At 71.5% G+C, this 55,624-nt stretch carries 52 protein-coding genes; 28 read left to right on the top strand and 24 right to left on the bottom strand.

The window, feature by feature from the left end; all coding sequences use genetic code 11:
* Window positions 1–195: 195 nt before the first annotated feature.
* The 8 genes from ABZ948_RS01400 to ABZ948_RS01365 all read left to right on the top strand — a co-directional run bounded on the left by ABZ948_RS01400 (window position 196) and on the right by ABZ948_RS01365 (window position 9,201).
* The gene (locus ABZ948_RS01400; protein WP_359756188.1) at window positions 196–1,245 is read left to right on the top strand and encodes a BMP family lipoprotein; all 1,050 of its coding nucleotides are present in this window, start codon (window positions 196–198) and stop codon (window positions 1,243–1,245) included.
* Window positions 1,246–1,536: 291 nt separating this feature from the next.
* The gene (locus ABZ948_RS01395) at window positions 1,537–2,586 is read left to right on the top strand and encodes a BMP family lipoprotein (protein ID WP_359756186.1); all 1,050 of its coding nucleotides are present in this window, start codon (window positions 1,537–1,539) and stop codon (window positions 2,584–2,586) included.
* 208 nt (window positions 2,587–2,794) lie between these two features.
* Window positions 2,795–4,384: an ABC transporter ATP-binding protein gene (locus ABZ948_RS01390; protein ID WP_359756184.1), complete on the top strand. Its 1,590-nt coding sequence runs from the start codon at window positions 2,795–2,797 to the stop codon at window positions 4,382–4,384.
* Window positions 4,384–5,505 (top strand): ABC transporter permease, encoded by a 1,122-nt coding sequence (locus ABZ948_RS01385; protein WP_031119825.1) that lies wholly within the window; start codon window positions 4,384–4,386, stop codon window positions 5,503–5,505. The genes ABZ948_RS01390 and ABZ948_RS01385 overlap by 1 nt, the downstream gene beginning before the upstream one ends.
* Window positions 5,502–6,767, top strand: a complete 1,266-nt coding sequence (locus ABZ948_RS01380) for an ABC transporter permease (protein ID WP_359756182.1) — start codon at window positions 5,502–5,504, stop codon at window positions 6,765–6,767. The genes ABZ948_RS01385 and ABZ948_RS01380 overlap by 4 nt, the downstream gene beginning before the upstream one ends.
* Window positions 6,764–7,156 (top strand): cytidine deaminase, encoded by a 393-nt coding sequence (locus ABZ948_RS01375; protein WP_359756180.1) that lies wholly within the window; start codon window positions 6,764–6,766, stop codon window positions 7,154–7,156. Before ABZ948_RS01380 ends, ABZ948_RS01375 begins: the two co-directional genes overlap by 4 nt.
* 108 nt (window positions 7,157–7,264) lie before the next feature.
* Window positions 7,265–8,539 carry a thymidine phosphorylase gene (locus ABZ948_RS01370; protein WP_359756392.1) on the top strand — a complete coding sequence of 425 codons (1,275 nt, stop codon included), beginning with the start codon at window positions 7,265–7,267 and terminating at the stop codon, window positions 8,537–8,539.
* Window positions 8,540–8,613: 74 nt separating this feature from the next.
* Entirely contained in the window at window positions 8,614–9,201 is a 588-nt protein-coding gene (locus ABZ948_RS01365) for a Uma2 family endonuclease (protein ID WP_359756179.1), read from the top strand.
* A 1-nt stretch (window position 9,202) separates the two neighbouring features.
* On the opposite strand, the gene ABZ948_RS01360 is transcribed toward ABZ948_RS01365, so the two are convergent.
* Window positions 9,203–10,123 (bottom strand): AEC family transporter, encoded by a 921-nt coding sequence (locus ABZ948_RS01360; protein WP_359756178.1) that lies wholly within the window; start codon window positions 10,121–10,123, stop codon window positions 9,203–9,205.
* 134 nt (window positions 10,124–10,257) lie between these two features.
* On the opposite strand from ABZ948_RS01360, the gene ABZ948_RS01355 reads away from it, so the two are divergent.
* Window positions 10,258–10,644 carry an STAS domain-containing protein gene (locus ABZ948_RS01355; RefSeq protein WP_359756177.1) on the top strand — a complete coding sequence of 129 codons (387 nt, stop codon included), beginning with the start codon at window positions 10,258–10,260 and terminating at the stop codon, window positions 10,642–10,644.
* On the opposite strand, the gene ABZ948_RS01350 is transcribed toward ABZ948_RS01355, so the two are convergent.
* From ABZ948_RS01350 to ABZ948_RS01340, 3 genes are all read right to left on the bottom strand, one after another.
* The gene (locus tag ABZ948_RS01350) at window positions 10,528–11,544 is read right to left on the bottom strand and encodes a sigma-70 family RNA polymerase sigma factor (protein WP_359756176.1); all 1,017 of its coding nucleotides are present in this window, start codon (window positions 11,542–11,544) and stop codon (window positions 10,528–10,530) included. The genes ABZ948_RS01355 and ABZ948_RS01350 overlap by 117 nt on opposite strands.
* 182 nt (window positions 11,545–11,726) lie before the next feature.
* Window positions 11,727–12,860 (bottom strand): DNA polymerase III subunit beta, encoded by a 1,134-nt coding sequence (dnaN, locus tag ABZ948_RS01345; protein WP_359756174.1) that lies wholly within the window; start codon window positions 12,858–12,860, stop codon window positions 11,727–11,729.
* Window positions 12,861–12,977: 117 nt separating this feature from the next.
* Window positions 12,978–14,252 (bottom strand): MFS transporter, encoded by a 1,275-nt coding sequence (locus tag ABZ948_RS01340; RefSeq protein WP_359756173.1) that lies wholly within the window; start codon window positions 14,250–14,252, stop codon window positions 12,978–12,980.
* Window positions 14,253–14,315: 63 nt separating this feature from the next.
* On the opposite strand from ABZ948_RS01340, the gene ABZ948_RS01335 reads away from it, so the two are divergent.
* A complete protein-coding gene (locus tag ABZ948_RS01335) occupies window positions 14,316–15,275 on the top strand; it encodes a LysR family transcriptional regulator (protein WP_359756172.1) in 960 nt (319 codons plus the stop codon).
* 74 nt (window positions 15,276–15,349) lie between these two features.
* Here ABZ948_RS01335 and ABZ948_RS01330 read toward each other — a convergent pair whose 3' ends face one another.
* Window positions 15,350–16,108, bottom strand: a complete 759-nt coding sequence (locus ABZ948_RS01330; protein WP_359756170.1) for an alpha/beta hydrolase — start codon at window positions 16,106–16,108, stop codon at window positions 15,350–15,352.
* 123 nt (window positions 16,109–16,231) lie between these two features.
* Here ABZ948_RS01330 and ABZ948_RS01325 point away from each other — a divergent pair, with 123 nt between their 5' ends.
* Together ABZ948_RS01325 and ABZ948_RS01320 are read left to right on the top strand one after the other, a co-directional pair.
* Window positions 16,232–17,422 carry an adenosine deaminase gene (locus ABZ948_RS01325; RefSeq protein WP_359756169.1) on the top strand — a complete coding sequence of 397 codons (1,191 nt, stop codon included), beginning with the start codon at window positions 16,232–16,234 and terminating at the stop codon, window positions 17,420–17,422.
* Between the two features lie 141 nt (window positions 17,423–17,563).
* A complete protein-coding gene (locus tag ABZ948_RS01320) occupies window positions 17,564–17,920 on the top strand; it encodes an ATP-binding protein (protein WP_351347259.1) in 357 nt (118 codons plus the stop codon).
* Window positions 17,921–18,008: 88 nt separating this feature from the next.
* On the opposite strand, the gene ABZ948_RS01315 is transcribed toward ABZ948_RS01320, so the two are convergent.
* The 5 genes from ABZ948_RS01315 to afsQ1 all read right to left on the bottom strand — a co-directional run bounded on the left by ABZ948_RS01315 (window position 18,009) and on the right by afsQ1 (window position 21,904).
* Entirely contained in the window at window positions 18,009–18,221 is a 213-nt protein-coding gene (locus ABZ948_RS01315; protein ID WP_359756166.1) for a PspC domain-containing protein, read from the bottom strand.
* 63 nt (window positions 18,222–18,284) lie between these two features.
* A complete protein-coding gene (locus ABZ948_RS01310) occupies window positions 18,285–18,869 on the bottom strand; it encodes a VanZ family protein (RefSeq protein ID WP_359756164.1) in 585 nt (194 codons plus the stop codon).
* An 85-nt stretch (window positions 18,870–18,954) separates the two neighbouring features.
* A complete protein-coding gene (locus ABZ948_RS01305; RefSeq protein WP_359756163.1) occupies window positions 18,955–19,626 on the bottom strand; it encodes a hypothetical protein in 672 nt (223 codons plus the stop codon).
* Entirely contained in the window at window positions 19,626–21,230 is a 1,605-nt protein-coding gene (locus ABZ948_RS01300) for an ATP-binding protein (RefSeq protein WP_359756161.1), read from the bottom strand. Before ABZ948_RS01300 ends, ABZ948_RS01305 begins: the two co-directional genes overlap by 1 nt.
* Window positions 21,227–21,904, bottom strand: a complete 678-nt coding sequence (afsQ1, locus tag ABZ948_RS01295) for a two-component system response regulator AfsQ1 (protein ID WP_010048893.1) — start codon at window positions 21,902–21,904, stop codon at window positions 21,227–21,229. The genes ABZ948_RS01300 and afsQ1 overlap by 4 nt, the downstream gene beginning before the upstream one ends.
* Window positions 21,905–22,142: 238 nt before the next feature.
* Between afsQ1 and ABZ948_RS01290 the strand changes: the two genes are divergently transcribed.
* On the top strand, window positions 22,143–22,898 hold the full coding sequence (locus ABZ948_RS01290) for a SigE family RNA polymerase sigma factor (protein ID WP_359756159.1): 756 nt from the start codon (window positions 22,143–22,145) through the stop codon (window positions 22,896–22,898).
* Between the two features lie 172 nt (window positions 22,899–23,070).
* Here ABZ948_RS01290 and ABZ948_RS01285 read toward each other — a convergent pair whose 3' ends face one another.
* A complete protein-coding gene (locus tag ABZ948_RS01285; RefSeq protein ID WP_435857443.1) occupies window positions 23,071–23,775 on the bottom strand; it encodes a uridine kinase family protein in 705 nt (234 codons plus the stop codon).
* A 57-nt stretch (window positions 23,776–23,832) separates the two neighbouring features.
* Between ABZ948_RS01285 and ABZ948_RS01280 the strand changes: the two genes are divergently transcribed.
* Window positions 23,833–24,240 carry a hypothetical protein gene (locus ABZ948_RS01280; RefSeq protein ID WP_359756155.1) on the top strand — a complete coding sequence of 136 codons (408 nt, stop codon included), beginning with the start codon at window positions 23,833–23,835 and terminating at the stop codon, window positions 24,238–24,240.
* A 68-nt stretch (window positions 24,241–24,308) separates the two neighbouring features.
* Here ABZ948_RS01280 and ABZ948_RS01275 read toward each other — a convergent pair whose 3' ends face one another.
* From ABZ948_RS01275 to deoC, 3 genes are read right to left on the bottom strand one after another with little or no spacing between them, the layout of a single operon-like run.
* A complete protein-coding gene (locus ABZ948_RS01275) occupies window positions 24,309–25,205 on the bottom strand; it encodes an aldehyde dehydrogenase family protein (protein WP_359756154.1) in 897 nt (298 codons plus the stop codon).
* Complete coding sequence (locus tag ABZ948_RS01270) at window positions 25,198–26,634, bottom strand: aldehyde dehydrogenase family protein (protein WP_359756152.1); 1,437 nt, start codon at window positions 26,632–26,634, stop codon at window positions 25,198–25,200. Before ABZ948_RS01270 ends, ABZ948_RS01275 begins: the two co-directional genes overlap by 8 nt.
* Window positions 26,635–26,639: 5 nt before the next feature.
* Complete coding sequence (gene deoC, locus ABZ948_RS01265; RefSeq protein WP_359756150.1) at window positions 26,640–27,602, bottom strand: deoxyribose-phosphate aldolase; 963 nt, start codon at window positions 27,600–27,602, stop codon at window positions 26,640–26,642.
* Between the two features lie 100 nt (window positions 27,603–27,702).
* On the opposite strand from deoC, the gene ABZ948_RS01260 reads away from it, so the two are divergent.
* Window positions 27,703–28,407 carry a PH domain-containing protein gene (locus tag ABZ948_RS01260; RefSeq protein WP_359756149.1) on the top strand — a complete coding sequence of 235 codons (705 nt, stop codon included), beginning with the start codon at window positions 27,703–27,705 and terminating at the stop codon, window positions 28,405–28,407.
* 250 nt (window positions 28,408–28,657) lie between these two features.
* Here ABZ948_RS01260 and ABZ948_RS01255 read toward each other — a convergent pair whose 3' ends face one another.
* The 3 genes from ABZ948_RS01255 to ABZ948_RS01245 all read right to left on the bottom strand — a co-directional run bounded on the left by ABZ948_RS01255 (window position 28,658) and on the right by ABZ948_RS01245 (window position 32,044).
* On the bottom strand, window positions 28,658–30,304 hold the full coding sequence (locus ABZ948_RS01255; protein ID WP_359756147.1) for a phospho-sugar mutase: 1,647 nt from the start codon (window positions 30,302–30,304) through the stop codon (window positions 28,658–28,660).
* Window positions 30,305–30,676: 372 nt separating this feature from the next.
* Complete coding sequence (locus ABZ948_RS01250; protein ID WP_359756145.1) at window positions 30,677–31,501, bottom strand: purine-nucleoside phosphorylase; 825 nt, start codon at window positions 31,499–31,501, stop codon at window positions 30,677–30,679.
* 105 nt (window positions 31,502–31,606) lie between these two features.
* Entirely contained in the window at window positions 31,607–32,044 is a 438-nt protein-coding gene (locus ABZ948_RS01245) for a gamma-glutamylcyclotransferase family protein (RefSeq protein WP_359756143.1), read from the bottom strand.
* Between the two features lie 84 nt (window positions 32,045–32,128).
* On the opposite strand from ABZ948_RS01245, the gene ABZ948_RS01240 reads away from it, so the two are divergent.
* Entirely contained in the window at window positions 32,129–33,577 is a 1,449-nt protein-coding gene (locus ABZ948_RS01240) for an NAD(P)H-quinone dehydrogenase (RefSeq protein ID WP_359756142.1), read from the top strand.
* Window positions 33,578–33,742: 165 nt separating this feature from the next.
* Window positions 33,743–34,717 carry a DeoR/GlpR family DNA-binding transcription regulator gene (locus ABZ948_RS01235; RefSeq protein WP_359756140.1) on the top strand — a complete coding sequence of 325 codons (975 nt, stop codon included), beginning with the start codon at window positions 33,743–33,745 and terminating at the stop codon, window positions 34,715–34,717.
* A gap of 321 nt (window positions 34,718–35,038) precedes the next feature.
* Here the strand turns inward: ABZ948_RS01235 and ABZ948_RS01230 are convergent, their stop codons facing one another.
* Window positions 35,039–36,811, bottom strand: coding sequence for an acetyl/propionyl/methylcrotonyl-CoA carboxylase subunit alpha (locus ABZ948_RS01230; RefSeq protein WP_359756139.1), 1,773 nt, complete (start codon window positions 36,809–36,811; stop codon window positions 35,039–35,041).
* A gap of 337 nt (window positions 36,812–37,148) precedes the next feature.
* On the opposite strand from ABZ948_RS01230, the gene ABZ948_RS01225 reads away from it, so the two are divergent.
* A complete protein-coding gene (locus tag ABZ948_RS01225) occupies window positions 37,149–37,625 on the top strand; it encodes a hypothetical protein (RefSeq protein ID WP_359756138.1) in 477 nt (158 codons plus the stop codon).
* Here the strand turns inward: ABZ948_RS01225 and ABZ948_RS01220 are convergent.
* The 4 genes from ABZ948_RS01220 to ABZ948_RS01205 all read right to left on the bottom strand — a co-directional run bounded on the left by ABZ948_RS01220 (window position 37,594) and on the right by ABZ948_RS01205 (window position 40,300).
* Window positions 37,594–38,214: a Maf family protein gene (locus tag ABZ948_RS01220; RefSeq protein WP_359756137.1), complete on the bottom strand. Its 621-nt coding sequence runs from the start codon at window positions 38,212–38,214 to the stop codon at window positions 37,594–37,596. The two genes, ABZ948_RS01225 and ABZ948_RS01220, sit on opposite strands and share 32 nt — an antisense overlap.
* A gap of 33 nt (window positions 38,215–38,247) precedes the next feature.
* On the bottom strand, window positions 38,248–38,376 hold the full coding sequence (gene mmpB, locus ABZ948_RS01215) for a morphogenic membrane protein MmpB (protein WP_094054986.1): 129 nt from the start codon (window positions 38,374–38,376) through the stop codon (window positions 38,248–38,250).
* Between the two features lie 94 nt (window positions 38,377–38,470).
* The gene (locus ABZ948_RS01210) at window positions 38,471–38,680 is read right to left on the bottom strand and encodes an acyl-CoA carboxylase epsilon subunit (RefSeq protein WP_359756136.1); all 210 of its coding nucleotides are present in this window, start codon (window positions 38,678–38,680) and stop codon (window positions 38,471–38,473) included.
* Window positions 38,681–38,695: 15 nt separating this feature from the next.
* Entirely contained in the window at window positions 38,696–40,300 is a 1,605-nt protein-coding gene (locus ABZ948_RS01205) for an acyl-CoA carboxylase subunit beta (protein WP_359756135.1), read from the bottom strand.
* Window positions 40,301–40,410: 110 nt separating this feature from the next.
* Here ABZ948_RS01205 and ABZ948_RS01200 point away from each other — a divergent pair, with 110 nt between their 5' ends.
* Window positions 40,411–41,277 (top strand): biotin--[acetyl-CoA-carboxylase] ligase, encoded by an 867-nt coding sequence (locus ABZ948_RS01200; protein ID WP_359756133.1) that lies wholly within the window; start codon window positions 40,411–40,413, stop codon window positions 41,275–41,277.
* A 251-nt stretch (window positions 41,278–41,528) separates the two neighbouring features.
* Window positions 41,529–42,635 carry an adenylate/guanylate cyclase domain-containing protein gene (locus ABZ948_RS01195; protein ID WP_359756132.1) on the top strand — a complete coding sequence of 369 codons (1,107 nt, stop codon included), beginning with the start codon at window positions 41,529–41,531 and terminating at the stop codon, window positions 42,633–42,635.
* Between the two features lie 61 nt (window positions 42,636–42,696).
* Here the strand turns inward: ABZ948_RS01195 and ABZ948_RS01190 are convergent, their stop codons facing one another.
* A complete protein-coding gene (locus tag ABZ948_RS01190; RefSeq protein ID WP_359756130.1) occupies window positions 42,697–43,401 on the bottom strand; it encodes a hypothetical protein in 705 nt (234 codons plus the stop codon).
* Between the two features lie 217 nt (window positions 43,402–43,618).
* Between ABZ948_RS01190 and ABZ948_RS01185 the strand changes: the two genes are divergently transcribed.
* The 3 genes from ABZ948_RS01185 (at window position 43,619) to hutH (ending at window position 47,316) form a co-directional block, all read left to right on the top strand.
* Window positions 43,619–44,419, top strand: coding sequence for an enoyl-CoA hydratase/isomerase family protein (locus ABZ948_RS01185; protein ID WP_359756129.1), 801 nt, complete (start codon window positions 43,619–43,621; stop codon window positions 44,417–44,419).
* A gap of 98 nt (window positions 44,420–44,517) precedes the next feature.
* Window positions 44,518–45,666: a GGDEF domain-containing protein gene (locus ABZ948_RS01180; RefSeq protein ID WP_359756128.1), complete on the top strand. Its 1,149-nt coding sequence runs from the start codon at window positions 44,518–44,520 to the stop codon at window positions 45,664–45,666.
* A 111-nt stretch (window positions 45,667–45,777) separates the two neighbouring features.
* Window positions 45,778–47,316, top strand: coding sequence for a histidine ammonia-lyase (gene hutH / locus ABZ948_RS01175; RefSeq protein WP_359756390.1), 1,539 nt, complete (start codon window positions 45,778–45,780; stop codon window positions 47,314–47,316).
* A 119-nt stretch (window positions 47,317–47,435) separates the two neighbouring features.
* On the opposite strand, the gene ABZ948_RS01170 is transcribed toward hutH, so the two are convergent.
* A complete protein-coding gene (locus tag ABZ948_RS01170) occupies window positions 47,436–47,750 on the bottom strand; it encodes a hypothetical protein (protein WP_359756127.1) in 315 nt (104 codons plus the stop codon).
* A gap of 109 nt (window positions 47,751–47,859) precedes the next feature.
* On the opposite strand from ABZ948_RS01170, the gene ABZ948_RS01165 reads away from it, so the two are divergent.
* The 5 genes from ABZ948_RS01165 (at window position 47,860) to ABZ948_RS01145 (ending at window position 55,567) form a co-directional block, all read left to right on the top strand.
* Entirely contained in the window at window positions 47,860–48,198 is a 339-nt protein-coding gene (locus ABZ948_RS01165) for a hypothetical protein (protein ID WP_359756126.1), read from the top strand.
* 269 nt (window positions 48,199–48,467) lie between these two features.
* On the top strand, window positions 48,468–49,718 hold the full coding sequence (locus ABZ948_RS01160) for a L,D-transpeptidase (protein WP_359756125.1): 1,251 nt from the start codon (window positions 48,468–48,470) through the stop codon (window positions 49,716–49,718).
* 139 nt (window positions 49,719–49,857) lie between these two features.
* Window positions 49,858–51,303: an ABC transporter permease gene (locus ABZ948_RS01155; RefSeq protein WP_359756123.1), complete on the top strand. Its 1,446-nt coding sequence runs from the start codon at window positions 49,858–49,860 to the stop codon at window positions 51,301–51,303.
* Between the two features lie 43 nt (window positions 51,304–51,346).
* Window positions 51,347–52,030 (top strand): ABC transporter ATP-binding protein, encoded by a 684-nt coding sequence (locus ABZ948_RS01150; RefSeq protein WP_359756121.1) that lies wholly within the window; start codon window positions 51,347–51,349, stop codon window positions 52,028–52,030.
* Window positions 52,031–52,297: 267 nt separating this feature from the next.
* Window positions 52,298–55,567, top strand: a complete 3,270-nt coding sequence (locus tag ABZ948_RS01145; RefSeq protein WP_435857447.1) for a S8 family peptidase — start codon at window positions 52,298–52,300, stop codon at window positions 55,565–55,567.
* Window positions 55,568–55,624: the final 57 nt, after the last annotated feature.

Here is a 55,624-nt window from a genome sequence, read left to right as displayed (position 1 = left end):
GACGAGCAGGCACGCCCCGTGTCCCCGAGTGCACGATTCGACCCCGTTCGATCCCGTGGTTCACAAGGGCGTAACCGGCCATCGGCACGAATGGATAACGGCCCCACGGCGAACCGTTCCCAGGAGTGTCTACGCGCGTTAATGTGCGCCGAACTGAGCACCCACTGCGGGGCTGTGAAGAATGGGGAACTTCAGATGCGTCGGATATCCAAACTGACCCGCGTCGCGGTGGGGGTCGCGTCGCTGGGACTCGTCGCCACGGCCTGTGGCGGCACCAGCAGTGAGAGCGGCGGCGGTGACACCAAGGAGGACAAGGGCCTCGCCATCGCCTACGACATCGGCGGCAAGGGTGACCAGTCCTTCAACGACGCCGCCTACGCCGGCCTGACCAAGGCCAAGGACGAGTACGGCTACAAGACCGCCGACATCGAGCCCACCGAGGGCGAGACCGACGCCGACAAGGAACAGCGCCTGGCCTCCCTCGCGAAGCAGGGCTACAACCCGGTCGTCGGTGTCGGCTTCGCCTACGCCCCCGCGATGAAGGCCGTGGCCTCCAAGTACCCGGACACCACCTTCGGCATCGTCGACTCCGTCGTCGAGGGCAAGAACGTCGCCTCGCTCGTCTTCGCCGAGGAGCAGGCGTCCTACCTGGCCGGCGTCGCCGCCGCCAAGGCCACCAAGTCGAACACCGTCGGCTTCGTGGGCGGTGTCGACATCCCGCTGATCCACAAGTTCGAGGCCGGCTACAAGCAGGGCGTCGAGGACACCAGCGGCGGCAAGGTCAAGGTCATCTCCCAGTACCTGACCCAGACCGCCGAGGAGGGCGGCTTCTCCAGCCCCGACAAGGGCAAGGCCGCCGCCGAGGGCCAGATCGAGAAGAAGGCCGACGTCGTCTACCAGGCGGCCGGTCTCTCCGGCCAGGGTGTCATCGAGGCCGCCGCCAAGGCGAAGGTCTGGGCGATCGGCGTCGACTCCGACCAGTACAAGCAGGCCGCCCTCGCCCCGTACAAGCAGTACATCCTCACCTCCGCCCTCAAGGACGTCGGCGGCGCGGTCTACGCGCTGGCCAAGTCCGTGCACGACGACAAGCCGCTGACCGGCATCCAGACCTTCGACCTGAAGGTCAACGGTGTCGGACTCTCCGAGTCGAACCCGGAGTTCGGCAAGATCGCAGGACTCAAGGACGCCGTGGACAAGGCCAAGGAAGGCATCACCGACGGCTCCATCAAGGTCAAGACCGAGTAGGCACGACCGGTCGGGACGACAGTCGGAGCGGGCGGGCGCCGTGGGTGCCCGCCCGCTCCGCCGTTCCCCGGCCCGGGGCCGCCCGGATCACCCAGAGCCACCCCCCGTTTGCGGTCGGCAACACCCCGGCCAAGGCCCGGTGATGGCTTGGCCACGGGCGCATAACAAGGTGGACAGAAGGGGTTTTCAGGCAGGTCTACGCGCGTTAATCTGCGGCGGAACCCAGCGCCGTAGCTGTGAGGCAGTCCCGAGCTGTACCGTCCGGCGCTTGTACGACAGGAGCACCCACACATGCGCCGGATTTCCCGGATCACGGTCGCAGGCGCAGCGACCGCCTCCCTGGCCCTCGCGCTCTCCGCCTGCGGCGGCACCTCGACCTCCGCCGGGTCGTCGGACTCGAAGGGCGACAAGGGCCTCGCCATCGCGTACGACGTCGGCGGCAAGGGCGACCAGTCCTTCAACGACGCGGCCTACGCGGGCCTGGAGCAGGCGAAGAAGGAGTTCGGGTACCAGACGGCCGACCTGGAGCCCACCGAGGGCGAGACGGACGCCGACAAGGAGCAGCGCCTGGTCTCCCTGGCGAAGCAGGGCTACAACCCGGTCATCGGCGTCGGCTACGCCTACGCCTCGGCCATCAAGGGCGCCTCCGAGAAGTTCCCGGACACCACCTTCGGCATCGTCGACGACGCGACCATCAACTCCAAGAACGTCGCCGACCTGGTGTTCAGCGAGGAGCAGGCCTCCTACCTGGCCGGCGTCGCCGCCGCCAAGAGCACCAAGTCGAACGTCGTCGGCTTCGTCGGCGGCGTGGACATCCCGCTGATCCACAAGTTCCAGGCGGGCTTCGAGCAGGGCGTCAAGGACACCAACCCGAAGGTCAAGGTCCTCTCCCAGTACCTGACCCAGACGGCGGAGGAGGGCGGCTTCTCCAGCCCCGACAAGGGCAAGACGGCCGCCGAGGGCCAGATCGAGAAGAAGGCCGACGTGGTCTACGCGGCCGCGGGCCTGTCCGGCCAGGGCGTGATCGAGGCCGCCGCCGCCAACAAGGTGTGGGCCATCGGTGTGGACTCCGACCAGTACCAGCAGGAAGCCCTCGCCAAGTACAAGGACTCGATCCTGACCTCGGCGATGAAGGACGTCGCCAAGGCGGTGTACAACCTGGCGAAGTCGGTCGAGGACGGCAAGCCCGAGACGGGTATCGTTCGTGGCGATCTGAAGACCGGCGAGGTGAGCCTGTCGAACTCCAACCCGAAGTTCGCGGACGACGCCGAGCTCCAGGAAGCCATCAAGACGGCCAAGGAGAAGATCATCAGCGGCGAGATCAAGGTCAAGAGCAGCTGACGAGTCGTACGTCGAGCAGGCAGTAACCCCGGGGTTACGTCCGCTCAACGGGGTACGGGGAGGCTGCTCCTCGTACCCCGTTGTCGCGGTGCGTCGGCCCCTTTGTATGCCGTAGGGGCGCTACGCGCGTAGACGACCCCCGTCCCCAGGAGAGTGCGCCATCAACGCGTCCAGCAGCCCTCCGGCCGGAGCGGCGGTCAACGAATCGGTGACCGCTGTCGAACTCGCCGGGATCACCAAGCGTTTCCCGGGCGTCGTGGCCAACCACGACATCCACCTCAGCGTCCGCAAGGGCACCGTGCACGCCCTCGTCGGCGAGAACGGCGCCGGCAAGTCGACCCTGATGAAGATCCTCTACGGCATGCAGAAGCCGGACGAGGGCACCATCGCCGTCGACGGGCGGCAGGTCGCCTTCTCGTCCCCGGCCGACGCCATCGCCCGCGGCATCGGCATGGTCCACCAGCACTTCATGCTCGCCGACAACCTCACGGTCCTGGAGAACGTGGTCCTCGGCAGCGAGAAGCTCTACGGCATCGGCGCCAAGGCCCGCCGCAAGATCAAGGAGCTCTCCGACCGCTACGGCCTCGGCGTCAAGCCCGACCTCCTCGTCGAGGAACTCGGCGTCGCCGCCCGCCAGCGCGTGGAGATCCTCAAGGTCCTCTACCGCGGCGCCACCACCCTCATCCTGGACGAGCCGACCGCCGTGCTCGTGCCGCAGGAGGTCGACGCCCTCTTCGCCAACCTGCGCGAACTGCGCTCCGAGGGCCTGTCCGTCATCTTCATCTCGCACAAGCTCGGCGAGGTGCTCTCCGTCGCCGACGAGATCACCGTCATCCGCCGCGGCACCACCGTCGGCACGGCCGTCCCCGCCGAGACCACCCCGCGCCAGCTCGCGGAGATGATGGTCGGCAGCGAACTGCCCACGCCCGAGACGGCCGAGTCCACGGTCACCGACCGCCCGGTCATCAGCGTCGACAAGCTGCGCCTGGCCGCCCCCGGCGGCAAGGCCCTCCTGGACGACATCAGCTTCACCATCCACGCGGGCGAGGTCCTCGGCATCGCCGGTGTCGAGGGCAACGGCCAGACCGAGCTCGTCGACGCCCTCATCGGCCTGAAGGCCGCCGACTCCGGCACCATCCGGCTCGCCGACGAGGAGATCACCGACTGGGCCACCCGCAAGCGCCGCGAGCAGGGCATCGGCTACATCCCCGAGGACCGGCACCGCCACGGCCTGCTCCTGGAGGCCCCCCTCTGGGAGAACCGCATCCTCGGCCACGTCACCGAGAAGCCGCTGGCCAAGGGCGTCTGGCTGGACCCGAAGGCGGCCCAGGAGGACACCCGGCGCATCGTCGAGGCCTACGACGTGCGCACCCCCGGCATCGACGTCACCGCCGCCTCCCTGTCCGGCGGCAACCAGCAGAAGCTGATCGTCGGCCGCGAGATGAGCCACAAGCCGCGCTTCCTCATCGCCGCCCACCCCACCCGCGGCGTGGACGTCGGCGCGCAGGCCGCGATCTGGGACCACATCCGCGAGGCCCGCCGCGAGGGCCTGGCCGTGCTGCTGATCTCCGCCGACCTGGACGAGCTGATCGGCCTGTCCGACACGCTGCGCGTGATCTACAACGGCAAGCTGGTCGCGGACGCCGACCCGGCCACCATCACCCCCGAGGAACTCGGCTCGGCCATGACCGGCGCCGCCACCGGGCACCTCGAGCACGAAGAGACCGCCGCAGAGACCCCCGAGACCCCGGCGGAGACCCCCGAGTCCCCCGCGTCTCCGGAAGACGAGGCCCGCTGATGAAGAAGTTCGACAAGGAGCGCGTGCTCCTCGCGGTGGCCGGACCGGTCATCGCGCTCGCCGTGGCCTTCGTGCTGAGCGCGATCGTGCTGGTCGCGTCCGGCAAGAACCCGGTCGAGCCGTTCGCCCTCATGTTCGAGCAGGCGTCGTTCTCCGACATCCAGGTCCTGATCATCAACCAGGCCTCGATGTACTACATCGCGGCGCTCGCGGTGGCCATCGGCTTCCGGATGAACCTGTTCAACATCGGCGTCGACGGCCAGTACCAGCTCGCCGCCATGATGGCCGCTATTGTCGGCGCCCACATGAACCTGCCGGCCGCGATCCAGGTCCCGCTGCTGCTCCTGACCGCCGTCCTCACCGGCGCCTTCTGGTCCGGCATCGCCGGTGTCCTCAAGGTCACCCGCGGCGTCAGCGAGGTCGTCGCGACGATCATGCTCAACGCGATCGCCACCTCCGTGATCGCCTACCTGTGGCTGCCGAACGTCTTCGGCGTCAAGGTCGGCAACAACAACACCACCGGCGAGATGCACGAGTCCGGCTGGATCCCCGGCATCGACATGGGCGCGGCCGGCGAGATCTACGGCCTGGTGCTGCTCGCCGTCCTGCTCGGCATCGGCTACTGGGTCGTCCTCAACCGCACCCGCTTCGGCTTCGACCTGCGCGCCTCCGGCGCCTCGGAGACCGCGGCGGCGGCCAGCGGCGTCGACCCCAAGCGCATGGTGCTCACCGCCATGCTGCTCTCCGGCGGCATCGCGGGCCTGGCCGGTCTGCCGATCCTGCTCGGCGACACCCACACCTACAGCCTGAACTTCCCCACCGGCATCGGGTTCCTCGGCATCGGCATCGCCCTGCTCGGCCGCAACAGCCCCGTCGGCATCGCCTTCGCGGCCCTGCTGTGGGCCTGGCTCGACAAGGCCTCGCCCGAGCTGGACTTCCACGGCTACGACAAGGAGATCGCGGTCATCATGCAGGGCCTGATCGTGCTCTCGGTCGTCGTCTCCTACGAGGCCGTCCGCGAATGGGGCCTGCGCCGCCAGCAGCGCCGGGTCGGCGCCGAACTGGCCGCCGGTCACGTCCTCGGCACCAACAACACCACGAAGGAGGTGGCTGGCCGATGACCACCGTGACCGACCTCAACCAGCCCACGCTGCAGCCCGCGGCGCCGACCGGCCGCCGCCTGTCGCTGCCCGTCCTGCTGCTGATCATCGCCGGCGGACTGGCGCTCACCTCGATCGTCCGCATCGTCACCGGCGCCGACGGCATCACCAACGTCAGCCAGATGTCCACCGCGCTCCAGCTCGCCGTGCCGATCGGCCTCGCCGGTCTCGGCGGCCTGTGGGCCGAGCGCGCGGGCGTGGTCAACATCGGCCTCGAGGGCATGATGATCCTCGGCACCTGGTTCGGCGCCTGGGCCGGCTTCCAGTGGGGCCCGTGGACGGGCGTCCTGGTGGGCATCATCGGCGGTTGCCTCGGCGGCCTGCTGCACGCCTTCGTCACCGTCACCTTCAACGTCAACCACATCGTCTCCGGTGTGGCGATCAACATCCTCGCCCTCGGCGCCACCCGCTACCTCGCGCCCTTGGCCTTCGAGGGCCACGCGGGCGGCTCCGCCAAGCAGTCCCCGGCGGTCGAGTCCCTCGGCAACTTCACCGTGCCGGGCCTCTCCGACGGTCTCAGGGAGCTCAACGACAAGGGCTGGTTCCTGATCTCCGACATCGCCGGCCTGCTCGGCGGCCTGGTCACCAACGTCTCCTGGCTGACCCTGATCGCCGTCGCGCTGATCCCCGCCACCTGGTGGATCCTGTGGCGCACGGCGTTCGGACTGCGGCTGCGCTCCTGCGGCGAGAACCCGGTGGCCGCCGAGTCCCTCGGCGTCAACGTCTACAAGTACAAGTACATCGCCGTCGTCATCTCCGGCGGCCTGGCCGGCCTCGGCGGTGTCTTCCTGTCCATCGTGGCCAACCCCTTCTACCTGGAGGGCCAGGTCAGCGGCCGCGGCTTCATCGGTCTCGCGGCGATGATCTTCGGCAACTGGATGCCGGGCGGCCTCGCCCTCGGCGCGGGCCTGTTCGGCTACACCGACAGCCTCAACCTGCGCGGCGGCTCCGCCAACGTCCACGCCCTGCTGCTGCTCGGCGCGCTGCTGCTGATCATCGGCGCGATCTGGCTGATCGTCCGCAAGAAGTACGTCCCGGCCGTGGTCACCCTGATCTCCGGCGCCCTGGTGTTCGCCTGGTACGCGAGCACCGACGAGGTCCCGAACCAGGTCGTCTCCGCCACGCCGTACGTCATCACCCTGGTGGTCCTCGCGCTGTCCGCCCAGCGGCTGCGGATGCCGCGGGCGAACGGCATGCCGTACCGGAAGGGACAGGGCAAGTGACCGACGTCGACTGGGGGCGGCTGCGCGAGGTGGCCCGGGACGCCATGTCCCGGGCGTACGCCCCGTACTCCGGCTACCCGGTCGGCGTGGCGGCCCTCGTCGACGACGGCCGGATCGTCTCCGGCTGCAACGTCGAGAACGCCTCCTACGGCCTCGGCCTGTGCGCCGAGTGCGGACTGGTCTCCGAGCTGCAGAACACCGGCGGCGGCCGGCTGACGCACTTCACCTGCGTCGACGGCCGGGGCGAGATCCTCGTCCCGTGCGGCCGCTGCCGGCAGCTGCTGTACGAGTTCGGCGGCGCCGAGCTGCTGCTGGAGACCCCGGCGGGCATCCTGCCCCTGTCCGAGATGCTGCCCCAGGCCTTCGGACCCGGGCACCTCACCAAGTAACTCCCGTACGGCCCCTCCGAGTCGGCCACGTCTCACGCCTCGGAGGGGCCGCACGATTTCTCCGTACGCTTCACCCCGTACGTCCGGAAGGAAAGCCAAGCCATGGCCATGGACGCCATCTCCGTCATCCGCACCAAGCGGGACCGCGGCGAACTCGGCGACGAGCAGATCGACTGGGTCATCGACGCGTACACCCGCGGGGAGGTGGCCGACGAGCAGATGTCGGCCCTCGCGATGGCCATCCTGCTCAACGGCATGAACCGCCGTGAGATCGCCCGCTGGACCGCCGCGATGATCGCCTCCGGCGAGCGCATGGACTTCTCGTCCCTGTCCCGCCCGACGGCGGACAAGCACTCCACGGGTGGCGTCGGCGACAAGATCACCCTGCCGCTGGCGCCCCTGGTGGCCGCCTGCGGCGCGGCCGTCCCGCAGCTCTCGGGCCGCGGCCTCGGCCACACCGGCGGCACGCTGGACAAGCTGGAGTCCATCCCCGGCTGGCGGGCGCTGCTCTCCAACGAGGAGATGCTGCACGTCCTGGACACCACGGGCGCGGTGATCTGCGCGGCGGGCGACGGCCTGGCCCCCGCCGACAAGAAGCTCTACGCGCTGCGCGACGTCACGGGCACGGTCGAGGCCATCCCGCTGATCGCCTCCTCGATCATGTCGAAGAAGATCGCCGAGGGCACGGGCTCGCTCGTCCTGGACGTGAAGGTCGGCACGGGCGCCTTCATGAAGACGATCGAGGACGCCCGGGAACTGGCCTCCACGATGGTCGGCCTGGGCACGGACCACGGCGTGAAGACGGTCGCGCTCCTCACGGACATGTCGACCCCGCTCGGCCTGACGGCGGGCAACGCCCTGGAGGTCCGCGAGTCGGTGGAGGTCCTGGCGGGCGGCGGCCCGGCGGACGTGGTCGAGCTGACGATCGCCCTGGCCCGCGAGATGCTCGACGCGGCGGGCGTGGACGCCGACCCGGCGAAGGCCCTGGCCGACGGCTCGGCGATGGACGTCTGGCGGCGCATGATCGCGGCCCAGGGCGGCGACCCGGACGCGGAGCTGCCGGTGGCCCGTGAGCAGCACGTGATCAAGGCCCCGGCCTCGGGTGTCCTCACCCGCCTCGACGCCTACGGCATCGGCGTCGCCGCGTGGCGCCTGGGCGCGGGCCGTGCTCGCAAGGAGGACCCGGTCCAGGCGGGCGCGGGCGTGGAACTCCACGCCAAGCCCGGCGACCAGATCACCGAGGGCCAGCCCCTCATGACCCTCCACACGGACACCCCCGAGCGCTTCGAGTACGCGCTCCAGTCGGTGGAGGGCTCGTACGACATCGCAGCGCCGGGCACGGCCTTCACGGCGTCGCCGGTGGTGCTGGAACGTATCGCCTGAGCAGGGGGTTTCCCTTTCGGGTGAACGGGACCGGTGGACCGCCGCCGGTCCCGTTCAGTGTGTTCAATGACGCCATGAGCGTGCTCGACGGTGACTACCTCAAGGCCGACACTCACTGGGACGAACTGCTGTGGGTCTGGGAACAGACGCAGGCGCCCAAGGGCTGCAAGGTGGAGATCATCGACGGGATCGTCACGGTGACGACTCTCGCCGCGACCTCTCACCACCGCATCGCCGAAAGCATCCACCGACGCCTCTCCGGGGTGATTCCCGAGCACTGGCACATCTTCCAGCGGCTGGGTACGGCCGTTCCAGCCCGGCTGGGCCTCTACGTGCCCGACCTCGTCGTCGTACCGGAGATGCCGGCCAGGGGCCACGACACCTTCGTGCCCGCTGCCGTCGCCCGACTCGCAGTCGAGATCACCTCGAAGGCCACGGCCCGTCACGACCGCACGGCGAAGGCCGCAGGCTACGCCGAGGCAGGGGTGCCGCTGTATCTCCTGGTGGACGGCCTGGCACCGGGCGGGCCGACGGTGACGCTGTACGGGGAGCCGAAGGAAGGCGTCTACCGCCTGCTGCAGGCCGGCAAGTTCGGGGAGCGGATCAGGCTTCCGGCGCCCTTCGGTCTCGAACTCGACACCGGCTCATTCCACGGGGCCTGATTCATCCGAGCAACGCCGCCACCACCACCAGAACCGGCACCGCCAGCACCGTCGACAGCAAGATCGCCTCTCGGGCGAGTACCTCTCCCACCCGGTAGCTGCTCGCGTACGTGAACAGGTTCTGCGCCGCCGGCAGGGCGGACGTCACCACCACGTCGAGCAGGGGTGCTCCGTGGAGGCCGAAGACGCCCGTTGCCAGGGCCCAGGCGGCCAGGGGCTGGGCAAAGGACTTCAACGCAACGGCGAGCAGCACGGGAGCCCGTTCCGCACCCCGCAGGGGCAGCGTGCTGCCGCGCAGCGAGATGCCGAAGGCGAGGAGCACGGCCGGGACCGACATGTTGCCGATCAGGGTCAGGGGGTCCATCAGGGGACCCGGGACATCGAGGCCCGACGCGGAGGCCGCCACACCGGCCAGGGAGCCCAGGGCTATCGGGTTGCGCAGCGGAGTGAGCAGACGCAGCCACAGCGGCCGTTTCCCACCGCCCTGCGCCAGGTCCAGGACCGTGAGCGCCACCGGCGTGACACCGACCAGCTGGAACAGCAGCACCGGCGCGACCAGCGACGCGTCGCCCAGCACGTACACGGCGATCGGGATGCCGAGGTTCCCGGAGTTGACGTAGCTGGAGCACAGCGCGCCGATCGTCGTCCGGCCCACTCCCCAGCCGCGGGCGGCGCCCACCGCCACGAAGACCCCCGCCGCCACCGCCGTGCTCATCGCCGTCACCAGCAGCCGGTCGGAGAAGATCACCGACAGGTCGGCCCGGGCGAGCGTCGTGAAGAGCAGGGCGGGGGAGGCCACGTGGAACGCGAGCTTCGTGAGGACCTCGCGGCCGCCGTCCCCCAGATACCCCCGGCGGCCGATCAGATAGCCGACGCCGATGACGACGGCGATGACCGCGAACCCGCTCAGCACGCCCTGCACGTCGGCTCCTCCCCGGCGAAGAGGGCATCGGACAGCGCGGGAGGAGCGGATGCATGGGGCATACAGCCAACCCTCCGGGGAAGGCCGTACCCGGGTCAATGTGATCTCCGGCGCCGAGAGGACGGACAGCCGCGATGAGTTACCACCGCCCGCGCGGTCTACCGATCGTGGACGCCATGACACCGCCCGTGCTCGTACTGCCCGGCTCCGTCACCCGGGACGAGGTGAGCGGGCTGAGCGACGACGTACGGGCACTGCTGCACGGCAGCGGCGCCCGGGTCGTGGTGTGCGATGTCGGAGGCCTGGGGCCACCGGGCCTCGCCACCGTGGACCTGCTGGCGCGGCTGCAGCTGGCCGCCCGCCGGGCCGGCGGCCGGATCAGGCTGCGCGACCCCGACCCGGCCCTACGCGGGCTCCTCGACCTGGTCGGCCTCCGCTTCGAGGTGGAGGGGCAGGCCGAAGAGCGGGAACCAGCGCTGGGTGTCGAGGAAGCAGTGGAACCCGGTGATCCGGCCGTCTGAGATCTCCAGCACCTGGACCGCCCACGGCGAGAAGCCGCCCTTCTCCGGGTCCGGCTTGTACTGCGCGAACCCCGGCAGGCCATTGACCTGCACCGGCACCAGCCGCGAGCCCGCGCAGGGCGCGCCGAGGGTGGTCATGAAGCCGGTGATGTCCCGCACGCCGGTCAGCCACAGGTCGAACGGCGGCATCGTCATGACCGCGTCCTCGTGCAGCAGGGCCGTCAGCGCCGTCATGTCGTAGCCCTCGAAGGCCGCGACGTAGCGGTCGAGCAGCTTCTGCTGGTCCTCGTCCAGCGGGTCCGAAACGGCCGCTTCCGCGCCCGGCTCCTCCCGCTCGGCGAGGGTGGCACGGGCCCGCTGGAGGGCGCTGTTGACCGACGCCACCGATGTGTCCAGCAGCTCGGCGACCTCGCTGGCCTTCCAGGCCAGCACCTCGCGCAGGATCAGCACGGCCCGCTGCTTGGCCGGCAGCTTCTGCAGGGCGGCCATGAAGGCGAGCCGCACGGACTCCTTGGCGACCGCCGCCTCCGCGGGGTCGTCGGTCGTGGGCAGCACGCGGGCGTCCGGCATGGGCTCCAGCCAGGTGTTGTCCGGTCGGGGGGAGAGGGCCGCCTGGGCGAGCGGGGTGGAATCGGTGAGGTCCATGGGCCTGGCGCGCTTGTTTCCCGCGGTGAGCATGTCCAGGCACACGTTCGTCGCGATGCGGTAGAGCCAGGAGCGCAGGCTGGAGCGGCCCTCGAACTTGTCGTAGCTGCGCCAGGCGCGGACCAGCGTGTCCTGCACCGCGTCCTCGGCCTCGAAGGAGGAGCCGAGCATCCGGTAGCAGTACCCCGTCAGCTCGGTGCGGTGTGCCTCCAGCCTGGTGTCCAGATCCGTCGGTGTCGCCGTGCCGTTCGCCATCCCGCCCACCCCTGTGGAAGTTCTGTTCACGCGCCTTCGCGCCCCAGCACTTCGGAAGCTACCGCAGCCCACTGACAACGGCCCCCCGAGCGGACGAACGCGCAGGTCAGCAGCGGTGATCCACGGTGGTTCCGGGCACGCCCGCGCCCCTTCACAGCAGCTGCACCCCATGCCCGGCCGCCTCACACGAGCTGCTTCACGGACATCAGCAGATGCCGGTGCGCCCCGGCGGCCGCCCCCTGCTCGTCCACGGCGTGCAGCAGCGCCCGCTGTCCCGCCCCCAGCAGCTCCAGCCGCACCCGGGGGCTCTCGAAGGACGTCAGCGCGTCCAGCAGATAGGCCGGGTTGAACGCCACCGGCACCTCCTCGGCGCCGCTCAGCACGGCCGGCAGCCGCTGGGCCGCCACGTCGTCCCCGTAGCCCGCGCGCAACTGCACGGAGCCGTCGGCCGAGAAGTCCAGCCGTACCGGACTGTTCGCCTCCGCCACCACCGCGACCCGCCGCACCGCCTCCGCGAGCGCCGCGCACTCCACCTCGGCGACCGCGGCCCCCGCCATGTCGAACAGCGACTTGTACGCCGGCAGCCGCCCGTCGAGCTGCCGCAGCGCCGTCCGAGTCCGCCCGCCCTCGAACCCGACGAGACCACCGCCCCCGCCCGGCTCCCACCCGATCACCACGTCACCGCACCGGCCCAGCGAGCGCGCGAGGTCGAGCAACCGCCGCGCGGGCAGCAGCGCCTCCACCGCGCCGTCCCGGACCGCCGCCCCCGGCTGCCACTCCAGCCGCCGCACGGCGTACCGGTAGCGGTCGGAGGCCGACAGCGTCATCTCCCCGTCCGCCAGGCGCAGTTGGACGCCCGTCAGCAGGGGCAGCGTCTCGTCGCGCCCGGCCGCGACCGCGACCTGCGCGACGGCATGCGCGAACGCGCCGGCGTCCACCGTGCCGCCCGGCGCGGGCGCCGCGGGCAGGGCCGGGTACTCGGCGAGCGGCAGCGTCGACAGCCCGAAGCGCGTCCCGTCCGCCTCCACCGTGAACCGCGACGCCTCCAGCGCACAGCTCACCGGCCCCTCGGGCAGCACCCGGCAGACCTCCAGCAGCCGCCGCCCCGGCACGAGCACCCGTCCGGCCGCGGCGACCTCCGCATCGGCCTCCACCCGCACCGCCGCCTCGAAGTCGAACCCCGTCACGGCCAGCCGCCCCGCGTCCGCCTCCAGCAGCAGCCCGCCCAGCACCGGCACCGGCGCCCGGGCGGGCAGCGCCCGTACCGCCTGGCCCACGGCCTCGGCGAACGCCGTACGGTCGATGCGGAAATCCATGCACAATCCCCCTGGTCGAATCCGGTGGTCAGCGGACGCGGACGTTGTCCGCACCCACTGACAACCGGCCCCGACCAGGGGGAACGGCTCGGTGTGCCGGGTAGGGCTCCCGGCTTCTCAGGCGGCCGCGGCGAGCCTGCGCTGCGTCCTCCGCGCCGCCCGCGTCCCGAACACCGTGATCGTCACGACGCCGAGCACGGCCAGCAGCCCGACCCCGACGGTCCCCGGCCAGCCGCCCGCGTGGAAGGCGAGGGCGCCGACCGTGCTGCCCGCGCTGGAGCCGACGTAGTACGCGGACTGGTACAGCGCCGAGGCCTGCGCGCGGCCGTGGGAGGCCGTCTTGCTGACCGCCGAGGAGGCCACCGCGTGGCCCGCGAAGAAACCGCCGGTGATGAGGACCAGGCCCAGCAGGACCAGCGGGAGGGAGCCCGCGAGGGACAGCAGCAGGCCCGTGGCGGTCGTACCGCCCGCCGCGTACAGCGCGCCCCGGCGGCCCAGCCGGCCCACCAGGCGTCCGGCCGTCGACGCCGACACCGTACCGACGAGGTACACGAGGAAGATCGAGCCGATGATTCCCTGCGGCAGCGAGAACGGGGCCTCGGTCAGCCGGTAGCCGATGACCGTGTACACACCGCCGAACACCGTCATGAACAGCGCGCCGATCGCGTACAGCCGGCGCAGCAGCGGGTCGGACAGGTGGTCGCGGACCGTGCGGGCGAGCACGCGCGGCCGCAGGGAACCGGCCTGGAAGTTCCGCGGCGCCGGGAGCAGCACCCGGAAGGCCACCGCGCAGGCGACGGCGATCGCGCCGATGACACCGACGGCGACCCGCCAGCCCCACTCCTGCGCGACCCAGCCGGTGATGACCCGGCCGCTCATTCCGCCGACACTGTTGCCCGCGACGAACAGCCCGATCGCGGTGATCAGCGCCTTGGGGCTGACCTCCTCGGCGAGATACGCGGTCGCCGACGCCGGCAGCCCGGCCAGGGCCGCGCCCTGGAGCGCCCGCAGCGCGACCAGGACGCCCAGGGAGGGGGCGAAGGGCACCAGCAGTCCGAGGGTCACCGCCACCGCCAGCGAGGCCGTCATGACCGTACGCCGTCCGAAGCGCTCCGACAGGGCGCTCATCGGCAGCACGAACAGCGCCAGCCCGCCCGTCGCGGCGGCCACCGTCCAGCTCGCGTCGCTCGCCGCCACCCCGAACTCGCCGGAGATCAGCGGGAGCAGCGCCTGTGTCGAGTACAGCAGCGCGAAGGTCGCGACACCCGCGAGGAACAGGGCGAGGCTCATTCGGCGGTAGCCGGGCCCGCCCGGGGACATACGTGAGTCGACGGCAGGGGCGGAGGCAGCGGCGCCCACGGTGGTGGACGCCCCGGTACTGGCGGGAGACATGCCTCGAAAGTACGTACGCCGCCACTGATCCGTCCAATGCATGGAACGGTCATAATCGTTCCCATGGTGCATCAACCGAGTTCACAGCCTCGCCTGTCACCATCCGGTGACACAGAAGACACGGCGGAGATGTCGAAGGTGCTGGCTCCCCGCCTCGCGTACTTCGCCGGCGTCGCCCGCACCGAGCACGTCACCCGGGCCGCGCAGGAGATGAACGTCCCGCAGTCGACCCTGTCGCGCTCCATGGCCCGCCTGGAGCAGGACCTGGGCGTCGACCTCTTCGCCCGCCACGGCCGCACGGTCTCCCTCACCCCGGCCGGCCGCACCTTCCTGACCTCCGTCGAACGCGCCCTGGCCGAGATCGAGCGCGCCGCCGAGGAGGTGCGCGCCGACGCCGACCCCACCACCGGCAAGGTCGCCTTCGGCTTCCTGCACACCATGGGCGCCGAGACGGTCCCCGGCCTCCTCCAGGCCTTCCGCGCCGATCACCCGCGCGTGCGCTTCAGCCTCGTCCAGAACTACGGCGAGGCCATGCTCGAACGTCTGCGCGCGGGCGAGCTCGACCTCTGCCTGACCTCCCCGGTCCCGGACGCCCCCGGTCTGGTCGCCCGCCGCCTGGACGAGCAGAAGCTCCGCCTGGTCGTGCCCGCCGACCACTCCCTCGCGGGCCGCCGCCGCATCCGCCTCGCCGAGGCCGCGGACGAAGTGTTCGTCACCCTCGAACCCGGCTACGGCCTCCGCCGCATCACCGACGACCTCTGCAAGGAGGCCGGCTTCAAGCCGCGCATCGCCTTCGAGGGGGAGGAGGCAGAGACCCTGAGGGGCCTGGTGGCGGCGGGCCTGGGGGTGGCTCTCCTGCCCCCGCCGGCGGTCCCGCGCCCCGGAGTCGTGGAACTGACGGTGACGGCCCCCCGAGCGGCCCGCGAGATCGGCGTGGCCTGGCTGGAGGGCAGGCCGGACACACCCCCCGTAGCAGCCTTCAAGAGGTTCCTGCTCTCACGAAGGGGCAGCTTGCTGCCCTAGTCAGGGGCGCGGGGAACTGCGCGAGCAACCCCCACGAACCCGCACCCCGAAAACAACAGGCACCAAAAACGGCGCTACCGCCGCGAAGGACTGAACCCCGCAGCCAACGGCATCCGCAACCCCAACGGCGGCGGCGCGGCCAGCGCATCCCGCACCGGCCGGGACACGGCCCGCCCGAACAAGGCCCCCATCGCGAAGTCCTCGGCCAACGCCAGCACTTCGTCCCGGTACTGGTGCAACCCGTGCCCGTCCGCGTGCACTTCGAACCGGCACACGTCCCGGTTCGCCTTCTTCGCCCGCGCCGCCAGCCGGAACGACAACTCCGGATCCGTCCGCCCGTCGTTCGTGCCGTGCACGATCAGCACCTGCCTCCCTGCCAGCTGCTTCACCGGCTCGGGCGGCGCCGCCACATCCTCCTCCGGCAGCCAAGGGGCCAGCGCCAGCACGGAGTTGACCGCCTCGTGCCCGCCCGCGCGCAGCGCCGCCCGGCCGCCCATCCCGAGCCCGGCGAGGCAGACGGGGACGTCTCCGTAACGCCGTACGACCTCGTCGGCCGCCCAGGCCGCGTCCCGTGCGAGATTCGCCTCGCTGCCGTTCCAGCCGCGGCAGCGGTAGTGCACCACGTGCACGGCGAGGCCCTCATCCCGGCCCGCCCGGGCCAGCCGTCGTCCCAGGGCCCGCACGGAGGCCGTCGCCAGCAGCGGCGACGGTCTGCGGCCGGAGACCTCGTCACCGCCGGGCAGCAGCAGCACCACGCCGCTCACCGCCGTCGGCTCCGGACCGAGTGACCTGCCCAGCCGGGCCCTGCGAACCGGCGTCGCTTGGTGTGCCATGACAGAACAGTGTCAGAAGCGCGGGTGTACTCGACCCGTCCTCGGGGTCACCGTTACGTATCGACGAAAACGTCAACCTTCCGAGCACGCGCGATCTACGCGCGTAGGAGTTAGAGTGCGGAAATGACGAGCCAGACCATCGCGAACACCCCGACACCGGACCAGATCCACCGGGCGCCCAAGGTCCTGCTGCACGATCACCTCGACGGCGGCCTGCGCCCGGCCACGATCGTCGAACTCGCCCGCGACAGCGTCCCCCACAGCCCTAAAGGCGTGGGAGGTGCCCCCATCTCCCAGCTCCCCGACGCGGATCCGGAGAAGCTCGGCATCTGGTTCCGCGAGGCCGCCGACTCCGGTTCCCTGGAGCGGTACCTGGAGACGTTCTCGCACACCGTCGGCGTCATGCAGACCCGCGAAGCCCTGTTCCGGGTCGCCGCCGAGTGCGCCGAGGACCTCGCCGCGGACGGCGTCGTCTACGCCGAGGTGCGCTACGCCCCCGAGCAGCACCTGGCGGGCGGTCTGAGCCTGGAAGAGGTCGTCGAGGCCGTCAACGAGGGCTTCCGGGAAGGGGAGCGCCGCGCCCGGGAGAAGGGCCTGCGCATCCGCGTCGGCGCCCTGCTCACCGCCATGCGGCACGCGGCCCGCGCCCTGGAGATCGCCGAACTCGCCAACCGCTACCGCGACCTGGGCGTCGTCGGCTTCGATATCGCGGGTGCCGAGGCCGGCTACCCGCCCACCCGGCACCTGGACGCCTTCGAGTACCTCAAGCGCGAGAACAACCACTTCACCATCCACGCCGGCGAGGCGTTCGGGCTGCCGTCCATCTGGCAGGCCCTGCAGTGGTGCGGCGCCGACCGGCTCGGGCACGGCGTGCGCATCATCGACGACATCCAGGTCCACGAGGACGGCAGCGTCGAACTGGGGCGGCTCGCCTCCTACGTCCGGGACAAGCGCATCCCGCTGGAGCTGTGCCCGAGCTCCAACCTCCAGACCGGGGCCGCCTCCTCCTACGCCGAGCACCCCATCGGGCTGCTGCGTCGGCTGCACTTCCGGGCCACGGTCAACACGGACAATCGCCTGATGTCCCACACCAGCATGAGCCGGGAATTCGAGCACCTTGTCGAGGCATTCGGCTACACGCTCGACGACATGCAGTGGTTCTCCGTCAATGCGATGAAATCAGCGTTCATTCCTTTCGATGAACGACTCGCCATGATCAATGACGTGATCAAGCCCGGTTATGCCGAGCTGAAATCCGAATGGCTGTTCCGGCAGACCGCCTCTACCAGCGGTTCTGCGAATTCGGAGGGCTGAGCGGGAGCGCATCCGGGCGCAGGGAATGCGGGCGGCGTTCACAATCCGTCCGCATTTCGATGTTTGCGGCGGATGGCGCGGCGTGACTACGGTCGCTGGACCGCTCACACACCCCGTCATCCCATTACGAGGACGCATTTCATGAAGCAGTCTGCTGCCAAGTCCCTCGGTGTCGCCGCTCTCGGTGCCGCCTTCGCCGCCGCCGGTGCGGGGGCCGCCAACGCCGCCGCCCCGGCCCTGCCGGACACCGCCCGGACGCTGGAGACCGTCACCGCGGCGCTCCCGGCGGAGCAGCTCTCCCAGACGCTGCCGGGCTCGGGCGAGGCGCTGGGCCAGGGTCAGACGGCGACCAGCGCCGGTCTCGCCGCCGCCCAGCCCGTCGCCGAGCAGCTGCTCGCCGAGGGCCCGACCGGCCCGGCCGCCAAGCTGCTCGGCGGGCTCCCGGTGCAGGGCCTGCCCACGCACGGCCTGCCGGTGAACGGCGTTCCGGTCGGCTGACCCCTCCCGCCGAGGCGGACACACACGCCGATGGGGCGCACCCCTGGAGACAGGGTGTGCGCCCCATCGGCGTTCTCGCGTACGGGCGTTACCAGGCCGTCTGCGCCTTGTCGCGCACCTTGTCCTCGGCGGGCAGCAGGATCCACAGCGCGATGTACAGCAGGAACTGCGGGCCGGGCAGCAGGCACGAGACCAGGAAGATCACCCGCATCGTCGTCGCGGAGGTGCCGAAGCGCTTGGCCAGCGCGGCGCACACTCCGCCGATCATGCGGCCGTGGGTGGGGCGGGCGAGGCGGGACATGTGCGACTCCTTCAGCGTCGGTGCGTGAGGCCTCTCCTCCGAGTACCCCATCTGCACTCCACGCTACGGAGACGAAGGGGGCAAAGCGTCGCTCCACGGGGCGATCCCGACCCTGGGAATCGTCGGGGTCCGACCCTGAGCCGGCTCCTCCGGGGCCAGGGGCGCGCGGGGCGGGCCCGCGGTGGTGCGGCGGCGCAGCCAGGTGCGTCCGGCGGGAACCAGCGCGAGGTGCGCGAGGGCCACGCCCGCGGTGTTCAGGAACAGCGAGTCGACGTCGACGACCTGGCCGGGAACGCCGGTCTGCAGCAGTTCGATGCCCAGCGACATCAGGGCGCCGGCCGCGACGGTGCGCAGCAGGGACGCCAGCGGCGAGACGAACAGCCTGCCGCTCGCCATCGGCAGCAGCACGCCCAGCGGGGCGAGCAGGGCCAGCTTCTCGCCGATGTGGCGGGCCGCCTCCGGCCAGCCCAGGGCGAGATCGGCTCTGACACCGGCGAACGGCCGCAGGTTGGCGGGCATCACCCAGGGAACGTCCAGCGGCCGCAGCGTGAACCAGGCGACGAACGCGAGGTGTGCGACGAGGAGGACACCTCCTGTCACACGGATGCGGAACGCGGCGCTGCCGCCGATGGAGCCTTGACGCTGCACGCCCCCCTAGACGCGGCCTCCGGCAGGATCGGTTCCGGGATGACCCCCGGTACGGCTGTGAGGCATGCGCCACAGCCCGCCCGGCTCACTCCCCGGCGACGTCCTTCGACGGCGGTTCCGTGCTGCCCGGGCGGGCCCGTACCTCGTCGGTGCACTCGTAGCGGCGCGGCGGCCCGGCACCGGGACCGCCCAGGACCACGGAGCCGTCGCCCTGGGCGGCGGCCGAGTCGGAGAAGGTGCAGACGACCTGGGCGAGCGCGTACGAGGTGAGGCCGCCGGGCGCCATGCTCAGCCGCAGCGTCTCCTCCGGGTCGCCGGGCCGGGGCCGGCCCACGGTGATGCCGCCGCGTACGTCCGTGCTGTAGCCCGCCTCCTTCTCGGCGGGCGACGGCGGCTGCGCGAGCTGGTCCAGCAGCCCCTGCGCCACCAGCATGCGCCGCTCGGAGTCGGCCGCGCCGTCCGGGACCCGCACGGTCCGGTCGACGGTCACGAGCGAGGACCCGCACAGCAGGAACACCTGCACCGGCAGCCCCCGGGCGGCCTGCGTCGACACGTCCGGCTCGGACAGCGAGCACCGCACCCGCGAGGGCGCGGGCCCGAAGTTCGTCGGCACCTCCGTGGCCCGGATGCCGCAGCCGGCGAGCAGCAGGGCGAGTGCGGGCAGGGCGACCAGACGGGACACGGCCCTCGCGCGGGCCGCCGGGCCGTCGCGGCGGACACGCGTGGCACCCGCGGCCCGTGGACGTCGTACGTGCATCAGGCGTCCCCCTTCGAGTCCTCGCCCCGCGGCCGGTCGGCGTCCTTCTCCGGCTTCTGTTCGCCCTCGGCGGGCGGGTCCGCCGCCGCCGACGTGTCGCGCGGGAGCCGCAGGGTGAACACCGCGCCGGAGTCGGGCGAGTTGGCCGCGGTGATCTCACCGCCGTGGATGTGGGCGTTCTCCAGGGCGATGGACAGGCCCAGGCCGCTGCCCTCGGAGCGCGGCCGGGAGGCGCTCGCCTTGTAGAAGCGGTCGAAGACGTGCGGCAGGACGTCCTCGGGGATGCCGGGCCCGTGGTCCTGCACCTCGATGACGATCGAGTCGTCCGCCTCCCGTACGGACACCCGCACCGGGGAGCCGCCGTGCTTGAGCGCGTTGCCGATGAGGTTGGCCAGGATGACGTCCAGGCGGCGCGGGTCGATGCGGGCGTGGATGCCGCGCTCGGCGTCCAGCTCGACCGCGTCCAGCCAGGCGCGGGCGTCGATGCAGGCGGTGATCTGGTCGGCGATGTCGACGTCGTCCAGGACGAGCCGGGCGGTGCCCGCGTCGAAGCGGGTGACCTCCATCAGGTTCTCGACCAGGTCGTTCAGCCGCCGCGTCTCGCTGACCACCAGCCGGACGGCCGGCTCGATCATCGGGTCCATGCTGCCGGTCTCCGCCTCCAGCTCCTCCTCCAGCACCTCCGTGACGGCGGTGATGGCGGTCAGCGGCGTACGCAGCTCATGGCTCATGTCCGCCACGAACCTCCGGGACGCCTCGTCCCGCGCGGCCATGTCGGCGACGCGTTTCTCCAGCGCCTCGGCCGCGTTGTTGAACGTCCGCGACAGATCGGCCAGTTCGTCCGTCCCGGACACCCTGAGCCGGGTGTCCAGCTTGCCCTCGCCGAGCCGCCGCGCGGCCGCGCCGAGGCGCTGCACCGGCTTCAGCACGGTCGTCGCGGCGGCCTGCGCGAGCAGCGCCGAGCCGATCAGCGCGAGGGCCGTGGCGATGCCCAGCGACCAGGCCAGCGAGTTGAGGTCCTTGGCCTCCGGCTCCAGCGACTTCAGCATGTACCCGGTCGGGCCGCCGCCGATCACGCGCGTGCCGGCCACCAGGTACGGGGTGTCGTGGTCGATGACCCGCTGCCAGTACAGGTGATGCGGGTGCTTGTTGGCCCCGTCGATCTTCTGCGTCCTGTTCACCGCCGTGCGCAGCGAGACCGGCACGTCCCGCAGCGAGAAGCCGCTCAGCCCGCCGGAGCTGCCGTAGACGGTTTGACCGTCGGCGTTGCGGGCGACCAGCAGCACGCTGAAGCGCTGGTCGCTGCCCGCCATCTGGCCCGCGGTGTGCTGCAGCTCGTCCTGCGTCGGATGCTCGGGCAGCGCGCTCGCCCGGTTCTGCATCTCCTGCTCGAAGTCGCGCAGCACGGCGTCCTGGGTGCGGGTGAGCACCGCCTCCCGGTTGAGCCAGTACGCGATGCCGGACGCGGACACGGCCGCCGTCAGGGCCACCAGGCCGAAGACGAGGACCAACCTCAGCCGCAGGCTCGTGAAGCGCAGCCGCGACGAAACTCCCTTGCGCGCCGCGGTCCAGCCGCGGTCCCCCCCTTGGTGCGGCTGTGTCACTGAGGCGGATCCAGCCGGTAGCCGACACCCCGCACGGTACGGATCAGCGTCGGGGACGACGGCACGTCCTCGACCTTGGCGCGCAGCCGCTGGACACAGGCGTCCACCAGCCGCGAGTCACCCAGGTAGTCGTGCTCCCACACCAGCCGCAGCAGCTGCTGCCGGGACAGCGCCTGTCCCGGCCGCCGGCTCAGCTCCAGCAGCAGCCGCAGCTCGGTCGGCGTGAGCTGGAGGTCCTCGCCGTTCTTCGTCACGGTCATCGCCGAGCGGTCGATGACGAGGCTGCCGAACGTCGCCGCGTCGTTGGACTCCCGCTCGCCGCGCCGCAGCACGGCCCGGATCCGGGCGTCGAGCACCCGCCCCTGCACCGGCTTGACGACGTAGTCGTCGGCGCCGGACTCCAGCCCGACGACGACGTCGATGTCGTCGCTGCGCGCGGTCAGCAGGATGATCGGCAACTGGTCCGTGCGCCGGATGCGCCGGCACACCTCGAACCCGTCGATGCCGGGCAGCATCACGTCCAGCACGATCAGATCCGGCCGCTGCTCGCGCAGCAGCTTCAGACCGTCCTCACCGCTGGCAGCGGTCGCCACGCGGTGACCCTGGCGCGTCAGAGAGAGCTCCAGGGCCGTCCGGATGGCGTCGTCGTCCTCGATCAGCAACAGGGAAGGCACGGGCTCATTCTGGCCCATGGAGGGCACGGGGTTCGACCTGTGGGCCGAGATGGGTCCCGCGCCTGCCGCCGACGCCTGTGTACGAGGTGTGGGCGCCCTGTGGCCGACCCCTGTGACAGGTCTGTGACAGTCGGCGGACACGGCCATGAAAGTGCGGCGGCAAGCTTTTCGGCACAGGCAAGGAAGCCCGCCCGACCGGCGGGCCGCACACCGGTAAGTCCACGACGGGGGGCGCGAGATGAACACGCTGCACGGCACCACCACCAGCGCAGTGATCACGCGTCTCCACGACGTGCACCGGGGCTCGGAGAAGTCCGGTGCCGTGAGCGGGCGGGGGTGCGCTCGCGGCGCCGGGCGTCAGCACACCGCGTTCATGACGGTGGTTGACGCGCACACGGGGGACAGCAAGGGGACGGGGGCGGCTCACGGGGGAGCCGCGTACAGGGAGGGCTCGGGGGAGCGTCGTTCGCTGACGGAGGCGGAGTTCACCGCCTACGTCCAGGAGCGCCGCGCCTCCCTGTACGCCACCGCCTACCACCTGACCGGCGACCGCTTCGAGGCCGAGGACCTGCTGCAGAGCGCGCTGTTCTCGACCTACCGGGCGTGGGACCGGATCAGTGACAAGGCCGCGGTCGGCGGATACCTCCGCCGCACCATGACCAACCTGCACATCAGCGCCTGGCGGCGCCGCAAGCTCAACGAGTACCCGACCGAGGAACTGCCGGAGACGCCCGGCGACACGGACGCGATGCGCGGCACCGAGCTGCGCGCGGTCCTGTGGCAGGCGCTGGCCCGGCTGCCCGAGCTCCAGCGCACCATGCTGGTCCTGCGCTACTACGAGGGCCGCACGGACCCGGAGATCGCGGAGATCCTCGACATCAGTGTCGGCACGGTGAAGTCCAGCATCTGGCGGTCGCTCCGCCGGCTGCGCGAGGACGAGGTCCTCAGCTTCGGCCGTGACGAGGAGGACGCCTTCGGCGAGCTCGTCGCCTGAAGGTTCGGGGGGGAGCACCACAAGGGGGCCCACGGGGGAACTGCGGAGGCGCTGGGGGGCGTCTCCTCAGGAAGTGGGGGACACGGGGGAGCACAAGAGCGGGACTGGAGGGCCGGGGGGTCCGTCCAGTCCCGCTTTCTTGTGCCTGCCGTTTCTTGTGCCGGCCGTCCGCTCAGGCCGCCGTGCGCAGGTTCGCGCAGCGGCCCGCGGCGGCGGACGCCAGGCGGCCCATCGCCTCGTCGCGGTCGCAGGCGTGCGCGCCCAGCGCGGTCTGGCGGGCGACGATCGAGCGCTCCTGGCGCATCAGGCGCCAGCCGCGGCGCAGCAGGAACGGGACCGACTTGCGGCCCTCCTTCAGATCGCGCAGGAAGCGGCGGCGGAAGGTCTTCACCGGGCCGCGGCTCAGGCACAGCGCGTCGGCGAGGACGCCGAGCTCCCGGCAGCGCGTGACGATCTCGGCGGCGAAGATGCCCTCGGCGATGAACAGCGGGGTCCGCCCGACGTCGACCGTCTCGGCGCCGGTGCGGGCACTGAGCCCGATGTCGTAGACGGGGACGTCCGTACGACCCGTGCGGCACAGCTCGGTGATCGCGGCGACGGCCGTGTCCGCGTCCCACGAGTCCGGATGGTCCCAGTCGATGTCGGAACTCCCCGCCACCAGGGGCAGCGTCGGGTCGTCGCCCTCCTTGTAGAAGTCGTCGAGCCGGAGCACCGGGAGTCCGGAGCGGGCCGCGAGGAGGGACTTGCCGGAGCCTGAGGGGCCGCAGAGCAGCACGACTCGCGTCGGTATGGGCAGAGGAGAACTCACGGGACACCAGTGTGAGGCATCCATCGGGGGCCGTACGACCCCGCGGGTCGCCTTTGATGCGCGCGTCACACCTCAACTACCCTTTGTGTCGTTTCGGTTACCGAGTGCATCAGTAAGGTGGCAGCGATGGCCCGACACGACTCTCCCAAGAAGCCGACCGCCCGGCGCGCCCTGGCCGTCCTCGCGACCGCCGGAGCGGCACTGGGAGCGGGTACGGCGACGGCCGCGGCGGACGCCGAGTCGGTCCTGGGCATGGTCAACACCCGGCCCACCTCCCTCGGCAGGATCGACCCCCAGGCCGGCCTCCAGGCCACCACCGGCACCCTCGGCTACGTCACCGGCCCCGTGGCGGGCCTCAAGCCCAACCCGCTCGCCGGTACCGGAGTCGACCCGCTCGACAACGGCGTCGGCACCAAGCTCGCCGACTTCAAGCCGATGACGTCCCAGGCGCTGACGGGGCCGGTCGCGCAGGCACCGTCGGTCGAGAGCATCCCGCTGGTGGGGCAGGCGGCGGGGCTGCTCTCGCAGCAGTAGGCGCGCACACGGAAAGAAGCCCCGGCCCTCCCGGACGGAGGAGGGCCGGGGCTCCGGCTGTGGGGCTCCTAGTAGGAGGAGCCCGAGGCGCCCAGCGAACCCGTGGGGTGCCAGACCGTCTTGGTCTCCAGGAACGCCGTCATGCGGTCGATGCCCGGGGTCTCCGTGTAATCCACAGGCTGTGGACGGAGAACGCGCTTGAGGTTGTCGGCCGCGGCGATCTCCAGCTCCTTCGCCAGCACCTCGTCGGCGCCCGCGAGGTCGATCGCGTTGACGTCCTGGTGCGCGGCGAGCGGGGTGGCGATCTCCGCCGTGCGGCCCGACAGGACGTTGACCACGCCGCCGGGGACGTCCGAGGTGGCCAGCACCTCGGCCAGGGACAGCGCGGGCAGCGGGGCCTTCTCACTCGCCACCACGACCGCCGTGTTGCCCGTCGCGATCACCGGGGCGAGCACCGACACCAGGCCCAGGAACGACGACTCCTGCGGCGCCACCACCGCCACCACACCCGTCGGCTCGGGGGAGGACAGGTTGAAGAACGGTCCCGCGACCGGGTTGCCGCCGCCGACCACCTGGGCGATCTTGTCGGTCCAGCCCGCGTACCAGACCCAGCGGTCGATCGTGGCGTCCACGACCACGGCCGCCTTGGACTTCCCCAGGCCCTCCGCGTCCGCCACCTCGCGCACGAACTGGTCCCGGCGGCCCTCCAGCATCTCGGCGACGCGGTAGAGGACCTGGCCGCGGTTGTACGCCGTCGCCCCGGACCAGCCGCCGAACGCCTTGCGGGCCGCGACGACCGCGTCCCGGGCGTCCTTGCGGGAGGACAGGGGCGCGTTCGCCAGCCACTTGCCCTTCGAGTCGCTCACCTCGTACACCCGGCCGCTCTCGGAACGCGGGAACTTCCCGCCGACGTACAGCTTGTAGGTCTTGAACACGCTGAGCCGCGCTTCGGACTTCTCAGACATCGAGGTACGCCTCCAGGCCGTGGCGGCCGCCCTCGCGGCCGAAGCCCGACTCCTTGTAACCGCCGAACGGCGAGGTCGGGTCGAACTTGTTGAACGTGTTGGACCAGACGACACCCGCGCGGAGCTTGTTGGCGACCGCCAGGATCCGCGAGCCCTTCTCCGTCCAGACGCCGGCGGACAGGCCGTACGGCGTGTTGTTGGCCTTGGCGACCGCCTCGTCCGGCGTGCGGAACGTCAGCACCGACAGCACCGGGCCGAAGATCTCGTCGCGGGCGATCCGGTGCGCCTGGGTGACGTTCGTGAACAGCGTCGGGGCGAACCAGTAGCCGCTCTCCGGCAGTTCGCACGCCGGGGACCAGCGCTCGGCGCCCTCCGCCTCGCCCTGCTCGACGAGCGAGGTGATGCGCGTGAGCTGCTCCTCGGAGTTGATCGCGCCGATGTCGGTGTTCTTGTCCAGCGGGTCGCCGAGGCGGAGCGTGGAGAGCCTGCGCTTGAGGGAGTCCAGCAGCTCGTCCTGGATGGACTCCTGCACCAGCAGACGGCTGCCCGCGCAGCAGACCTGGCCCTGGTTGAAGAAGATGCCGTTGACGATGCCCTCGACGGCCTGGTCGATGGGGGCGTCGTCGAAGACGATGTTGGCGCCCTTGCCGCCCAGCTCCAGGGTGACCTTCTTGCGGGTCCCGGCGACCGTGCGGGCGATCTCCTTGCCGACGGCCGTGGAGCCGGTGAAGGCGACCTTGTTCACGTCCGGGTGGGCGACCAGCGCCGCGCCCGCGTCGCCGTAGCCCGGGAGGATGTTGACGACGCCCTTGGGCAGGCCCGCCTGACGGCAGATGTCCGCGAAGAACAGCGCCGACAGGGGGGTGGTCTCGGCCGGTTTCAGGACGACCGTGTTGCCGGTCGCGAGGGCTGGGGCGATCTTCCACGCCAGCATCAGGAGGGGGAAGTTCCAGGGGATGACCTGGCCCGCGACACCCAGCGGCCGGGGGTTCGCGCCGAAGCCGGCGTGGTCGAGCTTGTCGGCCCAGCCCGCGTAGTAGAAGAAGTGCGCGGCGACCAGGGGGAGGTCCGCGTCGCGCGTCTCCTTGATCGGCTTGCCGTTGTCGAGGGTCTCGAGGACGGCGAGCTCGCGGGAGCGCTCCTGGATGATCCGCGCGATGCGGAACAGGTACTTGGCGCGCTCCGAGCCGGGCAGAGCCGACCACTTCTCGAACGCCCGGCGCGCGGCCTTCACCGCACGGTCGACGTCCTCGGAACCGGCCTGCGCGATCTCCGACAGGACCTCCTCGGAGGACGGCGAGACGGTCTTGAAGACCTTGCCGTCCGCCGCCTCGACGAACTCGCCGTCGATGAACAGGCCGTAGGAGGGCGCGATGTCGACGATCGCACGCGACTCGGGGGCCGGGGCGTATTCGAATACCGATGCCATGGTGATCAGTCCACCGTCACGTAGTCGGGACCGGAGTAGCGGCCGGTGGCCAGCTTCTGGCGCTGCATCAGCAGGTCGTTCAGCAGCGAGGAGGCGCCGAAGCGGAACCAGTGGTTGTCCAGCCAGTCCTCGCCCGCCGTCTCGTTGACCAGGACGAGGAACTTGATGGCGTCCTTGGAGGTGCGGATGCCGCCGGCCGGCTTCACGCCGACCTGGATGCCGGTCTGGGCGCGGAAGTCCCGCACCGCCTCCAGCATCAGCAGCGTGTTCGCCGGGGTCGCGTTGACCGCGACCTTGCCGGTCGAGGTCTTGATGAAGTCCGCCCCCGCCAGCATCCCGAGCCAGCTCGCGCGGCGGATGTTGTCGTACGTCGAGAGCTCGCCCGTCTCGAAGATGACCTTCAGGCGCGCGGACGTCCCGCAGGCCTCCTTCACGGCCGTGATCTCGTCGTACACCTTCAAGTATCGGCCCGCGAGGAACGCCCCGCGGTCGATGACCATGTCGATCTCGTCGGCGCCCGCGGCGACGGCCTCGCGGACGTCCGCCAGCTTGACGGTGAGCGGGGCGCGGCCGGCCGGGAACGCCGTGGCCACCGAGGCGACCTTCACGGCGGAGCCGGCGACGGCCTCCTTCGCCACGGCCACCATGTCGGGGTAGACGCAGACCGCGGCCGTGCTGGGCGTCGTACGGTCGGTCGGGTCGGGCTTGACCGCCTTCGCGCCGAGCGCCCGGACCTTGCCCGGGGTGTCCGCGCCTTCCAGCGTCGTCAGGTCGACCATCGAGATGGCGAGGTCGATGGCGTACGCCTTCGCGGTCGTCTTGATCGAACGGGTGCCGAGGGAGGCCGCACGCCCCTCGAGCCCGACCGCGTCGACGCCCGGAAGCCCGTGGAGGAAGCGGCGCAGCGCGCTGTCGGACGTGGTGACGTCCTTGAGGGGGTGAGCTGCGGTGAGTGCAGAACTGGGCATGGTCACCAGACGAGCATATCTACGCGCGTAGCGGCTGTACAGCCCTCCGGTTGTCCCGGCCGGATGACCGACATCCGGACGGGTCCGGCAGAATCGAGGCATGACGAGCCCCGATCCCCAGTCGCCCGTGCCGCAGCCTTCGGAGCCCGAGTCCAGGGACCGGGTGTACCGGTCGGCTCCGGCGATCGTCGGCGGGGTGCTGCTGCTCGCCGTCACGGGGTGGATCGGCATCGACGCCGTGGTGTCGGGCGAGGGGCGCACGCCATGGCTGGCGCTCGCCCTGATGCTGCTCGTCGTGCCGCTGGTCGCCGCCTTCACGCTGCGGCCGGCCGTGTACGCGGGCGAGGACCGGCTGCGGGTGCGCAACCCGTTCCGCGTCATCGTCCTGCCCTGGGGGCGGATCGCCTCGCTGAAGTCCGCGTACACGAACGAGGTCCTCACCGAGTCCGGCGCGAAGTACCAGCTGTGGGCCGTGCCCGTTTCGCTGCGCGCCCGGAAGAAGGCCGCGCGGCGCGAGATGCGGGCGTCGGCGCAGGCGCGGCGGGCGATGGGACGGGACGAGGGGCGGGGCAGCGCGCTCGGCACGCGTGCGGGGCTGGGGGGCGGTCTGGGTGCGGGGCCCGTGTCCGACGGGCCCGTGCGGGCCGAGACCGACCGGATCATGGACGAGTTGCGGGGGCTGCACGAGGCGCGGCATGAGGCGGAGTCGGCGCAGGGGGAGGTGACCGTGCGGTGGGCTTACGAGGTGGTGGGGCCGGCGGTTGCCGGTGCTGTGCTGGTGGCGGTTCTGCTGTTGGTGGGGTGACGGGGTGGGGTCGGGGCCGCGTGCTGGGTGCCGGGTGCTGGGTGCCGGGTGCCGGGTTTCGGATGCGGGGTGCCGTGCGGTGTGAGTGCGGGGGCGTTGGTTCTTGGCTGAGGGGCTTTCCCGGGTGCCGCTGAGGGAGCGGGGTGGGGGAGGGGGCTTTCCCGGGTGTCGCTGACGGAGCGGGGTGTGGGAGTGGCTCCCCCGGGCGCCGCTGAGGGTGTGGCCCGGGAGAGTCTCTTCCGGTGTCGTCTCAGATGCCCGCGGCCGTCGACAGGTCTCGCTTGATCGACTCCAGGAGGTCCGTCGCCTTCGCGCGGGCCGCGGGGAGGTCGGTGTGTGACGCGACCGGGATCACGACCTCCAGGTAGCACTTCAGCTTCGGCTCCGTGCCGCTCGGGCGGACGATCACCCGGGCGCCGTCGAGCGTGTAGCGCAGGCCGTCGGTGGGCGGGAGGTCGGCCGTGCCCTGGGTGAGGTCGTCGGTGCGCGTGATGGGCAGGCCCGCGAGCTCGGTCGGGGGCTGCTCGCGCAGGCGGCGCATCGCGGCGGCGATGAGGGACAGATCCTGGACACGGACCGACAGCTGGTCCGTCGCGTGCAGGCCGTGCTCCACCGCCAGGTCGTCGAGGAGGGCCAGCAGGGTGCGGCCCTCCTCCTTGAGCCGCGACGCCAGCTCCGTGATCAGGAGCGCGGCCGTGATGCCGTCCTTGTCGCGCACGCCGTCGGGGTCCACGCAGTAGCCGAGGGCCTCCTCGTAGCCGTAGCGCAGGCCCTCCACGCGGGCGATCCACTTGAAGCCGGTGAGCGTCTCGACGTGCGGCAGGCCCGCCTTCCCGGCGATGCGGCCGAGCAGGGAGGACGAGACGATCGACTCCGCGAAGGTGCCGGTCGCTCCGCGCCGGACCAGGTGGGCGGCGAGCAGCGCGCCGACCTCGTCGCCGCGGAGCATGCGCCAGTCGGTGCCGTCCTGTACGGCGACGGCGCAGCGGTCCGCGTCCGGGTCGTTGGCGATGATCAGGTCCGGGGCGGTCTCACGGGCCTTGGCGAACGCCAGGTCCATCGCGCCGGGCTCCTCCGGGTTGGGGAACGCGACGGTCGGGAACTCCGGGTCGGGGTCGGCCTGCTCCGTGACGAGGGCCGGTTCCGGGAAGCCGGCGCGGGCGAAGGCGGCGAGGAGGACGTCCTTGCCGACGCCGTGCATCGCCGTGTACACCGTGCGGGCCGTGCGCGGGGAGTCCTTGGCCAGGACGGCGTCGGTGCGGGCGAGGTAGGCGTCGAGGACGCTGTCGTCGAGGGTGTCCCACCCTTCGGTGGGGCGGCGGACGGTGGTGAGGGACGGGACGGCGGCGATCTCCGCCGCGATGTCGATGTCCGCCGGGGGGACGATCTGGGAGCCGTCGCCGAGGTACACCTTGTAGCCGTTGTCGCGGGGCGGGTTGTGGCTGGCGGTGACCTCCACGCCGGCGACCGCGCCGAGGTGCCTTATCGCGAAGGCGAGGACGGGGGTGGGGAGGGGGCGCGGGAGGATGGCCGCGCGGAGACCGGCGCCGACCATGACGGCGGCGGTGTCGAGGGCGAAGTCGTGCGACTTGTGGCGGGCGTCGTAGCCGATGACGACGAGGCCGGCCGTGTCGTCCCCGTGCGGGGTCCCCTGCTTCCTGAGGTACGCGGCGAGGCCCGCGGCGGCGCGGATGACGACCGAGCGGTTCATGCGCATGGGGCCGGCGCCGAGTTCGCCGCGGAGGCCGGCGGTGCCGAACTGGAGGGTGCCGGAGAAGCGGGCGGCGAGTTCGGCGTGGTCCTGGGCGTCGATGAGGCGGGCGAGCTCGGTGCGGGTGTCCGGGTCGGGGTCCTCGGTGAGCCACGCCTGGGCCTGTGCGATGAGTTCGTCGTGCACGGTCTGTGTCAGCCTCTCCGGTTGTGGGTTGTGCGGGTGCCTGCGGTGGCTTGTGCGGGGTGGTGGGGGTGCGCGTCCGCGCCTGCTCGCCGGGGGTGGGTCGGGGCCGCGCCGGGGGGTGTCCGTCCTCGGAACGGCGCGATGGGGTTGCGTACCGACTGACCGTCCGTTGACGCGCCAACCGCTGCGGGCGGACACCCCCCGACACGTCCCCTTGCGTACGACGGCGGGTGCGGGCGCGTGGGGGCGGGCCGCCGGTCCCGCTTAGCTGCGGGCATGCGTGCCGCTAGGGGCGGCACCCGTCCCAAAGAAGCGGCACCCCGTTCCGCCGGGTTGCGGACCCGCCCCGCCTCACCCCCAGCGCCGGGTTGCCTACAGGCGGTCCAGGACCTGGGCCAGCAGCGAACCCATCCGGGTCGCCGAATCGCGGCCCGCCTGGAGAACCTCTTCGTGGTTCAGGGGCTCACCCGTCATGCCCGCCGCCAGGTTCGTCACCAGCGAGATGCCGAGAACCTCCGCGCCCGCCTCGCGCGCGGCGATCGCCTCCAGGACCGTCGACATGCCCACCAGGTCCGCGCCGATGACCCGGGCCATGCGGATCTCGGCCGGCGTCTCGTAGTGCGGGCCGGGGAACTGGGCGTAGACGCCCTCCTCCAGCGTGGGGTCGACCTCCTTGCACAGGGCGCGCAGGCGCGGGGAGTACAGGTCGGTGAGGTCGACGAAGTTGGCGCCGATGATGGGGGAGGTGGCGGTGAGGTTGATGTGGTCGCTGATCAGGACCGGCTGGCCGGGGCGCATGCCCTCGCGCAGGCCGCCGCAGCCGTTGGTGAGGACGACCGTCTTGCAGCCGGCCGAGACGGCTGTGCGGACGCCGTGGGCGACGGCCGCCACGCCGCGGCCCTCGTAGTAGTGCGTCCGGCCCAGGAAGACCAGGGCGCGCTTGTTGCCGATCCGGTAGGAGCGGATCTTGCCGCCGTGCCCCTCGACCGCCGGGGGCGGGAAGCCGGGCAGCTCGGTGACCTGGAGCTCGGCCTCGGGCGCGCCGAGGGCGTCCACGGCCGGGGCCCAGCCGGAGCCCATCACGAGGGCGACGTCGTGGGTCTCGGCGCCCGTGAGTTCGCGCAGGCGGGCCGCGGCGGCGTCGGCGGCGGCGTGGGGGTCGCCCTGGATGTCGTCCGGAAGAAGAGATGCGTTCACGCCGATGAGGGTAGCCGGTGAATGCCTACGCGCGTAGATGGCAGAGCTCACGGGGTGGCGATCGTTGTCTTGTCGTTTCCGACGAGGCGGTGCCGCGGGCGGTCGTCAGCAGGGGCGCTTGCGGAGTTCCATGACGTAGTCGTGGGGGGCGCCGGCCGACTCGGCAGCGTCGGCGATCTCGCCCAGGTAGCGGGCCGAGGGCAGGCCGCCCTCGTAGGCGTTGAGGGTGAAGGCCCACGCCTGCTCGTCACCCTCCAGGGTGTGGACCCGTACCCGCGTGCGGCGGTAGATGTCGAGGCCCACGCCCTCCCAGCGGTCGAGTGACTCCTCGTCCATGGGCGCGATGTCGTACAGCGCGACGAAGACCTGGCAGAGGGGGTCCTCGACGATCGTCGGCAGGGCGCCCTCCCAGCCCATGTGCTCGCCGCCGAAGGTCAGTCGCCACCCGTTCAGCCAGCCGGTGGCGCGCAGCGGCGAGTGCGGGGCGCGGCGGGACATCAGCCGCGCGTCGAGGTTGCCGGCGTACGCGGCGTAGAGCGACATGGGGAGAGGGTACGGCAGGCCGAACGGCGTCACTCCCGTAACAGAGCCGCCCCGGGGCGGTGCCGCGCAGGGGGGTGCGGGACAATGGAGTACGTGACTCGGATCGTGATCATCGGTGGCGGACCCGGCGGATACGAAGCGGCGCTGGTCGCCGCACAACTCGGTGCGGAGGTGACCGTCGTCGACTGCGACGGTCTGGGCGGGGCGTCGGTGCTCACCGACTGCGTGCCGTCGAAGACCCTGATCGCCACGGCCGAGGTGATGACCACCTTCGACTCCTCCTACGAGGAGCTGGGCATCATCGTCGCCGACGACACCCCGCCCATGGAGCAGAGCGCCCGGGTGGTGGGCGTCGACCTGGGCAAGGTCAACCGGCGTGTGAAGCGGCTCGCGCTCGCCCAGTCGCATGACATCACCGCCTCCGTGACGCGTGCGGGGGCGCGCGTCCTGCGCGGCCGCGGGCGTCTCGAGGGCATGCAGGCGCTCGACGGGTCGCGCAAGGTCGTGGTGCGCGCCGCCGACGGCAGCGAGGAGACGCTGACGGCGGACGCGGTGCTGATCGCCACCGGCGGGCAGCCCCGTGAGCTGCCGGACGCCAAGCCGGACGGCGAGCGGATCCTGAACTGGACCCAGGTCTACGACCTCGACGAGCTGCCGGAAGAGCTGATCGTGGTCGGGTCCGGTGTGACCGGTGCCGAGTTCGCCGGTGCCTACCAGGCGCTGGGTTCGAGGGTGACGCTCGTGTCGTCGCGCGACCGCGTGCTGCCCGGTGAGGACCCGGACGCGGCGGCCGTCCTGGAGGACGTCTTCCGGCGGCGCGGCATGAACGTCATGGGGCGCTCCCGGGCCCAGTCCGCCAAGCGGGTCGGCGACCGGGTCGAGGTCACGCTGGCCGACGGGCGGGTCATCACCGGCTCGCACTGCCTCATGGCCGTCGGTGCCGTGCCCAACAGCGCGGGAATGGGGCTGGAGGACGCCGGCGTCCGGCTGCGCGAGTCCGGTCACATCTGGACCGACAAGGTGTCGCGCACGACCGCTCCCGGCGTGTACGCGGCCGGAGACGTGACGGGCGTGTTCGCCCTCGCGTCCGTGGCCGCCATGCAGGGACGTATCGCCATGTACCACTTCCTGGGCGACGCCGTGGCCCCGCTGAACCTGAAGACCGTCTCGTCGAACGTCTTCACCGACCCGGAGATCGCCACCGTCGGCTACACCCAGGCCGACGTCGACGCCGGGAAGATCGACGCCCGGGCCGTGAAGCTGCCGCTGCTGCGCAACCCGCGCGCCAAGATGCAGGGCATCCGCGACGGCTTCGTCAAGATCTTCTGCCGGCCGGGCACGGGCATCGTGGTCGGCGGTGTCGTCGTGGCGCCGCGCGCCTCGGAACTGATCCACCCCATCTCGATCGCGGTCGACAACAATCTGACAGTCGAACAGATCGCGAACGCCTTCACCGTCTATCCCTCGCTGTCGGGCTCGATCGCGGAGGTGGCACGGCAGTTGCACACCCGCAAGGCGAACGGCGACGGCTGAGGCCGAAACCGACTCCTCGCTGGTCACGGGGAGTGTTCGACCATTCGTACGGCATAGGCGGCGGGACTAGGCCCTATACCACTTCCCGCTGCTCCGTGCGAACATCTTCTGCTATTCAGCGCAAACTGCTGAAAGCAGACGGTCGCTGGCGTTACTGTCAGTTTCGTGTTCGCTGCAGAACGTCGCCAATTGATCCTCGAAATGGTGCGAGCGAACGGGGCCGTGTCGCTCCGTGAGCTCGCCCGCGTCGTCCAGACCTCCGAAGTGACCGTACGGCGGGACGTGCGCGCGCTGGAGGCAGAAGGACTCCTCGACCGCCGGCACGGCGGTGCGGTACTGCCGGGCGGTTTCACGCGGGAGTCCGGCTTTCCGCAGAAGTCTCATCTCGCGACCGCCGAGAAGACCGCCATCGCCGACCTCGCCGCGAATCTCGTGGAAGAGGGGGAGGCGATCGTGGTCGGGGCGGGTACGACGACCCAGGAGCTGGCCCGCCGGCTCGCACGGGTGCCCGGGCTGACCGTCGTCACCAACTCGCTGCTGGTGGCGCAGGCGTTGGCCCACGCCAACCGGGTCGAGGTCGTGATGACCGGCGGTACGCTCCGCGGTTCGAACTACGCCCTCGTCGGCAGTGGTGCCGAGCAGTCCCTGCACGGGCTGCGGGTGTCGCGGGCGTTCCTGTCCGGGAGCGGGCTGACCGCCGAGCGGGGCCTGTCCACGTCCAACATGCTGTCGGCGTCCGTCGACCGCGCGTTGGTGCAGGCGGCCGCGGAGGTGGTGGTCCTCGCGGACCACACCAAGCTCGGGACGGACACGATGTTCCAGACCGTGCCGACCGATCTCATCACGCGCCTCGTGACGGACGAGCCGCCCGCACACGACGACCGTGCGGCCACGGAGCTCCAGGCGCTTGCCGACCAGGGCGTGCAGATCGCCGTGGCCGGGGGGCAGGGCGGTTCCGCGGGTTCGGCAGGCCACGGGGGTGATTCCGTCCCGGCGCGTCAGCAGCGTCGGGATGTGCCGTTGCCCGGGCCTCGGCGGCAGGTGCCGGGGGGTGGGGGCGGGTTGCGGTCCACCTCGATGCTGGGTGAGCAGAGCCCTGGGGCGGAGCGGGCGCGGGTGGCGGATCTGCGGCGCCGTTGAGGGCCGGCGGGGCGTTGAGGCGCTGCGGGTTGCCAGGTGCTCGGCGTTGGTGCTGGGGCCGGGTGGGTCCGCAGCCCGGCGGAGCGGGGTGCCGCTTCTTTGGGACGGGTGCCGCCCTTAGCGGCACGCATGCCCGCAGCTAAGCGGACCCGCACCCGCACACAGCGGCAAGGGGCCGTGTCGGGGGGTGTCCGCCCGCAGCGGTTGGCGCGTCAGCGAACAGCGAGTCGGTACGCAACCCCATCGCGCCGTTCCGAGGACGGACACCCCCCCGGCGCGGCCCCGACCCACCGCCGCGCCGTAGGCGTCCGTCCGCCGGCGTCAGTCCTTGATCTCGCAGATCGCCGCGCCCGATGTCACCGACGCGCCGATCTCCGCCGACAGGCCCTTGATCGTGCCGGACTTGTGGGCGTTGAGGGGCTGTTCCATCTTCATGGCCTCCAGGACGACGACCAGGTCGCCCTCCTTGACCTCCTGGCCCTCCTCGACCGCGACCTTGACGATCGTGCCCTGCATGGGGGAGGCGAGGGTGTCGCCGGAAGCCACGGGGCCCGACTTCTTCGCCGCGCGGCGCTTGGGCTTGGCGCCCGCCGCGAGGCCCGTGCGGGCCAGGGACATGCCCAGCGAGGACGGCAGGGAGACCTCCAGGCGCTTGCCGCCGACCTCGACGACGACCGTCTCGCGCCCCGGCTCCTCGTCCGCCTCGGCGTCGGCCGGCGCGGCGAACGGCTTGATCTCGTTGACGAACTCCGTCTCGATCCAGCGGGTGTGGACCGTGAACGGGTCCGACGAGCCGGTGAGCTCGGGGGCGAACGCCGGGTCCTTCACCACCGCGCGGTGGAACGGGATGGCCGTGGCCATGCCCTCGACCTGGAACTCCTCCAGCGCCCGCGCGGCCCGCTCCAGAGCCTCCTTGCGGGTGCGGCCCGTGACGATCAGTTTGGCCAGCAGCGAGTCCCACGCCGGGCCGATGACCGAGCCGGACTCCACGCCCGCGTCCAGGCGGACGCCCGGGCCGGACGGCGGGGCGAAGGTGGTGACCGTGCCGGGCGCGGGCAGGAAGTTGCGGCCCGGGTCCTCGCCGTTGATGCGGAACTCGAAGGAGTGGCCGCGCAGGGCCGGGTCGTCGTAGCCCAGCTCCTCGCCGTCGGCGATGCGGAACATCTCCCGCACCAGGTCGATGCCGGAGACCTCCTCGGTGACCGGGTGCTCCACCTGCAGACGGGTGTTGACCTCCAGGAAGGAGATCGTGCCGTCGAGGCCGACGAGGAACTCGACCGTGCCGGCGCCGACGTAGCCGGCCTCCTTCAGGATCGCCTTCGACGCGCGGTACAGCTCCTCCACCTGCGCCTCGGAGAGGAACGGCGCGGGGGCCTCCTCGACCAGCTTCTGGTGGCGGCGCTGCAGGGAGCAGTCACGGGTGGAGACGACCACCACGTTGCCGTGACGGTCGGCCAGGCACTGGGTCTCCACGTGCCGCGGCTTGTCCAGGTAGCGCTCGACGAAGCACTCGCCCCGGCCGAACGCGGCGACGGCCTCACGGACCGCCGAGTCGTACAGCTCCGGCACCTCTTCCAGCGTGCGCGCGACCTTCAGGCCGCGACCGCCGCCGCCGAAGGCCGCCTTGATGGCGATCGGCAGACCGTGCTCCTCGGCGAAGGCCACGACCTCGTCGGCGCCGGAGACCGGGTCGGGCGTGCCCGCCACCAGCGGGGCGCCCGCGCGCTGCGCGATGTGCCGGGCGGCGACCTTGTCACCGAGGTCGCGGATCGCCTGCGGGGGCGGGCCGATCCAGATCAGGCCCGCGTCCAGGACCGCCTGGGCGAAGTCGGCGTTCTCGGAGAGGAAGCCGTAGCCGGGATGGATCGCGTCCGCGCCCGACTCGCGCGCGGCCTTCAGCACCTTCTCGATGTCGAGGTAGCTGGTGCCCGGGGTGTCACCGCCCAGGGCGAACGCCTCATCCGCGGCGCGGACATGCAGAGCGTCCCGGTCCGGGTCGGCGTAGACGGCCACGCTCGCGATCCCGGCGTCCCGGCAGGCCCGGGCCACGCGGACAGCGATTTCGCCACGGTTGGCGATGAGCACCTTGCGCACGATTGAGGCTCCCTCCTTGAAACAAGCCGAGTTTAGGGACTGCCGACACGGCACTTCGACCCGTCCCCAGTGGTGAGCTTGCCCACACGGAGCGTGATGCGAGGCTCGCTCGACCCGCAAAATCCCTTGTCGAACCGCGGTACGCGGTACTCCTCCGGGAAACCCTAGCCCTCCCCTGTGGGGAAGGTCTCTGTCATCACGTGCTGCGGGCCACTCTGTTTCTTTGTGGAGTCCCTACGAATGGCCCAATGATTCTTTGCCGCCCGCCCGACCCTTGTCCCCGGGTTTACCGGTTAGTAGCGTTCGCGATGTCTTCGGAGGGAAGAGGGTGGGCGCGGTGGTGCGCAGGCCGGTGGCGTGGGTCGTGGCGGTGGTGCTGTTCGCCGAGGCGTTCGGCATCGCGGCGCTCAACTGGTCCCTGGGGGTTGTCGTCGACCGGCAGGACATGTCCCTGGCGGGGCTCGACCCGCACATGATGTCGGTGTCGTCGAAGATCGGCGGGATCGCCTTCGGCCTCTACTTCGCGCTGTGCGGCCTGGTCGCCCTGCTGGTGGCGCTGCGGGACCGGCCCCCGGCGGGCTTCGGGCGTGTGCTGCTGATCAGCGCGGCGGTCGTGCACGGGATCCTGGGCGCCTTCACCTGGGGGCTCGTCGGCTGGCCCGCGTTCCTGTTCATGGTGCTGGTGCTCGCCCTGATCGTGCTGCTGCTGATGACGTACGACCGTCCGGCCGAGCCCGCCGGTGCCGCGTCCGAGGCCGGGAAGGGCGGCGACGGGTCCCCGGTCACTTCTCCGCCGGCGCCCACAACTCCGTGATGCCGATGCCCAGTCGGGCGAGGAGCCGGCGGACGAGGGGCAGGCTGATGCCGATGACGTTGCCGTGGTCGCCGTCGATGCCGTCGATGAACGGGGCCGAGCGGCCGTCCAGCGTGAACGCCCCGGCGACGTAGAGGGGTTCGCCGGAGGCGACGTAGGCGGCGATCTCCTCGTCGGTGGGCTCGCCGAAGTGGACGATCGTGGACGCGGTGGCGGAGACGTAGCGGCCCTGCAGGGTGTCGTAGACGCAGTGGCCCGTCTGGAGCGTGCCGGCCCGGCCGCGCATCGCCTTCCAGCGGGCGGTGGCCTCCTCCGCGTCCGCGGGCTTGCCGAGGGCCTGGCCGTCCAGGTCGAGCACCGAGTCGCAGCCGATCACGATCGCGCCCTTGACCTCCGGCCGGGCCGCCACGACGGAGGCCTTCGCCTCGGCGAGGGCGAGCGCCAGCTCGGCGGGGGTGGGGGCGGTGACGGCGTCCTCGTCGACACCGCTGACGATCACCTCGGGGGTGAGGCCGGCCTGGCGGAGCAGGCCGAGCCGGGCGGGGGACTGGGAGGCGAGGACGAGTCGCCTGCGGGGCTGAGCAGTCATGCCAGTCAGGTTAGTCACCCGAGCGAGGCCCGCTCACCTCACACCGATCACGAGCATCACCAGCACCATGGCCAGGGCCAGGAGAACGCTCAGCCGCCGCAGCATGCCCTGCATGTCACGCAGTTCCTCGGGCGGTTCGTTCTCGGGGTCGGACCACAGCATGAGTCCAGCGTGCGGGCTGGCAGGGCGGGGCGCCTGAGTAGGCGTACTCAAATCGGCGCCCCGCGTGGTGCCCCCGTGCGTGCCCCTGAGAGGTTCAGCCCGGCCAGTACGTGCGGCCCCAGGCCGCCGGACCCGGCTGGGGCAGGCGGTGGGCCGCGATGCGGGACGGGTCGGACCAGGAGTCGCGAGGGGTCGGCGCGCCGGGCGGCGTCTCGGCCGCCGCCGCGGCGCGGGCCCTGACCACCGCCAGGGCGGCGGCGAGCTCCTCCGGGGTCGGGTTGCCCCGTACGACCTTGATCGTCATCTGGGCTCCTGGTGACTAGAGGGGGATGTTGCCGTGCTTCTTCGGAGGCAGGGATTCCCGCTTCGTGCGCAGTTGACGCAGACCCCGTACGACGTGCCGGCGGGTGTCGGACGGCAGGATCACCGCGTCGACGTAGCCGCGCTCGGCCGCGACGTAGGGGTTGAGCAGGGTGTCCTCGTACTCCTGGATCAGCCGGGCCCGGACCGCCTCCAGGTCCTCCCCGGCGGCCTCGGCCTCGGCGAGGGTGCGGCGGTGCAGGATGTTGACCGCGCCCTGGGCGCCCATGACGGCGATCTGGGCGGTGGGCCAGGCGAGGTTGAGGTCGGCGCCCAGGTGCTTGGAGCCCATCACGTCGTAGGCGCCGCCGAAGGCCTTGCGGGTGATGATCGTGATGAGCGGGACGGTCGCCTCGGCGTAGGCGTAGATCAGCTTGGCGCCGCGGCGGATGATGCCGTCGTGCTCCTGGCCGACGCCGGGCAGGAAGCCGGGGACGTCGACGAAGGTGAGCACCGGGACGTTGAAGGCGTCGCACGTCCGCACGAAGCGTGCCGCCTTCTCGCTGGCCTTGATGTCCAGGCAGCCGGCCAGCTGCGTGGGCTGGTTGGCGATGATGCCGACGGGGTGGCCCTCGACCCGGCCGAAGCCGGTGACGATGTTCGGCGCGTACAGCGGCTGCGTCTCGAAGAACTCGGCGTCGTCCAGGACGTGCTCGATCACCGCGTGCATGTCGTACGGCTGGTTCGCGCTGTCCGGGACGATCGTGTCCAGCTCGCGGTCCTCGTCCGTGACCTCCAGGTCGGCCTCCTCGGGGAAGGCGGGCGGCTCGGAGAGGTTGTTGGACGGCAGGTACGACAGCAGCTGCTTGATGTACTCGATCGCGTCCTTCTCGTCGCCCGCCATGTGGTGGGCCACGCCGGAGGTCGCGTTGTGGGTCCGGGCGCCGCCCAGCTCCTCGAAGCCGACGTCCTCGCCGGTGACGGTCTTGATGACGTCCGGGCCGGTGATGAACATGTGCGAGGTCTGGTCGACCATGACCGTGAAGTCGGTGATGGCCGGGGAGTAGACCGCGCCGCCCGCGCACGGCCCGACGACCAGGCTGATCTGCGGGATGACGCCGGAGGCGTGGGTGTTGCGGCGGAAGATCTCGCCGTACGCGCCGAGGGAGGCCACGCCCTCCTGGATGCGGGCGCCGCCGGAGTCGTTGATGCCGATGACCGGGCAGCCGGTCTTCAGGGCGAAGTCCATGACCTTGACGATCTTCTGCCCGTAGACCTCGCCGAGGGCCCCGCCGAAGACGGTGAAGTCCTGCGAGAACACGGCGACGGGGCGGCCGTCGACGGTGCCGTACCCGGTGACGACGCCGTCGCCGTACGGGCGGTTCTTGTCGAGGCCGAAGTTGGTGGAGCGGTGCCGGGCGAACTCGTCGAGCTCGACGAAGGAGCCCTCGTCGAGCAGGAGCTCGATCCGCTCACGGGCCGTCAGCTTGCCCTTGGCGTGCTGCTTCTCCACGGCGCGTGCGGAGCCGGCGTGCGTCGCTTCCTCGATGCGGCGCTTCAGATCCGCGAGCTTGCCCGCGGTCGTGTGAATGTCAGGCTGCTGCTGCTCTTCCGGCTCGGACATCGGGATGCGGCTCCCTGCCTGCTCAAAAGGGGGGACGGTTACTCATCCGTAGCGTAGTGGGGTGCCTCCGCATCGGCAGTGCGGCGTTTACCACACCTAGGGTGGCTTGCATGACGCCGCGAGATGCATCAGAGCCGAACGGGAGCCGCTGGTCCGACCTGGACCGGCCGCCCCTCAACGTCACCGCCCTGCGCCGGGGACTGGTGCGGGAGGGAGGGCTGTGGTCGGAGGTGGAGATCGTCCAGCGCACCGGCTCGACCAACTCCGACCTGGTGGCCCGGGCGGCCGAGGGCAGGGCCACCGAGGGGGCGGTGCTCGTCGCCGAGGAGCAGACGGCCGGGCGGGGGCGCCTGGACCGGCAGTGGACCGCCCCGCCCCGGTCGGGGCTGTTCTTCTCCGTGCTGCTCACGCCGGGCGAGGTGCCGGTGGCGCGGTGGGGGTGGCTGCCGCTGCTCACGGGCGTCGCGGTGGCCACGGGGCTGGCGCGCGCGGCGGGTGTCGACACGGCTCTGAAGTGGCCGAACGACCTGCTGGTCACGGTGGGCGGAGAGGAACGCAAGGCCGGCGGGATCCTCGCCGAGCGGGCCGGTGACGACGGGGTCGTCATCGGGGTCGGCGTCAACGTCACGCTGAAGCAGGACGAGCTGCCGGTGCCGACGGCCGGGTCGCTGGCGCTGGCCGGGGCGGTGAGCACGGACCGGGATCCGCTGCTGCGGGGGGTGCTCCGCTCCCTGGAGGAGTGGTACGGGAAGTGGCGTGCGGCGGGGGGTGACCCCGGGGTGAGCGGCTTGCAGGAGGCGTACGCGGCGGGGTGCGCGACGCTCGGGCGGGTCGTACGGGCGGAGTTGCCCGGGGACCGGGCGGTGGTGGGGGAGGCCGTCGCGGTGGACGGGGACGGTCGGCTGGTGCTGGCGACGGGGGAGGGGGTGCAGGAGCCTGTGGGGGCGGGGGACATCGTGCACCTGAGGCCTGCCTGAGGCCGATTCCGGGGGCGCGCCAGCCGGGGGCGTGCCGAGCAGCCCGTCCGGCGATTGAGGACGAGGCCGTTCAGGCCGATCGGGGGTCTGGGGGCGGCAGCCCCCAGGGAGGCCGGGCACTGACGCCGAGTGTCAGCAAACGCTGGGCACCCCACCCCCCGGCCAGACCAAACGGAGTGAGCTGGCGCACACCTGCCGTAGAGTTGAGGCCGGTCGATACATGACCGTGACAGATCGGAAGGGCAGCACGCGTGACCGTCGACGACTCGGGCTCCGGCACGGACGCGCAGGGCGCCGACCCCGGCGAGGATCCGCTCGCCCTGCGGCTGGAACAGCTCATCCTGGGCGCCGAGCGCCGCTACACCCCGTTCCAGGCGGCCCGCAGCGCCGGCGTCTCCATGGAACTGGCCTCCCGCTTCTGGCGGGCGATGGGCTTCGCCGACATCGGGCAGGCCAAGGCGCTCACGGAGGCGGACGTCCTGGCCCTGCGGCGCCTCGCCGGCCTCGTCGAGGCGGGCCTGCTGAGCGAGGCGATGGCCGTACAGGTGGCCCGGTCCACCGGGCAGACCACCGCGCGGCTCGCCGAGTGGCAGATCGACTCGTTCCTGGAGGGGCTGACCGAGCCGCCCGAGCCGGGCATGACGCGCACCGAGGTGACGTACCCGATCGTCGAGCTGCTCCTGCCCGAGCTGGAGGAGTTCCTGGTCTACGTCTGGCGGCGCCAGCTCGCCGCCTCGGCCGGACGGGTCGTGCAGGCCGCCGACGACGAGGAGATGGTCGACCGGCGGCTGGCGGTGGGCTTCGCGGACCTGGTCGGGTTCACCCGGCTGACCCGGCGGATGGAGGAGGAGGAGCTCGGCGAACTGGTCGAGGCCTTCGAGACCACGGCCGCCGACCTGGTGGCCGCGAACGGCGGGCGGCTGATCAAGACCCTCGGCGACGAGGTGCTGTACGCGGCCGACGACGCGGGCACGGCCGCCGAGATCGCGCTGCGGCTGATCGAGACCATGGCGCACGACGAGACGATGCCGGAGCTGCGCGTCGGCATGGCGTTCGGCACGGTGACCACCCGTATGGGTGATGTCTTCGGTACGACCGTGAACCTGGCCTCCCGGCTCACCTCGATAGCTCCGAAGGACGCCGTCCTCGTCGACACCGCCTTCGCCGAGGAGCTGATCCGCACGCAGGACGCCCCGGCCTCCGAGGCGGAGGCGGCCGAGGAGGCCGCGGCGGCGGAGAAGGAGGGCGAGGAGCCGCCGGCGTACCGGTTCGCGCTCCAGCCGATGTGGCAGCGGCCGGTGCGTGGCCTCGGCGTCGTGGAGCCGTGGCTGCTCACGCGCCGGGACGTGCGGCCGTAAGGCACCGGCGGCCGGGCCCGGCTCAGTCGGTCCCGGCTCACCCGGCTCAGTCGGTCCCGGCTCAGTCCCCGCCGCCCGGTGTGTCCACGCACACGCCGATGACCGGCACGCACAGGCCCGGGTCCTGCGGCTTCTTCGGGTCGTCGGGCTCGGGAGCCGGAGCCGGAGCCGGAGCCGGAGCCGGAGCGGGCGCGGTCCGGCTCGGTGCCGGGGTCGGGGCCGGACGCGGGACGTCCGCCGGAGGAGCCGGCGCCGGGGTGTCCGGAAGGCCGGGCACGGTCGTGGCGCCGGGCGCGGCGGCCCTGGGCGCCTTGTCCGTCCCGCGGGCGTCGGTCGTGGTGGCGGCCGGGGTGCGGGAGGCGACCGGTCCACGGGTGGCCGGTGACGGGGTCAGGCCGCCCAGGGCGGTGGGCGACGAAGGGCTCGCCTCGGGGGCGGCCGGGAAGCTCGCCGCGATGTCGGGGGCCTCGTCCGTACCGGTGGGGACGGGGTCCGGGCGGGGCTCGGCCTCGACGGTGCCGATGCTGTCGGTGCTCGGTCCGGAGGCCAGGCGCACGAGGCTCAGGGCGCCCGCGGCCAGGGCGAGACCGCCGGCGGCGAGCAGGACCTTGCGGGGGCGGGGCTTGCGGTGGCGGCCGCGCACGCGGGGGGCGAAGAGGCCGGGTTCCGCCGGGGCCGGATCGTAGGGCGTGGCCGGCTCCGGTCGGCGGGGTGCCGTGGCGGCCCCGGTGTTCCGTCGCGGCGTCGCCGGCGTGTTCGTCGTCATCACGGTCCCTCCCGATGCGCACGCGCCCCCAGTGCGCCGTGGCTGACGCACGTTATGCGCTGCCATGGGCGGTCGGGCCCGAGTTGGGCGGATGTCACTCGAACGGGTGGGCGGGTGGTGGGTGCGGGAACCGGACGCGTCCGCTCTTTCGCCGGTGGGGCGCGGCTGCGATGATCGGAGCGGCGATGTTGTTAACACGCGTTAACCGGAGGGTGTCATGAGTGAGGAACGGTTCGGGGAGTTCGTGCTGGTGCGGCGGCATGAGCAGGGGCATGTCGCGGAGCTCGTCCTCGACCGGCCCAAGGCCATGAACGCCGTGTCGACGGAGATGGCGCGGTGCGTGGCCGGGGCGTGCGCGGCGCTGGGGGAGGACCGGGACGTCCGGGTGGTGGTGCTGACCTCGACGCATGAGCGGGCGTTCTGCGTCGGGGCGGATCTGAAGGAGCGGAACTCGTTCAGCGACGCGGATCTGCTGCGGCAGCGGCCGGTGACGCGCGGGGCGTACACGGGGGTGCTGGAGCTGCCGGTGCCGACGGTGGCGGCGGTGCACGGGTTCGCGCTGGGCGGCGGCTTCGAGCTGGCGCTGGCCTGCGACGTGATCGTGGCGGACCGTACGGCCGTGGTGGGTCTGCCGGAGGTGTCGGTGGGGGTGATTCCCGGCGGTGGCGGTACGCAGTTGCTGCCCCGGCGGGTGGGGGCGGCCCGGGCGGCCGAGCTGATCTTCTCGGCGCGGCGGGTGGAGGCCGTGGAGGCGGGCGAGTTGGGCCTGGTCGACCAGGTGGTGGAGGCCGGGCGGGACCGGGAGGAGGCGTTGGCGCTGGCGGCGCGGATCGCCGGGAACTCGCCGGTGGGCCTGCGGGCGGCGAAGCGGGCGCTGCGGCTCGGGCAGGGGCTGGATCTGCGCGCCGGGCTGGAGGTGGAGGACGCGGCGTGGCGGGCGGTGGCGTTCTCGGGGGACCGGGCGGAGGGCGTCGCGGCGTTCAACGAGCGGCGCAAGCCGGAGTGGCCGGGGGAGTGATCGGGCAGGCCTCCGCAGCCGGGCCGCCCCCACGTCAAGTCGTCCCCGTTCGCGTCGTAAACAGGTCAGTCTGGCTGGAAACTCCCTAGCCTGGAGTGATGGGTGAGGACAGACGGCTCGCTGCCGTCGTCGCGTTGGCTCAGGGGATGGCGGCGGCGCACGGGTCGCGTGAGGCGTGGCGTGCCGCGGCGGCCGGGGCGTGCCGGGCGCTGGGCGGGAGCTTCGCCGCGCTGTCGGTGTGGGAGCGGGAGCTCGGGCGGCTGAAGGTCCTCGTGAACGTGGGGGAGCTGGCCGAGGGGGAGGAGGAGTTCCCCGAGGACGAGGCGTATCCGGTGCACCAGTTCGCGGAGATCACCGAGTTCCTGCACGAGCAGTGGGCCGGCGGCGGGGAGCCGGACGCGTGGGTGGAGACCGCCGAAGGGCTCGCGGCCGGGCAGCCCGGCTACTGCCACCAGCGCGTCGCCGCCCTGCGCCGGCGGGGCCGCGGCTGCTGCGTGGTCGCGCCGATCGTGCTGCACGGCAGGGCCTGGGGCGAGCTGTACGTGGCGAGGCCGGCCGGCGAGCCCGTCTTCGGGCGGGCCGACGCCGACTTCGCCACCGTCCTCGCCTCCGTCGTGGCCGCCGGCATCGCCCAGACCGAGCGGCTGGAGGAGGCGCGCCGCCTCGCGTACACCGACGCGCTCACCGGGCTCGCCAACCGCCGCGCCGTGGACGTACGCCTGGAGCAGGCGATCGAGCGGCACCGCCGGGACGGAGCCGTCGTCAGTCTGGTCGTCTGCGATCTCAACGGGCTCAAGCGGGTCAACGACACCCACGGGCACGCCGCCGGCGACCGCCTCCTGGAGCGTTTCGGCTCGGTGCTGTCGCTGTGCGGGGCCATGCTGCCGGGGGCCCTGGCCGCCCGGCTCGGCGGGGACGAGTTCTGTCTGCTCGCCGTCGGGCCGCCCGCCGACCAGGTCGTGAAGGCCGCCGGTGAACTGTGCCGCCGGGCGGCCGAGTTGGAGCTGGGCGACGGCGTGGCCTGCGGTCTCGCGTCCACCGAGGATCCGATCGGGCCCGTGCGCTCCGCCCGCCGGCTGTTCCGGCTCGCCGACGCCGCCCAGTACCGGGCCAAGGCCGAGCGGGCCGCCCGGCCGGTGGTCGCGGGCCGGGCCGGACCGGACGATCCCGTGATGCGGCTCGCGGACGAGCCGTCCCAGGAGGCCGATGGCGAGCGCCGGAGGTTCCGCGGCCGGCACGCGCCCTGAAGCCGTCCGGCGGCGTGACGCATCAGTGCGGTGTGACGCATCAGTAAGGGGCGAACCCCGCCCCCAGTGGTGACATCATCGAATTCACTGCGTACGCTCCTGAATATGGATATGCACACTGTGGTGGTGGGGACGTCCGGGGTGACCGCGTCCGACGTGCTCGCCGTGGCGCGTGCCGGCGCCCGCGTCGAGCTCTCCGAGGAGGCCGTGGCCGCCCTCGCCGCGGCCCGCGAGATCGTGGACGCGCTGGCGGCCAAGCCGGACCCCGTGTACGGCGTGAGCACCGGCTTCGGGGCCCTGGCGACCCGGCACATCAGCCCCGAGCTGCGCGCCCAGCTCCAGCGCAACATCGTCCGCTCGCACGCCGCCGGGATGGGGCCGCGGGTCGAGCGGGAGGTCGTCCGCGCCCTGATGTTCCTGCGGCTGAAGACCGTCTGCTCCGGGCACACCGGCGTACGCCCCGAGGTGGCGCGCACCATGGCCGCCCTCCTCAACGCCGGTATCACCCCGGTCGTGCACGAGTACGGAAGCCTCGGCTGCTCCGGCGACCTCGCGCCGCTGTCCCACTGCGCGCTCACGCTCATGGGGGAGGGCGACGCCGAAGGCCCCGACGGCGTCGTACGCCCGGCCGCCGAACTGCTCGCCGCGCACGGCATCCAGCCGGTCGAACTGCGCGAGAAGGAAGGCCTCGCCCTCCTCAACGGCACCGACGGCATGCTCGGCATGCTGGTCATGGCCCTGGCCGACCTGGAGACGCTCTACCGCTCCGCCGACGTCACGGCCGCCCTGTCCCTGGAGGCCCTGCTCGGCACCGACAAGGTCCTCGCCCCCGAGCTGCACGCCATCCGGCCGCACCCGGGGCAGGCCGCCAGCGCCGCCAACATGCTGGCCGTGCTGAAGGGCTCGGGCCTGACCGGGCATCACCAGGACGACGCGCCGCGCGTCCAGGACGCCTACTCGGTGCGCTGCGCTCCGCAGGTCGCCGGTGCCGGACGGGACACCATGGCGCACGCCCGGCTGGTCGCCGACCGTGAGCTGGCGTCGGCGGTGGACAACCCGGTGGTGCTGCCCGACGGGCGCGTGGAGTCCAACGGCAACTTCCACGGGGCGCCGGTCGCCTACGTCCTGGACTTCCTCGCCATCGCCGCCGCCGACCTCGGCTCCATCGCGGAGCGGCGCACCGACCGGCTGCTCGACAAGAACCGCAGCCACGGGCTGCCGCCCTTCCTCGCCGACGACGCCGGTGTGGACTCGGGCCTGATGATCGCTCAGTACACGCAGGCGGCGCTGGTGAGCGAGCTGAAGCGGCTCGCCGTACCGGCGTCCGCCGACTCGATCCCGTCCTCCGCCATGCAGGAGGACCACGTCTCGATGGGCTGGTCGGCGGCGCGCAAGCTGCGCACGGCCGTCGACAACCTCGCCCGTGTCCTGGCCGTCGAACTGTACGCCGCCACCCGCGCGATCGAACTGCGCGAGGGGCTGACCCCGGCGCCCGCGTCGCGGGCGGTCATCGACGCCCTGCGGGACGCGGGCGTCCAGGGCCCCGGACCGGACCGGTTCCTGGCGCCCGACCTGGCCGCGGCGGACGCGTTCGTGCGCGAGGGGCGGCTGCTGGCCGCCGTGGAGAGCGTCACCGGGCCGCTCCGGTAGAACGCCCGCGGGACAGGTAGTACGCCCGCAGGGCACATAGAACGGCCCGTGGGACACGTAGAACGGCCCGCAGGACGCGAAAGGCCCCGCCGCTCGGCGGGGCCTTTCGTCAAGTGCGGTCAGAAACCGAGCCGTTCCCGGCGGACCGAATACACCACGAACCCGGCGCCCAGCGTGAGACAGGCGGTCCCGCCGATCACGTACGGCGTGCTGTCGAAGCTGCCGGTGTCGGCCAGCCGGGTACCGGTGACCGAGGTGTCGGCGGTCGTGGCGGCGATCCGCGCCTGCTCCGTGACCAGCGGCGACGGGCTCGTCGCCACCGCGTCTCTCACCGGTGAGTCCGACGTCGCGTTGGCGGACGGGACGAACCACAGGGCGCCCAGCAGGGTCGCCGCTGCGGTGGCGGTCAGCAACGGACGGCGAGCGGATGACACGGAATATCGATCCCCTTGTGGCGTCGGCGAATTGGCCGTGTGGAGCGATGTTAGTGAAAGGCGCGGGTCACGGGAAAGTCACGGGCGCTCTTGGCCGTACGCTCCCGCCATGAGCACTCCAGAGACATCACGGTTTGTCCGGGTTCGGGTGGAGGTCGTTCTCGAAATCGAGGACGCCGACGCCGTCACCAAGTCCGCGCTGCGCCGGCTCGCCGACGACGCCGGGATGCCCGCGGCGGAACGGGCCCACGCCGAGAGCACTGTGACGGAAGACACCGCGGAGGCCCTCGCGTACCTCGTTGATCCGTTCGACCTGGTCAGCCAGGTGCCGGGGGTGGAGCTCCAGCAGGCCTCCTGGAGCAGTGAACGGATCGACTACGACCCCGATTCGCCGGACTGGGACCTCGACGAGGATGATGTCCTCGACGGCGAGGACGGCGATCGCTGAGACCGCCGGGGAAATCGGTGACCCCGGACGGCAACCGCCGTCCGGGGTCTTCGCGTCTCACGGGGCGCATCGACCGCAGCCGCCTCGCCCGGCATCGTCCGCCACGGACGTGTTGATCCCCACACCTGGGTGACCTGGGGAACCGGGCGAACCGGTCGTAGCGTTGAAAGTTCTCGACGAGGGACTCGCGAGTCCTGACGGGGGCACTTGGATTTCTGACGGGGACACTCGGGGTTTTGGGGAAATCGGCAACGATGGAGAAGCGTGTGATGACGGTCAGTAAGCGGCGCAGGGGCCTGACGGTCGCGTCCGCACTGCTCGGCGGAGTGCTGGTGCTCTCGGCGTGTTCCGGCGGCGACGACAACGCCTCGGGCAGCGACGGCGGCGACAGCTCCCAGTCGAAGGTCGACGAGGCCGCGGCCAAGAAGACCTCCGAGGCCCAGATCAAGATCACGCCCAAGGACGGCTCGGACAACGCCTCGATCAACAACTCCGCGGCCGTCACGGTGAGCAAGGGCACGCTCACGGCCGTGAAGATGACCACCTCCGACGGCACGGAGGTCAGCGGCCAGATATCCGCCGACAAGACCAGCTGGAAGCCCAGCACGCAGCTGGAGCGCTCCACCACCTACAAGCTGTCGGCGGAGGCGAAGGACTCCGACGGCCGCGTCGCCCACGAGAACGCGTCGTTCACCACGGTCTCCCCGGCCAACAGCTTCATCGGCAACTTCACCCCGGACGACGGCACCACCGTCGGCGTCGGCATGCCGGTCTCGATCAACTTCGACAAGGCGATCACCAACAAGGCGGCCGTCCAGAAGGGCATCAAGGTCAGCACGACCAGCGGCCAGGAGGTCGCCTGCCACTGGTTCAACGCCAACCGCATGGACTGCCGTCCCGACGAGTACTGGAAGGAAGGCTCCACCGTCACGCTGAAGCTCGCGCTCGACGGTGTCGAGGGCGCCGAGGGCGTCTACGGCGTCCAGCAGAAGACGGTCACCTTCAAGATCGGCCGCAACCAGATCTCCTACGTCGACGCGAAGACCAAGCAGATGAAGGTCACGCAGGACGGCAAGGTCGTGCGGACCATCCCGATCTCCGCCGGCTCGCCGGAGAACAAGACCTACCAGGGCATCATGGTGATGTCCGAGAAGTTCAAGGAGACGCGCATGAACGGCGCGACCGTGGGCTTCACGGACGACGACGGCAAGGGCGAGTACGACATCAAGGACGTGCCGCACGCCATCCGCCTCTCCAGCTCCGGCACGTTCATCCACGGCAACTACTGGGGCGCGAAGTCCATCTTCGGCAGCGTGAACACCAGCCACGGCTGCGTCGGCCTCCAGGACGCCAAGGGCGCCGACGACCCGAACACCCCGGGTGCGTGGTTCTACGACAACTCGATGATCGGTGACGTGGTGGTCGTCGAGAACACCGGCGACAAGACCATCGCCCCGGACAACGGCCTCAACGGCTGGAACATGAACTGGGCCGACTGGAAGGCCGGCTCGGCCCTCTGACGGCCCGGCAGTCCCGGTCCCACTGACGGAGGCCGCCGCCCACCCCGGACGAAGGGGCGGGCGGCGGCCTCCGTCTCTTCTCATCCGGCTCTTATGCGCGGCTCAAGCCCTCATCACAGACCGTCCCTAGCTTGCCGCCATGTTCTTCACCTACTTGAGGCGCGAGCTGCGCCGCCGTAGAAAGGCGGCCCTCGTCGTCGCCTCCGGGCTGGCGCTCGGCATCGCGCTGGTCATCGTGGTCACCTCCGTCTCCGCAGGCATGGGCAAGGCGCAGGAGAAGGTCCTGCAGTCGCTGTACGGCCTCGGCACGGACATGACCGTCACCAAGGCCGCGGCACCGGCCGGCAGCGGCTCCGAGCGGCCGCGGTTCCGCTTCGACGCGCAGGACGACGGCTCCGGCGGCGAGCAGAGCAGCGACCGCGTCATGGTGCAGGGCTTCCAGACGCTGGCGAGTTCGACCGTGGGCGAGGTGGACGGGCAGAGCGGCGTCGCGGACGCGGTGGGCGGGCTGAGCCTGCAGGTCCTCAAGGTCAGCGGCGAGTTCACGCGCGGGCGGTTCCAGCAGGGCGGGGGCGGCGGGCAGGGCGGGGGCCGGGGCGCCCAGCCCTCCCCGCAGGGCCGTGTCGAGGGCGGCGGCGCCGACTTCGACGTCAACAACTACTCCGTCTACGGCACCGACGTCACCGAGCCGGCCCTCGGCCCGCTGACCTCCTCCAGGATCACCAGTGGCCGTACGTTCACCACGGGCGAGACGAACGCGAAGGTCGCCGTGGCGGACTCGGCGTACGCCAAGGAGAAGAAGCTCAAGACCGGGTCCGTGGTCACCGTCAAGAACAAAAAGTTCGAGGTCGTCGGCATCGCCACCGCCGACAGCGGGGACGCCGCCGCCGACCTCTACATCCCGCTGAAACAAGCGCAGACGCTGGCCGACGCCAAGGACAAGGTCACCACGATCTACGTCAAGGCGACCGACTCGCAGCGCATCGGCGGCGTCAAGGCGGAGATCCAGAAGAACATCCCGGGCACGACGGTCACCACCTCCGCCGACCTCGTCGACACCGTCTCCGGCTCCCTGTCCACGGCCTCCTCGCTCGCCGCGAGCGTCGGCAGGTGGCTGTCGGTCGCGGTGCTCGTGGCCGCGTTCCTGGTGGCGGGCCTGCTCACGTCCGCGGCGGTCTCCCGCCGGGTCCGCGAGTTCGGCACGCTCAAGGCACTGGGCTGGAAGTCGGGCCGGGTGACCGGACAGGTGGTCGGCGAGGCGGTCGTCAACGGCCTGGTCGGCGGGGCGCTGGGCATCGCGCTCGGACTGGCGGGCGCCTACGCCGTGACGGCCGTGAGCCCCACGCTGCAAGCGCAGTTGGGCGGGGGGACAGGAGCCGGGGGCGGCTTCGGGGGCTTCCGCGGCGGGCCCGGGCGTGCGGCGGCGGCGAAGACCCTCGACGTCGCCCTCACCGCCCCGGTCAGCCTGACGACGATCGCGCTGGCGGTGGCCCTGGCGGTGACGGGCGGCCTGGTCGCCGGGGCGTTCGGCGGCTGGCGGGCTTCGCGACTGCGCCCGGCGGACGCTCTGCGCCGCGTGGAGTAGACGCACCCGCGCCCGCATCCGAAGACGAACCCAGGAGTCCCCCGTGTACGAACTCACAGCCGTGACCAAGCACTACACCCGGTCCAAAGAAACCGTCCAGGCCCTCGACGGCATCGACCTCACCATCCCCGACGGCGACCGTCTCGTCATCCAGGGCCCCACCGGCGGCGGCAAATCCACCCTGCTCCAGATGCTCGGCGGCCTCGACCGCCCCACCTCCGGCCAGGTCGTCCTCGACGGCACCGACCTCGCCGCGCTGCCGGAGGCCCGCCTCACCCGCGTGCGCAGCGAGAACATCGGTTTCGTCTTCCAGACCTTCAACCTGATCCCGACGCTCACCGCACAGGAGAACGTCGAGACCGCTCTCGTGCCGCTCGGCGTCAAGCCGAAGCAGCGCCGCGAACGGGCCGCCGAGGCACTGCGGTCGGTCGGTCTCGGGGAGCGGCTCACGCATCTGCCCGGCGAGATGTCGGGCGGCCAGCAGCAGCGCGTGGCCATCGCCCGGGCCCTGGTGAAACAGCCGAAGGTGCTGCTCGCCGACGAACCCACGGGCAATCTCGACGAGTCGACGCGGGACGAGATCATGGACGTGCTGGAGCGCATGTGGCAGGAGCTCGGGCTCACCTTCGTCATGGTCACCCACGACTCGGCCCTGGCGAGGAAGGCCCCGCGTCTGGCGACCATTCACAAGGGGCACATCTCTGTCAAGGAGAACACTCGTGCGTAATTCTCCAATCCTGTAACAGAGTTCCGGCGGCCGTGTAACAGTCGGCCGACGGATTTCTTACCCTCTTCTCATCTATTGAGCACGTGATCACCCCTCGGCATACTGCCTATTCCGGGGGGTGTACGCGTATGCGTGCGAGACCACCCCCGGCCGGGTGAACGGGGAATTCGCCCGGTACATCTGCAAGGGGGAAACTTGCGCAGACAAGTGAAAAGGGCGTACGCGGCCACGGTCGCCACAGCGGCAGCCGTGGCCCTGGCGGCGGGCATGACCAGCCCGGCGTCCGCCGACGCCGAGCAGGCGGCCGCCGCATCCAAGCCGGCCTCGCTCACCGCAAAGCACCACGTCACGCTGATCACCGGTGACCGGGTCGCCCTCGACGCCAAGGGCCGTGTCGTCGGCCTGGAGCGGGCCAAGGGCCGTGAGGGCATTCCCGTCCAGGTCCGCAAGCTCGACGGCCACACCCTCGTGATCCCGGCCGACGCGGCCCGTCTGGTCGCCACCGGCAAGCTCGACCAGCGGCTCTTCGACGTCACCGAGCTGAACAAGTCCGCGACCCGCAAGGCCCAGAAGAAGGGCCTGAAGGTCATCGTCGGCTACAAGGGCAGCGCGGCCGCCGCCAAGGCCGACGTCCGTGACGCGGGCACGCTGAGCCACTCGCTGAAGTCCCTGAACGCGGACGCCGTGCAGGCGCCGCAGGAGGACGCGCCCGAGCTGTGGGACGCGGTCACCAACGGGGACAAGACCGCCTCCGGCATCGCGCACGTCTGGCTCGACGGCGTCCGCAAGGCCAGCCTCGACAAGTCCGTCGCGCAGATCGGCACCCCCAAGGCGTGGTCGGCCGGCTACGACGGCAAGGGCGTCAAGATCGCCGTCCTGGACACCGGTGTCGACGCCACCCACGACGACCTCAAGGGCCAGGTCGTGGGCGCCAAGAACTTCACCACCTCGCCCGACACCACCGACAAGGTCGGCCACGGCACGCACGTCGCCTCGATCGCGGCCGGCACGGGCAAGAAGTCCGGCGGCAAGTACAAGGGCGTCGCGCCCGGCGCGAAGATCCTCAACGGCAAGGTCCTCGACGACGGCGGATTCGGCAGCGACTCCGAGATCCTCGCCGGCATGGAGTGGGCCGCCGCCGAGGGCGCCGACGTCATCAACATGAGCCTGGGCGGCGGAGACACCCCCGCGATCGACGCGCTGGAAGCGGGGGTGAACAAGCTGTCCGAGGAGAAGGGCGTCCTGTTCGCCATCGCCGCCGGCAACGAGGGCGACTTCGGCGACCAGACCATCGGCTCCCCGGGCAGCGCCGCCGCGGCCCTGACCGTCGGCGCGGTCGACGACAAGGACGTGCTGGCCGACTTCTCCAGCCGCGGCCCCGCCATGGACGGCGCCCTCAAGCCCGACGTGACCGCGCCCGGCGTGGACATCACCGCGGCCTCCGCCCCGGGCAACCAGATAGCCCAGGAGGTCGGCGAGAAGCCGGCCGGTTACATGACGATCTCCGGAACGTCGATGGCGACCCCGCACGTCGCGGGCGCGGCGGCGATCCTGAAGCAGCAGCACCCCGAGTGGAAGTACACCGAGCTGAAGGGCGCCCTCACGGGCTCCACCAAGGGCGGCAAGTACACGCCGTTCCAGCAGGGTTCGGGCCGCGTCCAGGTCGACCAGGCCATCAAGCAGTCCGTGATCGCCGAGCCGGCGTCCGTGAGCTTCGGCGTCCAGCAGTGGCCGCACACCGACGACAAGCCGGTCACCAAGGAACTGACGTACCGCAACCTCGGTACGAAGGACGTCACGCTGAAGCTGGCGTCGACCGCCACCAACCCGAAGGGCCAGGCCGCCCCGGCCGGCTTCTTCAAGCTCGGCGCCACCACGGTGACCGTCCCGGCCGGCGGCAAGGCCTCCGTCCCGTTCACCGTCGACACCAAGCTGGGCGGCACGCTCGACGGCGCGTACTCCTCGTACGTGACGGCGACGGGCGGCGGCCAGACGATCCGCACGGCGGCGGCGGTGCAGCGCGAGGTCGAGTCGTACGACGTCACGCTGAAGGTCCTGGACCGTGACGGCAAGCCGGCGAAGAACTACAGCGCCGACCTGACCGGCATCGCGGGCCTCGGCAAGGGCAAGGGGGCCATGCCGTACGACGCGGACGGCACGGTCACCGCGCGGCTGCCCAAGGGCACCTACATCCTCAACTCGAACGTCTACGTGGGCGACGACCCCGAGAAGTTCGAGGGTGTCGACTGGCTCGCGCAGCCCAAGCTGAACGTCTCCAAGAACACGACGGTCACGCTGGACGCGAGCAAGGCCAAGGCCGTGGACATCACCATCCCGGCCGCGGGCGCCAAGTCCGAGTTCGCCTCGGCCGACTACACCGTCGAGGCCGGGAACAACAGCTACGGCTTCGGCTGGTGGCTGGACTCCTTCGCGGACATCCGCACCGCCCACGTCGGCCCGCAGATCACCGACGGTTCGGTGACCCAGCAGTGGGACGGCCACTGGAGCAAGGGCGGCAAGGAGGAGTACAACACCGTCGCCGGCGGGCCGGTCAAGCAGCTCGCCACCGGTTTCACCAAGCACTACAAGGCCGGTGAGCTGGCCACGGTGAAGGTCGGCCTCGGTGCCGCGGCGAGCGGCAAGAAGGGCGCGATCAACGCGGTGGGCTGGATGCCGTGGAGCTCCAGCGCCTCCTCGATCGGCATCCCGCAGACCCTGCCCGGCACCCGGACGCTGCACCTGTCCGCCCAGGGCGGTGTGCAGTGGCAGCTCGAGTTCGCCCAGTCCGGCGGGGTGGACGCCGACGGCTTCCCGGTCGACGAGGCCGCCTACTCGATGGGCCAGCAGAAGTACGCGGCCGGCAAGAGCTACTCCAAGACCGTCAACACGGCCGTCTTCCAACCGCGTCTCAACGCCGACTTCGGCATCTTCCGCGAGAACAACGAGATCTACGGCTCCCTGCCGCTGTTCGCCGACGGCAAGGGCAACGTGGGCTACTCGCAGTTCACGTCGGCGGCCACGACGCTGTACCGCAACGGCAAGAAGGTCGGCAGCAACGACGACCCGCTGTTCGGCGAGAAGACGTTCAAGGTCCCGGCCGGTGACGCCGAGTACAAGCTGACGACCTCGGTCAAGCGCAGCGTCAAGGTCGCGGCGGCCTCCACCCGCATCGACGCCAGCTGGACGTTCCGCTCGAAGAAGACAAGCGACATCAAGCAGCTGCCCGCCTCCACGGCCCGCTTCAACGCGGCCACCGGCCTGGACAGCAAGGTCGCGGCCGGCAAGACGGCCAGCATCCCGGTCACCGTCGAGGGCGCGGCCAAGGGCAGCAACCTGAAGTCGCTGTCGGTGTACGTGTCGTACGACTACGGCAAGACCTGGAAGAAGCTCGACGTCAAGAACGGCAAGATCACCGTCAAGAACCCGGCGAAGGGGAAGGCCATCTCCTTCCACGCCAAGATCGCCGACAAGAAGGGCAACAAGTCGACGATCTCGATCTACAACGCACCAGCGGCCCGTGCGTCCACCGCTGGGTGAAGATCGCGACCGCGTCGACGTCCTCCGACTCCAGCATGGCCTGGTACGAGGGGAAGG

The sequence above is a fragment of the Streptomyces olindensis genome (assembly GCF_040645895.1).
GTDB lineage: Bacteria > Actinomycetota > Actinomycetes > Streptomycetales > Streptomycetaceae > Streptomyces > Streptomyces olindensis.
The sequence above is the reverse complement of the archived record's forward strand: the minus strand, read 5'-3'. Positions and strand labels throughout refer to the sequence as shown.

Excerpts from the sequence above, each read along its gene's own strand:
- ABZ948_RS01400 (WP_359756188.1), top strand. The coding sequence starts at position 196 with ATGCGTCGGATATCCAAACTGACCCGCGTCGCGGTGGGGGTCGCGTCG.
- ABZ948_RS01395 (WP_359756186.1), top strand. The coding sequence starts at position 1,537 with ATGCGCCGGATTTCCCGGATCACGGTCGCAGGCGCAGCGACCGCCTCC.
- ABZ948_RS01385 (WP_031119825.1), top strand. The coding sequence starts at position 4,384 with ATGAAGAAGTTCGACAAGGAGCGCGTGCTCCTCGCGGTGGCCGGACCG.
- ABZ948_RS01380 (WP_359756182.1), top strand. The coding sequence starts at position 5,502 with ATGACCACCGTGACCGACCTCAACCAGCCCACGCTGCAGCCCGCGGCG.
- ABZ948_RS01370 (WP_359756392.1), top strand. The coding sequence starts at position 7,265 with ATGGACGCCATCTCCGTCATCCGCACCAAGCGGGACCGCGGCGAACTC.
- ABZ948_RS01365 (WP_359756179.1), top strand. The coding sequence starts at position 8,614 with ATGAGCGTGCTCGACGGTGACTACCTCAAGGCCGACACTCACTGGGAC.
- ABZ948_RS01355 (WP_359756177.1), top strand. The coding sequence starts at position 10,258 with ATGAGTTACCACCGCCCGCGCGGTCTACCGATCGTGGACGCCATGACA.
- ABZ948_RS01350 (WP_359756176.1), bottom strand. The coding sequence starts at position 11,544 with ATGGCGAACGGCACGGCGACACCGACGGATCTGGACACCAGGCTGGAG.
- dnaN (WP_359756174.1), bottom strand. The coding sequence starts at position 12,860 with ATGGATTTCCGCATCGACCGTACGGCGTTCGCCGAGGCCGTGGGCCAG.
- ABZ948_RS01340 (WP_359756173.1), bottom strand. The coding sequence starts at position 14,252 with ATGTCTCCCGCCAGTACCGGGGCGTCCACCACCGTGGGCGCCGCTGCC.
- ABZ948_RS01335 (WP_359756172.1), top strand. The coding sequence starts at position 14,316 with ATGGTGCATCAACCGAGTTCACAGCCTCGCCTGTCACCATCCGGTGAC.
- ABZ948_RS01330 (WP_359756170.1), bottom strand. The coding sequence starts at position 16,108 with ATGGCACACCAAGCGACGCCGGTTCGCAGGGCCCGGCTGGGCAGGTCA.
- ABZ948_RS01325 (WP_359756169.1), top strand. The coding sequence starts at position 16,232 with ATGACGAGCCAGACCATCGCGAACACCCCGACACCGGACCAGATCCAC.
- ABZ948_RS01320 (WP_351347259.1), top strand. The coding sequence starts at position 17,564 with ATGAAGCAGTCTGCTGCCAAGTCCCTCGGTGTCGCCGCTCTCGGTGCC.
- ABZ948_RS01315 (WP_359756166.1), bottom strand. The coding sequence starts at position 18,221 with ATGTCCCGCCTCGCCCGCCCCACCCACGGCCGCATGATCGGCGGAGTG.
- ABZ948_RS01305 (WP_359756163.1), bottom strand. The coding sequence starts at position 19,626 with ATGCACGTACGACGTCCACGGGCCGCGGGTGCCACGCGTGTCCGCCGC.
- ABZ948_RS01290 (WP_359756159.1), top strand. The coding sequence starts at position 22,143 with ATGAACACGCTGCACGGCACCACCACCAGCGCAGTGATCACGCGTCTC.
- ABZ948_RS01280 (WP_359756155.1), top strand. The coding sequence starts at position 23,833 with ATGGCCCGACACGACTCTCCCAAGAAGCCGACCGCCCGGCGCGCCCTG.
- ABZ948_RS01275 (WP_359756154.1), bottom strand. The coding sequence starts at position 25,205 with ATGTCTGAGAAGTCCGAAGCGCGGCTCAGCGTGTTCAAGACCTACAAG.
- ABZ948_RS01270 (WP_359756152.1), bottom strand. The coding sequence starts at position 26,634 with ATGGCATCGGTATTCGAATACGCCCCGGCCCCCGAGTCGCGTGCGATC.
- deoC (WP_359756150.1), bottom strand. The coding sequence starts at position 27,602 with ATGCCCAGTTCTGCACTCACCGCAGCTCACCCCCTCAAGGACGTCACC.
- ABZ948_RS01260 (WP_359756149.1), top strand. The coding sequence starts at position 27,703 with ATGACGAGCCCCGATCCCCAGTCGCCCGTGCCGCAGCCTTCGGAGCCC.
- ABZ948_RS01245 (WP_359756143.1), bottom strand. The coding sequence starts at position 32,044 with ATGTCGCTCTACGCCGCGTACGCCGGCAACCTCGACGCGCGGCTGATG.
- ABZ948_RS01240 (WP_359756142.1), top strand. The coding sequence starts at position 32,129 with ATGGAGTACGTGACTCGGATCGTGATCATCGGTGGCGGACCCGGCGGA.
- ABZ948_RS01220 (WP_359756137.1), bottom strand. The coding sequence starts at position 38,214 with ATGACTGCTCAGCCCCGCAGGCGACTCGTCCTCGCCTCCCAGTCCCCC.
- mmpB (WP_094054986.1), bottom strand. The coding sequence starts at position 38,376 with ATGCTGTGGTCCGACCCCGAGAACGAACCGCCCGAGGAACTGCGTGAC.
- ABZ948_RS01210 (WP_359756136.1), bottom strand. The coding sequence starts at position 38,680 with ATGACGATCAAGGTCGTACGGGGCAACCCGACCCCGGAGGAGCTCGCC.
- ABZ948_RS01205 (WP_359756135.1), bottom strand. The coding sequence starts at position 40,300 with ATGTCCGAGCCGGAAGAGCAGCAGCAGCCTGACATTCACACGACCGCG.
- ABZ948_RS01200 (WP_359756133.1), top strand. The coding sequence starts at position 40,411 with ATGACGCCGCGAGATGCATCAGAGCCGAACGGGAGCCGCTGGTCCGAC.
- ABZ948_RS01190 (WP_359756130.1), bottom strand. The coding sequence starts at position 43,401 with ATGACGACGAACACGCCGGCGACGCCGCGACGGAACACCGGGGCCGCC.
- ABZ948_RS01185 (WP_359756129.1), top strand. The coding sequence starts at position 43,619 with ATGAGTGAGGAACGGTTCGGGGAGTTCGTGCTGGTGCGGCGGCATGAG.
- ABZ948_RS01180 (WP_359756128.1), top strand. The coding sequence starts at position 44,518 with ATGGGTGAGGACAGACGGCTCGCTGCCGTCGTCGCGTTGGCTCAGGGG.
- hutH (WP_359756390.1), top strand. The coding sequence starts at position 45,778 with ATGCACACTGTGGTGGTGGGGACGTCCGGGGTGACCGCGTCCGACGTG.
- ABZ948_RS01165 (WP_359756126.1), top strand. The coding sequence starts at position 47,860 with ATGAGCACTCCAGAGACATCACGGTTTGTCCGGGTTCGGGTGGAGGTC.
- ABZ948_RS01160 (WP_359756125.1), top strand. The coding sequence starts at position 48,468 with ATGACGGTCAGTAAGCGGCGCAGGGGCCTGACGGTCGCGTCCGCACTG.
- ABZ948_RS01155 (WP_359756123.1), top strand. The coding sequence starts at position 49,858 with ATGTTCTTCACCTACTTGAGGCGCGAGCTGCGCCGCCGTAGAAAGGCG.
- ABZ948_RS01145 (WP_435857447.1), top strand. The coding sequence starts at position 52,298 with ATGACCAGCCCGGCGTCCGCCGACGCCGAGCAGGCGGCCGCCGCATCC.